The organism is Streptomyces sp. NPDC003691 (assembly GCF_053981115.1).
The window spans coordinates 1-46,206 of record NZ_JBSFNQ010000061.1 but is presented as its reverse complement, the minus strand read 5'-3'; the positions used below and the strand labels follow the sequence as shown (position 1 = coordinate 46,206).

The window sequence follows — 46,206 nt, the reverse complement described above, 5'->3', positions numbered from 1 at the left end:
TCCTGGTACATCTTCGCCGCGTCACCGTCGAAGTTCTGCTTCGTATAGCCCAACGCATCGGCCACCATCGCCTGAAACGTCGTATTCAGCTGCCCATGCAGATCGTTGTGCACCTCGGCCAGCGCAAACAGCTTGTCCTCATCACCATCCGGCGGAACCTCACCCGTCAGAATCGCGAACAGCCAGGCACACTCAGGAGGAAAGTGAATGGTCAAGAATCAACTCTTCTTCGACCCGTTGATGTGATCGGTGATGTCGTCCTGGGTACCGCTCATCTTCTTCCCGTGCCCGCCGAGGCTCTTCCCGCTTCCCGCGGTGGCCTCACCAAGCGTCTTGACGCCGTCCACCAGCGGAGTGACCCCCTGGTAGTACTTCTTCTCGAAGGCTTCCCCGAACTCGCCCGTCCCCCAGCACCCCCGATAGGTGCTGATCTTGTCGACGTACTCCTCACCCATGACCTTGAGCTTCTCGCCCGCTTCCTCCAGGGACGCCCCGGCCTTGCCGACCTTCTCCGGGTCCATGTCGACGCCGCTCATCGGCCCGCTCCTTCCCAGGTGCCGCCGGTGGCGCCCGTGGTGCCGCCGTCATCGGATTCGTCGTCGATCAGCTCGTCGAAGAGCGCGCCCGTCGAGCGGGAGCCGGCCGGGGTCGAGGAGACCTCGATGCCCTCCTCGCGCAGCGGAGCGAGGAGTTCGTCCCAGGCCATGGGCGCGAAACCGCCCTCGGCACCGGCCGACAGCCCGGGGACAGGGCCGAAGGGGCGGTAGAGATCGAGCAGTTGGGACGCCGCCTCGGTACGGGCCTGGGCGATGGTGGCCATCAGCGCCCCGGCCAGCTCCGCGGGGGCCATATTGCGGTAGCGCGAGGTGGGAAACCGGAGGTTCTTCAGCTCGCCCTGCGCGCCGACGGTCGCCTCCACCGCGCGGTCCTTCGACGTCACGGTCACGGAGATCCGCCCGGCCTCCGCCGCGGCCCGCTCCAGTTGGGTACGGGTCTCCTCGAATTCCGCGAGGGCCTCGGCCAGCTGTTCTTCCAGGGGATTGCTCATGTCGTGTCCATCCGTGCTGCTCGTCGCCCGCGGGCGAATGTCGTACTCGGGGGCCCGGTGCCGCCGGGCCGGGCGGCGGGTGTCAGCGGCCGATCACTCCGGCGACGCCGCCTTCGTCGGTGCCCCAGACGTCTTCGTCCTCGCTGACCCAGGTCGCGCGCTCGCGCTCCTCGCTCTGGCCGCCCTGACCGCCGCCCATTCCGCCCATTCCACCCATGGGGGGCGGCATCATCGGCATCATTCCCGAGGTGGTGGCGGGGCGGCGGACCACGTTCTCGTCGCCCGTCGTGTTCGGGCGGACTCGGCTGGCGGTCGTATCGTTGACCGCCATCGAGCGCCCGCTGCCACCACCGGCGCCTGCGGATCCGGCGCCACCGCCGCCGGCAAGGTTGCTGCCCGGAGGCACGAAGCTGTTGCCGATGGTGTTGGGGTTGAGGGGCGGGGGCGGCGGGGGGCCGCCCGAGCCCTGACTGCCGCCGCCCGAACCTCCGGTGTAGAGGTTCGGCACCCACGGGGACTTCTTCCGCTCTCGGTCCAGATAGTCGAAGCCACCGCTCCCGTTGGAGCCGAGCCCGGACGAGCCCTTGCCCCCGGTGACGCTGACCGTGCGGCCGTCGGCGTCGGTGGTGACCGTACGGCCGTCCGGATAGGTGATCTTGCGGCGGCCGTCCTTGTACTCCTGGTCGACCGTGCCGTCCGGGTACCGGGTGGTGGTGGAGCCGTCCACATTGTGCGAGGTGATCGCACCGGCCTTGCCGCCCAGCGGGTTGAGGTGCTCGGTGGTCTTCTTGCCGTCCGCGTCGGTCGTGGTGTACGTGCCGTCGGGGCCGAGCCGGGTGCTGCTGCCGTCCTTGTAGGTGGTGACGACCGTGCCGTCCTTCTCCACCTTGGCCACCGAACCGTCCGCGTACTGGATGGTCGAGGTGTTCTGCCCCAGCCGGGAGACCGTCTTCGTACCGTCGGGGTCGGTCGTGGTGATGGTCCCGTCGGCGCCGACGGTGGTCTTGATGCCGTTGGCGTGGACGGTGGTGGCCGAGCCGTCCTTGTTGTACGTGGTGGTGGAGCCGTCCGGGTTCTTCACGGTCTCGCCCGGCTTCGGCCGGTCGACCGTCTTGTTGCCCTCGGCGTCCGTGGTGGTCAGCGTGCCGTCGGCCGCCCGCTGCACGACGGTCCCGTTCTTGTACTGCGTGACCGAACTGCCGTCGGGCTTGTAGGTGGTCTTCGTACCGTCGGGGTAGGTGACCGACTGGCTGCCGTCGCGGTGCAGCACGGTGGTGGACCCGCCCGGGTTCACGGTGGTCACCGTACCGTCCCGGCCGATGGTGGTACTGGCACCGTCCTTGTGCGTGATGGTCCGCGAGCCGTCCTGGTTGTACGAGGTGGTGGAGCCGTCGGGACCCTTGACCGTCTTCAGCGGCACGGGCGGGGTGCCGCTGCCGGGGAGGCCGCCCGGGTTGAGCCCCAGGCCGGGCGGGATGACGCCGGGCGGGGTGGTCTCCTTGCGGCCGTCCGGGTAGGTCGTGGTGTACGAACCGTCCGGGTTGCGCACGGAGACCGAGCCGTCGGGGTTGCGGACAACGTTCTTGTCACCGCCGGGCCCGTTGAGGTCGAGGCCGGGCGGGGGCTTCAGGCCCCCCGGGAGGCCGGTCCCGGGTCCCTTGTTCGCGGGGTTGTTGGGGTCCAGACCGGGCGGGGGCTTCAGACCCCCGGGGAGACCGGTTCCGGGCCCCTTGGAACCGTTGTTCCCACCGATTCCACCGATTCCGCCGGGTCCGAGCCCGGGTGGCGGCTGACCGCCACCACCGAGCCCCTTCTCCATCTCCTCCTTCTTCTTCTCCATCTCCTCCTTCTGCCGATCGGCCTCCCGCTGCGCGTCCGCGGCCTTGCGCTCGGCCTCGCGCTCGTTGAAGCGGGACTTCAGATCGGTGAAACCGGTGCTGAAGGAGAAGGACGAAGTGGCGAGCGCGAACTCGGCGAGCGCGTTGTTCAGCTCGATCGCCAGCGGACCGGCCTTGTCATCAAGTTCCTTGAGGCCGATCGGGCCTTCCGCGCCGCCGGTGCCGGCCACCCAGGATTTGTATGCCTCCTGGCCGAGGATGCGCCAGGCCTGCTCGGTTCGCAGGTCCCCGAAGGGATCCAGATAGATGGAGAAGTCACCACTCTTGGTCCCGACGATCCTCGTCTCCCGGCCGAAGCTGCTTCCCCAGCCGACCGTACTGCTGTACGCCTGGAGCTCGGTGCGGGCGATATTGCGTTCGTTCAGATGCTTCGCGACCTGGTCGAGCCAGTAGTCGAGGTGATGGGTCGGCAGCCAGCCGCCGCGTGAGTTGTTCACCCACGCCGACCACGCGTCCTTGAGCTTTCCAGCCACCTCGTGGAGCTTGTTGGCGGCGTCGACGAACGTCTTCCCGGGGATGGATTTCGGCAGATAGGAAGGCACATATGTCATCGTGCTGGCCGTCGCGCCCTCGGCCGACAGGATCGTGACGAGGTTCTTGTAGCCGAGATGCACCCCGTCGATCAGTTCCCGGAAAGCATCGGCGCTGGTTCCCCTCCAGGCGGCATCCTCGTCACCGAGCGCCTTCAACCAGGCCGCCAGCAGCGGCTCCTTGCCGACGAAAAACTGCTGGACCGCATCGAAGGCCCTGGCGTTCTCGATGAAAGAGTCGATCTTGACGCTGTTCGGTACCCCGGTCGGCTTTCCGTTGAAATCGAAGTTGTCGGACGAACCTTTGGCCACCAGTTGCTCAAGCGCCTTCCCCTGCGCCCAGTCGTACTTCCCCGCCACACCGTCATTACTGAAGTCCGCACCACCCACACCACCGCTCCACGGGACACTCAGTGTCACCCGGTAGAAGGACGTGATGGTGTTCCCCGACGAGGCGTCGTCGTAGAAGCTGATCGTCCGGTCCGGCTTGTACTCGGGGTTCTTCGTCTGCTCGTTCTGGGCGAGGTAGTACAGATCCAGCTTTTCGATCTTCGGAGTCACCCAGCCGTGCCCCAAGGCACTGTTGTTGTCCACGGTCCCGCCGATCTTGCCGACGTCCTCGCGCTTTCCGGCGTCGTACCCGGTGATCGGTCGGACGACGTCCTCCCAGAGAGCATTGGCGGCCATGCAGACGAGTCCTTCGGTGAGATCGGTGGTGTGGGGAGACGCGTTGGGAGGTCAGACGGACTTCGGCGGGACGAGTCCCTTGCCGACGTTCATCCAGTCGTCGAGAAACTTGCGGGAATCCACCTCGTCCAGGCTGGAGTCCTGGGCCGACTCCATTGTGGTGATGGTGATCAGCAGACTCTGCTTGATGGTGTCGAAGAGCGTCTTCTGCTGCTGCTCGATATCGGCCAGCGTCCCGGCCGCCGCCTTGTAGTACCCCGTCAGAGGTTCCGCGGTAACCGCGTCGCCCTTCTGGGCCGCGCCCAGGCTCCCGAGTACCAGAGGGTGCGCGACGTAGCTGACCGTCCCGTTCTGCCGGGCCATGCCCGGCATGGCGTTCACCGTGCCCTCGCCGTCGGGGTCAACGGGGGCGGTCATCAGGGTCGTGATGTCCTTGATGAACTTCTCCACCCCGCCCTCCTTGTCATCCCTGAACTTACGGAGGTTCTCCGGGCTCAGATGGCTGAGGGGATGGTCCTTGCTGCTCATGTCCGCTCTCTCTCACAACGGGGACGGCACGGCGGGAAGGGCGCCCCGGGACAAATCCGCGGCGCCCGGCGGCACGCCTCAGACGCGGATCGAGCCCCAGTCGCCCGCGGCCTTGTTCTCGTGCTTCCGGTAGATCTCGACGATCTGCTCCAGCAGCGAGCTGTGCTTGGTGAGGATGTCCGCCAGGCCGTTGGACGCGGCGTTCCAGGCGGCCTGCTTCTCGTCGTACGTGGCGGCGTCCATGCCCTGCCAGGCGGCGCGCAGCACGTCCAGCTCCGAGTTGAGCGCGACGACCGTGTTCTGGATGGCCTTGGTCTGCATGCGCATGTCCTCCGCCGCCATATGGACGGAGTTGTACTCGACGTGGATGACGCCGTCGTTGAGGTGACTGTTGAAGGACACGGGGTGGTCTCCAGGTGGTCCGGGTGGGTGGAGCGGAGGGGAAGAGAAGGAAGGCGGAGCCGGGTCAGCTCTTGCGGCCCATCAGAGCGCCGTAGGCGCTGTCGCCGAGCTGGGCGTGCTGGGACTTCGCCGCCGAGATCAGCTCTTCGATCTCGCTCTGGGTGCGGTTCTGGGCGAGGCCGGTGCGCTGGAGGGCGTCCATCATCTCCCGCATCCGGGCGGTGATCTGGTCGACCTGGCCGCTCCACTCGTTGAGCAGGTTCTGGAAGGCGCCGCCGTCCTTGCCGCCGTAGGCCCTGATCAGGCCGTCCATCGTGGTGCGGACGTCCTGCTGGGAGCGCTTGATACCGGTCTCGGCCTGCTGGAGCGCGTTGTGGCCCAGCTGGTTGGAGTGCTGGCTGGAAGTCTGGAGGTTCCCGGGGCCGGGAGTGGTCATGGCGTGTCCTTGGGTCAATGAGGAGAGGCCGTGGAGGCGGCGCGATCAACCCGCGCCGAACGCGGCTGATGCTAGGGAGCGATGGATGGAGCGGGCAATGATCGGGTGGTTTTCTTGAGCTTTCTCTGATCTTCCGTCATGTCGTGCCGACCTGATCGGAAGGGTGTGGCGCCCCAGAGGATGTGCTGGGAAGTCAGGTGGTTTACCGGCAGGACCGATTGGCTGAAACTCGACCATCGGCGGCGCCGGTGGCGGCGGCGATATCCAGGTCGGGGCCGGTGGGCAGCATGTCGAGGAGCCGTGACGGCACGGCCTGAACCGGTGCCCCCTTGACGCCGAGGCGCTGGGCCGCGGCGCCTTCGCCGATGCGGTATTTCACCCCGACGTCGGTGACCAGATAGGTCGTGGTGCCGCGGACTCCGCCGCCCGCGCCGAGGGCGGCGACCAGGGCGCCGCGGCCGCCCTTGACGGTGATGCCGTCGACCGGAAGGCAGGCGGGGGCGATCTCGGGACCCCTGGCCGGGGGTGCCGGGGCCTGGGCCGCGGGGAGCAGGGCGAGCCGTACCCGGGGGGTGGTGCCCTCGGGGGTGATCTGGGCGCAGAGCGCAGCGCCGGAGGCGGCCCGGACGGCCGGCGGGGTGGTGTTCGGCCAGTCGGCCGGGTCCTGGACGGTCTTGCCCGCCGGGGCCTGACGCTGGGTCAGTGCGTCGGCGGTCAGGGGCAGGGCGGTGGGCCGGGCGCCGGGGTAGGCCTTGGCGGCGGTGCGGGCGTCGCCCAGGACGAGGGCGGCGGCGAGGGGGCTGACCGGGCGCAGTCCGGCCTTCTCCAGCAGGAAGTACTGGCCGGTGGCGCCGGGCGATTCGAGGCGGAAGACCTGGCCGGTGCGGGCCGGGGCGGTGCCGATCCGGCCGGACGGGGTGCCGCGGCCGTCGATCTCGGGGGCCACCAGGTCGGCTCCGGCGGGGAGGCTGCTGAGGAAGGCGGCCGAGACGGGGACGGGGGTGGTGCCGGAGTAGCCGAGGGCCTGGAGTGCGCCGTGGCCGCCGATCCGGAGGCGCTGGTCGCCCCAGAGGATATGGCGGGTGCCGTCGTCGGCGCGGACCAGCAGGGCCTGCTTGCGGCCGGGGACCTCGCCGTCGGCGGGGGCGCCGAGGCGGAGGGAGGTGCGGGTCTGGCGTCCGGTGCCGTCGGGCCCGGTGCGCAGGGGTTCTTCGGCGCAGACCTGCCAGGCGCCGCGTTCCAGGTCACCGGCGGCGGGCAGGGAGTCCGGGGCGCCGGGGATGCCGACGGGGGTGCCGCGCCGTTCGCCGCGCAGGGAGGCCGCCGAGACGCTGACCGTGGTGGGGGTCTTCTCGGCGAGGAGCCTGGCGGAGGCGTAGTTGTGCACCGGGCGGAGCACACCGTCGAGGTAGAGGTAGCGGGTGCCGGTGTCCTTCTGGACGATCAGCGCGTTCGAGGTGCGCCAGCTCTTGTTGCCCGCGGGTGCGATGAGTCCGTAGAGCAGGAAGCCGAGAACAAGGACGACGGCGAGGCCGATGCCCCAGGCCAGGCCGCGGTTGGTGCGGCCGGCCGGGGTTTCGGGGGCGTCGGGGTCCTGGCGGAGCATTCCGCCGGTGAGCCGGCCCATGACGAACATATGCGCCTGGACCTGGTCTTTTCTGGACTGCACTGGGTGGTTCCTCCGCCCTGATCCGGTGGTTGGTGGATGGTGCGGCCGGGGCCGCCGCGGCCGTGGCCGGGGTCAGCCGGAGATACCGCGCAGACGGCCGTACACACCGAGCACCCAGAGCGCCAGCGGGATCAGGGCGACCGCCGCGCAGGTGTGGAGGATGTCCCCGGCGCGGCCCCAGTGGGGCAGCATCCGGCGGCCGGGCACGGTCCAGGAGGCGATGGCCGCGGCGCCGGTGAGGGCGAGCAGCAGGGCGACCAGGACGGGACGCCGCTCGGGGGCGAGGTCGGGGGCGACGGTCAGGGCCATCAGGGCCAGACCGTAGAGCCCGGGCAGGACCACGGCCGGGCGCTGCCAGGCGTGGCCGATACCGCGGGAGTGGAGCAGGAGCAGCAGGCAGATGACCGCGGCGGTGACCCGGGCGGCGGTGCCGGAATCGTCGGCGAGGAGCGCGGTGAGGACTCCGGCGAGCAGCAGGCCGATGGCCGCGTACAGGGCGGTCATCCACTCCTCGGCCAGGCCGGTGCGGGTCACGACATGGCCGTGGGGGTGCGGGTCGATTCCCTCCTGGAGTTCCTCGGCGTTGTTGGGGAGGACGGGAAGCCGCAGGCCGGAGAGGCGGAAGGAGATGCCGGGGACCAGTCCGCCGAGGATGACGGCGACCACCGCGACGGGGGCCGCGGCGGGGCCGGTGCCGGTGTCGAGGGCGAGCATCAGGCCGCCCCAGACGGCGCCGCCGAGGGCGAGCACTGCCAACGAGAGCAGCAGGGGTACGTAGGCGGCGACGGCGGCGACCGCGAGGACGGAGCCGCCCGCGGCGGCGGCCGCCGCGGCGAGGAGTCCGGGGCCGGTGAGCAGTCCGCCGCCTTCGGTGTCACCGGCCGTCAGCAGCGCTCCGGCCAGGGCGAGATACGGGGGTACGAAGACTCCGAGGGCGGCGCCGGCGGCCGCGTCGCCGACGGCCCGGGAGGCCGCGGCGGCACCGAAGAGCACCAGCAGTCCGGTGACCGCGGCGACGGCGGCCCGGGTGGTGAGCGGGCCGCCGGGCAGGGCGCAGACCAGCCAGCCGGCGGCGAGCAGCAGTACGGCGGTGCCGAGCAGCAGCCGGCGGCCGCTGCGGGCGTCCCAGCCGTGGGGCCGGTCCAGCATGCTGCTGGCGACGCCGTCGACGAGGTCGTCGAAGTGGATCGCGGGCAGGGTCTCCGCGCGGGGACGCAGATGCAGGGTCTCGCCGTCGCGCAGGCCAAGCGCCTCCGGGGTGCTCTCCTCGTCGAGGGGGTCCTCGCCGAGGCGCTGGAGCACCCAGCCGCCGTGCTCGATGCCCTGCTCGGCGAGTTCCTCGCCCGCGTGGTCGAGCAGGGTCGGCAGCAGGTCGGCCAGGGGGACGTCGCCGGGGACCGCGAGGTCGAGCAGTCTCCGGGGGGTCTTCACCGTCAGCCGGCACAGACCAGGGCTCGATATGCCCGAAGTTTCCGTCATGCGAATGCCGCACCTATCCGAGGGGCCGGGGTACCGAAGGGGAGGTAGCGCACACTACCTTGGTCAACACGTCAGGTCACAGGGCCCCATTGGCCCCGGCGGCGGCCGACCGCGCCGTGACGGCCCGGCCCGGTTCACGGGTGCGCGGCCGCGACCGGGACGTGAGAACCCGAGGAGATATCCAGCGTGAGCACCGTGCTGTTCCGTCGGCCCGCGCGCCGCCGCGGCCCCGACATGCCCGAGGGGGAGCTGAGTCTCCAGGAGCCCCCGACGCTGCCGGAAGCGGAATCCAACACCTCGGCGATGTGGACCTATCTGCCGATGGGTCTCACCTCGCTCGGGATGCTGATGATGTTCCTGAGACCCAATCAGGCCACGGTCTTCAGCTATGTCGCCATCGGGCTGATGCTGCTCTCGTCCGTGGTGATGATCCTGGCCCAGGTGATCCGCAGCGCGAGTGAACGCAAACGCAAACTCAAGGGTGACCGGCGGGACTATCTGCGCTATCTGACACAGATGCGCCGCAAGATCCGGGTCACCGTCGGGGAGCAGCAGAAGGCGCTGGCCTGGCGGCATCCGGAGCCGGCCGCGCTCTGGGCGCTGGGCGGCACCAGCCGCCAGTGGGAGCGCCGGGCGACCGACGAGGACTTCAGCGAGGTGCGGGTCGCGGTCGGCGAGCAGAAGCTCGCCCTGCGGCTGGCACCGCTGGCGACCCGGCCGGTGGAGGATCTGGAGCCGCTGTCGGCGCACGCCCTGCGCAGTTTCATCCGGGCCTACGGCACCGTCCCGGAGCAGCCCATCGCGCTCTATCTGCGGGCCTGGTCCCGGGTGCTGGTCACGGGCGACGAGGAGCGGGCCCGGGGCCTGGTGCGGGCCCTGCTGGCGCAGCTCGCCGCCTTCCACGCGCCGGAGGAGCTGAACGTCGCGCTCTGCGTGTCCGACGAGCGGCGCGCCGAGTGGGAATGGCTCAAGTGGCTGCCGCACGCGCAGCACGGCTACCAGCGGGACGGGGCCGGCCAGGCCCGGCTCGCCGCGGCCGACTTCCAGTCCCTGGAGGAGCTGCTGGGGGCCGACTTCACCCAGCGTCCGCCGTTCGATCCGGACACCCCGCCGGGCCGCGAGGAGCCCTTCACGCTCGTCGTCGTCGACGGCGGTTCGATACCCGGCGGGCACCGGGTGACGGGCCCCGGCTACCGCAACACCGTACTGGTCGACCTGACCGGCGCGCTGGAGTGGAAGTCGGGCCGGGGCACGCTGCGGCTACGGCTCGACGAGGAGGGCCTGCATCTCGTCCGAACCGATCGCGACCGCAAAGAACAGTCGACCCGGCTGGGTGCGCCCGACACCCTGGGCCCGGTCGCGTCGCAGGCGCTGGCGCGGCGGCTCGCACCGTACCGCCTGGGCGGCGGGGTCACCGCTTCCGAGCCGTTCGTCACCGAGACGGAGCTGACCGCGCTGCTGGGCATCGCGGATCTCCGCCGCCATGAACCGGAACGGCTGTGGCGGTTCCCCGTGGAGGGCCGGGGACGGCTGCGGGTGCCGATCGCGGTCGGCGAGGACGGCACTCCCGTCGAGCTGGACATCAAGGAGTCCGCCCAGGGCGGCATGGGCCCGCACGGCATGCTGATCGGGGCCACCGGCTCCGGCAAGAGCGAACTGCTGCGCACCCTCGTCCTGGGGCTGGCGCTCACCCACTCCTCGGAGACGCTCAACTTCGTCCTGGTCGACTTCAAGGGCGGCGCGACCTTCCTCGGCATGGACGAACTGCCGCACACCTCCGCCGTCATCACCAACCTCGCCGACGAGGTGGCGCTGGTCGGCCGGATGCAGGACGCTCTCCACGGCGAACTCGTCCGCCGCCAGGAACTGCTGCGCAAGGCCGGCAACTACGCCTCGGTCCTGGAGTACGAGCGGGCCAGGGCCGCTGGCACCCCGCTCGCCCCGCTGCCGAGCCTCTTCGTCGTCGTCGACGAGTTCAGCGAACTGCTCGCCGCGCACCGCGACTTCATGGAGCTGTTCGTGATGATCGGCCGGCTCGGCCGGTCCCTCGGGGTGCATCTGCTGCTCGCCTCCCAGCGGCTGGAGGAGGGGCGGATGAGCCAGCTGGAGGGCCATCTGTCGTACCGGATCGGCCTGCGGACCTTCTCCGCCATCGAGTCCCGCGGGGTCCTCGGGGTGCCCGACGCCTACCATCTGCCGTCGCAGCCGGGCAGCGGCTATCTCAAGAGCGGGGTGGAGGCGCTGACCCGGTTCCGGGCGGCGTACGTCTCCGGCGCCTACAAGGCGCCCCGGCGCGGCAGCGCCCGCCGGGCGCAGATCGACCGCCAGGTGGTGCCCTGGGGTACCGAGTGGGTGGTGCCGCGGGTCCTGCCGGAGGCCCCGGAACCGGAGCCCGAGACCGAGCCGGAGACCGAGGAGAGCCTCCTCGGACTCGCCCTGGACAAACTCGTGGGCAGCGGCCCGCCCGCCCATCAGGTGTGGCTGCCGCCGCTCGACGCGCCGCCCGCCCTCGACACCCTGCTGCCGCCGCTGACCCCGCACCCGGACCTCGGGCTCACCGCCGCCGACTGGCCGGAGCGCGGCCGGCTGCGGGTGCCCGTCGGTCTGGTGGACCGGCCGTTCGAACAGGTGCGGGACCTCCTCGTGGTCGATCTGTCCGGCGCGGGCGGCCATCTCGCCGTCGCGGGCGGCCCGCAGAGCGGCAAGAGCACCCTGCTGCGTACCCTGATCTGCTCCCTCGCGCTCACCCACACGCCCCGTGAGGCACAGTTCTACTGCCTCGACTTCGGCGGCGGCGCGCTGTCCTCGCTCGCCGGGCTGCCGCATGTCGGCGGCGTGTCGGGCCGGCTGGACCGGGAGCGGATCGCCCGCACCCTGGCGGAGGTCACCTCCCTGCTGAACCGGCGGGAGGTCTTCTTCCAGGAGAACGGCATCGACTCGATGGCCACGTTCCGCAAGCGGCGGGCGCGGGGCGAGTTCCCGGACTCGCCGTTCGGCGATGTCTTCCTCGTCGTCGACGGCTGGTCCACCGTCCGCACCGATATGGCGGACGATATGGAGCACTTCCAGGGCATCGCCTCCCGCGGTCTCAACTACGGCGTCCACCTCGTCATCAGCACCTCCCGGTGGGTGGAGGTGCCGTCGTGGCTGCGGGACCAGATCGGGAACAAGCTGGAGCTGCGGATGGGCGATCCGATGGACTCCTCGGTCGACGTCCGCAAGGCGGCCACCGTGCCCGTCAGCCCCGGCCGGGGTCTGAACACGGACAAGATGCACTTCCTGGCGGCGCTGCCGCGGATCGACGGCGAGGAGCGGGCCGAGGATCTGGCGGACGCCATCGCCGATCTCGTCGAAGCGGTCTCGGACGCCTGGGACGCGCCCCCGGCACCGCCCGTACGGATGCTGCCGACCAGGCTGCCGGTGGCGGACCTCCCCCAGGGACCCGACCCGCTGCGGATCACCATCGGTATCGACCAGGCCGAACTGGAGCCCGTCCGGCACGACTTCACCCAGAGCCCGCACCTCTATGTGGTGGGCGACACCGAGAGCGGCAAGACCAGCGCGCTGCGGCTGGTCGCCCAGCAGATCATGGCCCGGCACAGCCCGGACGAGGCGCGGTTCCTGGTCGCCGACTTCCGGCGCGAGCTGATCGCCGCGATTCCCGAGGAGTACCGGCTGGGGCACGCCGTCTCCGCCGATCCGCTGCGGGAGTACGTCAGCGGAGTGGCCCGGGCGATGTCCGAGCGCACCCCCGGCGCGGACATCTCCCCGGCGCGGATGCGGCGCGCGGACTGGTGGGAGGGCCCCCGGCTGTTCGTCCTCGTCGACGACTACGAGATGGTCGGTTCCGGTTTCGACAGCCCCTTCGAGCCGATGCTGACGCATCTCGCGCTCGGCTACGAGGTCGGCCTGCATCTGGTCGTCGCCCGCGCCGCGTCCGGCGCGGGCCGGCAGGACCCGCTGGTGCGCAAGCTCCAGGAGGTCAACTCCACGGTCCTGCTGCTGTCCTGCCCGCCGTCCGAGGGCCATGTCGTCGACGGGGTCCGCTCCCGCGTCCTGCCGCCGGGCCGGGCCCAGAGCGTGGTCCGCCGCAAGCCGGGGATGATGCAGCTCGCCCTTCCCGACGAGGTGCCGGAGGAGTCCGGAGCGGAGTAGCCGCGCCGTCCGCCCCGCGTGCAGCGGGGCGGACGGAAGGACCCGGGGCCGGTGGGGCGGAACCGCGGACCGGGTCCGGCGGGGCGGAACCGCGAACGAGTCCGGTGCGGGGGCCGTACAGGCGGGCAGCCCGCGCCGGGCTCCGGTGCCGGGCCGCACCGGTCCCGGGACCGGTCCCGGGAGCCGCTGCCGACACCGGCGTCACTGTCCGACCCAGCGCGCCGCCCGAGGCCACGCCGTCCGCCGCCGGGCCGGCTCCCGTACCGGTCGGCTCGACGCCCTCCCTGCCCCGGACCGCCCCGACCCGGCGAAGCCGCAGCGACCACGAAGTCGCGGCGGACTCCGGCGCCCGGGTCGCGGGGCACCTCCGGGTACCGGCCCCGGCAGGCAGGCCGTTCCCCCCGGATACCGCGGGCGGACCAGGGGCCTCCCCCGCGGTATCCGGCCGGGCGGGGCCGCCGGTGCCCGGGCCGCGGGCGCGTCGCGCACCCCGTGGTGGACCCGGCCCGGCGGGGCCGCCGGTCAGGTGGTGCGGCGGTCAGGTGGTGCGGCGGTCCCGTTCGAAGTTGCCCGGGCGCCAGTTGCGGGCGCGGCCGCGCGGGAGGACCGCGGCCAGGAACGCCACGGCCACGATCGTGCCCAGGGAGACCGCGACGACCAGCAGGGACGTGGAGCGCGCCGCGGAGGTGTCGGCCTGCCGCGGCAGCGCCACCGGCTTCTCCTTCGCGGCGGCCGCGGCCGCCGCGGGCCGGGCGATGCCGGACACCGCGCCGTACGGGTCGAGGGCGGGCAGCCCGGCGCCCGGATAGGCGCCGGACAGCAGCCGCTCCCGTACCTCGTCGGCCCGGAGGGACGGATGGTAGGAGCGGACCAGCGCCGCCGCGCCCGCCGTCAGGGCGGCCGCCAGGGAGGAACCCGAGGCCGTCCACTTCCCGTTCCCGGCCGGGCCCGGACCGACGAGGGCCGCGCCCGGCGCGGTCAGATCGGCACGGGTGAATCCGGGGGCCGCCGGGTTACGGACGCCCTGCGGGCCCGTGTCCACCACGGCCAGGGCCTCCGGCGGCGGCGCCGGGGCGGGCGGGCCCTGGTTCCCGCCGTTCCGCGGGGCGGAGTCCACGGCGGCCGGGACGACGACCAGGCTGTCGCTGCGCGCGGCGGCGGCCATCGCCGCCCGTACCGCCGGGGCGGAGCCGTCCAGCGGCGCGGTCACGGTGATCACGTCGGCACCGGCCTCGGCCGCCCGCCGGACCCCCTCGGCGAGCAGCGCCGGATCGGGCTCGCCCCGCTCCCCCGTGCCCCGGACCGCCAGGATCCGCGCCTCGGGCGCCACCCCGGAGAAGCCCTGCCCGGGCAGGCTCGCCCCGGCGACCAGTCCGGCCTGGAACGTACCGCGGCCCACGCAGTCCCGGTCCGCCGCGCCGACGGCGGTGACCCGGCCCGCCAGCACGGCGGGTGCGTCGCTGACCCCGGTACCGACCACGGCGACCGTGGTACCCCGGCCCCTGGAGAGCTTCCACACCTGGTCGAGGCCCAGGGCGCGGCGGGTCCAGGGCGCTGCGGGGGTGGGCCGGCCGCGGAGGACGTTGCAGCCGTCCTGTCCCTGCGGAAGGCGTTCCGGCATGCCCGGCAGGGCGGTCGCCGCTCCCCCGGTGGCATCGGCGGCCGGGTCGGTGGGATCGGCGGCGGCGGGCGCGGGCAGCAGTACGGCGAGCGTGGCCAGGCCGAGCAGCGCGGTGGTACGGCGGCGCAAAGGGACGTCCTCGCTTACGGGGTCGGGCCCCGCCCCGCGGAAGGGCGCGGGGCGGGCGGGGTACGGGGCGGACCGGCCGGCCCGGCGGCTGACTAGCCCCGCAGGTCCTGGGGGAGCAGCAGGCGCAGATCGTCGAGGGTCGGCGCGGGGACCGCGCTGAGCCGCCGGGCCTGACGTGTCATCATGGTTTCCAGGGTCTGCCGGGCGAGCCGGGCGTTGCCGAAGGTGCGGCCGCGCGGAATGGCCTCGAAGTGGTCGTGGAGTTCGGCGGCCGTCCCGGGGGCGCATTCGTAGCCGTTGTCGACGGCGTGCTGCCGGACGATGGTGACCAGTTCGTCGGAGGAGTAGTCGGGGAATTCGACGGTCCGGGTGAAGCGGGAGGCGAGACCGGGGTTGGAGTTGAGGAAGCGGTCCATCTCCTCGGTGTAGCCCGCGGCGATCACCACGACCTCGTCGCGGTGGTCCTCCATCAGCTTCAGCAGGGTGTCCACGGCCTCCTGGCCGAAGTCGGAGGAGCCCGCGCCGGACGCGGGGGTGAGGGTGTACGCCTCGTCGACGAAGAGGACTCCGCCGAGGGCCCGCTGGAAGACCTCTTTGGTGAGCTGGGCGGTGTGGCCGACGTAGCGGCCGACGAGGTCGGCCCGGGACACCTCGACCAGCTGGCCGCGGGGCAGTACTTCGAGGGAGGCGAGGAGTTCGCCGTAGAGCCGGGCGACGGTGGTCTTTCCGGTGCCGGGCGGTCCCGCGAAGACCAGGTGGTTGCTGATCCGGGGCGCCGGGAGCCCGGCGGCCTTCCGGCGGCGGGCGGTGGCCAGCAGATTCACCAGATCGCCGACCTCGCGCTTGACGGCGGCAAGACCGGTGAGGGCGTCCAGGCGGAGCAGCGGGTCCTGGTCGTCCCCGTCCTGGCCGGGTCCCGCGGCGGCGGGCAGTCCGACGTCCTCGGCGGTGAGCAGCGCGAGGTCGCGTTCACCGACGTCGCCCCGGGCGGCGAGCCGGGACGCCTGGCGGTCGACCATCTCCTCGAAGACCTTGCGGGCGGTGCGCCCGTTGCCGAAGGAGGCGTCGCGGGGGATGCGTTCGAAGTGGGTGCGGAGCGCGGTGCGGGTGTCGCCCTCCAGCTCGTAGCGGTGGGCCGAGCACATGCGTTCGACGATGGTGACGAGTTCGTCGGAGGTGTAGTCGGTGAACTCGACGTTGCGGGTGAAGCGGGAGGCGAGGCCGGGGTTGGAGGCGAGGAAGTCCGTCATCTCCTTGGGGTATCCGGCGGCCACCACCACGACGTCTTCGCGGTGGTCCTCCATCAGCTTCACGAGGGTGTCGATGGCTTCGCGGCCGAAGTCGGCGCCCGAGCCGCCGGAGTCGGAGAGCAGGGTGTACGCCTCGTCGATGAAGAGGACGCCGCCGAGGGCCCGGTTGAAGGTCTCGGTGGTTTTGATGGCGGTGCCGCCGATGATCTGGGCGACGAGGTCGGCGCGGGAGACCTCCACCAGATGGCCGGAGCGCAGAACGCCGAGGGAGGCGAGGATGGAGCCGTAGAGCCGGGCGACGGTGGTCTTTCCGGTGCCGGGCGGTCCCGCGAAGATCAGATGGCGGCTCATCGGCGGCGCGGGCATCCCGAGCCCGGCGCGGCGCTGTGCCATCCGGTTGAGGTTGATCAGGGTCAGGACCTGGTGTTTGACGTCGTCGAGGCCGATCAGGGATTCCAGTTCGGCGACCGGTCCGTCCGCGGCGTCCACGGCGTCGCCGGTGACGGGTGCGCCGCCGGGGAGCCGGCCGTCGCCCGCGGCCTCCGCCTCGGCGGCGCTGCCCCAGGCGTCGGGGGCGCCGTTGCCGGTGCTGGTGAGCTGCTCGACCGCGATCCGGTCGCCGGCGACGGTCTGGCGGAGCCCGCTGCCGGTGTTGTCGCGGAGGGCGCAGTCGATGAGCGAGACGGGTCCCGGTCCCTCGATCCGGACGCCGTCCCCGGCGGCGCCGGTCACCTCGCAGGAGCTGAGGGAGGCGCGGGCCTCCGCGGCGATCCGGACGCCGTGCTCCCCGGCGTCCCTGATCTCCGCCCGGGTCGCGGTGAGTTCGCCCTGGTCGTCGACGCGGATACCGTCGGCCGGGCAGTCCCGGACATCGAGGTCGCGGACGGTGAGGGCGCCGAGGGCACCGATATGGAGCGCGGGGCCGGTGCCGCCGCGCAGCTTCCCCTGGCCGACGTAGAGGCTGCCGTGGCCGGAGACATGGATCCCGGCGCCGCCGCTCGCCTCGACCAGGCACTCCTCCAGCCGGCCGCGGCCGTCCTTGAGTACCTCGATGCCATGGCTGCCGGCGCGGGTCACAGTGGAGCGGCGCAGCAGCGGGTTGGCGCCGTTGCGGATGACGATGCCGCTGCCGGTGCTGCCGTCGACTTCGAGCCGGTCGGTCTCCGCGGCCGAGTCCTCCTCCAGGAGTACGCCGGTCGCTTCGGCGTCCCGGACGACGGTGCCGGTGAGCACGGGCGAGGAGTGTCCGGCGATCCGTACGGCGGCGTCCCGGGCGCCGCCGAAGACGCAGTCCTCGACCGTGCCGCGGCTGCGTTCGGTGATCAGGAGGCCGTGGCCCGCGGTGCGTTCGGTGCGGCAGCGGCGCAGGACGGGCGCGGCGCCGCCGCCGACGACGAAGCCGTGGCCGCCGGTGTTCCGTGCGGTGACCTCCTCCAGGAGGGTGGCACCGGAGGAGTTGACGAAGACTCCGACCGCGCAGTCGGTAACGGTGGTGCGGAGCAGGGTGACGGTGCTCTGTTCCTCGGCCGCGGCGGCGGGTTTGTCGGTGGCGGATATCTCGCACTCCTCCACCCGCACCACGGCACGGCCGTTGGCGAGCACGCCGTTGCCGCGGGCGTCGCGCAGTCGTCCGCCGCGCAGCGAGAGCCGGCCCTCCTCGCCCGCGACGACGGCGGAGGTCCCGAGGTGCTCGACGACGCAGCCCTCCAGCAGGCTCTCGGGGGTGGAGGTGGTCACGACCCCGGCGCCCTTGGGGTTCTCGATCCGGCACTGGCGGACGGCGAGGGAGCCCTCGCCGCGGGCGAAGAGGGCGGCCCAGGACGCGCCGTACACATCGCAGCGGTCGAGCAGCAGCTGGCCGCGGGGGACGTCCACGACCGGGAGGTCGTCGTCGTGGCCGCGGAGGACGAGGTCGTTGACCATCGCCGAATCGCAGGACAGGGTCAGGGCGGTGCCCCGGCGGGGGGCCAGTTCGACCGTGCCGCGGCCCTCGTGCGCGGTGAGGGTGAGGGAGGTGGTGAGGGTGAGGCTCTCCTCGTACCGTCCCGGGGAGATGCTGATCACGGCACCGGTCCGGGCGATCCGGAGGGCTGCGGAGATGGTGGAGCAGTCGCCCGTACCGTCCTGAGCGACGGTGAGCACCTGGCGTGACACTTTCTGACCTCCCGGGCGCCCCGACGTCGATGCTCCGTACGAGTCCGCTCACGCCCGGGGCGGGTGAAACCGATGTGCCCATCATGCCTGTTGAGGTGCCCGGATTGCCACCGCGGGCGGGCCACCGCCGCCGCGGTCCGGCCCGGCGGGGCCGGGCTTAGGGGGGCGTAGGGGGCTGGTCGAGGGTTACCGGGGCGGCGCGCCCGCGGTGACCATGGCGGGAATTCGGCCGACTTCGGGAGCCCGCCATGACAGGACTGGGAATACTTGGCACGGGGTCGTTCCTCCCGGCCGAACGGGTGTCGAACCGGGTGGTGGCCGCGCGGGCCGGCGTTCCCGAGGAGTGGATCGCCCGCAAGACCGGCATTCTGAACCGTCATTACGCGGCGCCGTCGGAGGCCGCGTCGGATCTTGCCGTCGAAGCGGCCCGGGAGGCGCTCGCGGCGGCCGGTCTCGGCCCGGAGGACCTGTCGTGGATCCTGGTGGCGACCTCGACCCCGGACCATCCGCAGCCCCCGACGGCCTGTCTGGTGCAGGACCGGCTCGGCGCGGTGAACGCCGTCGGGTTCGATCTCAACGCGGTCTGCTCCGGTTTCGTGTTCGCGCTCGTCACCGCGGCCGGGCTGCTGGCCGCCCCGGGCGGGGGCGCGGCCGGGCCGGGGTACGCGCTGGTGATCGGGGCGGACGTGTACTCCCGGATCATCGACCAGGCCGACCGGCGGACGGCGGTCCTCTTCGGCGACGGCGCCGGGGCCGCCGTCCTCGGCCCGGTCGGTCCCGGCCGCGGGCTGATCGGCTCCCGGCTGGCGAGCCGGGGCGACCGGCACGATCTGATCGGGGTGCCCGCGGGCGGCAGCAGGTTCCCGGCCTCCGAGAAGACGGTCGCCGAGGGGCTGCACCACTTCCGGATGAAGGGGCGCGACGTCCGCGACTTCGTCACCGAGGAGGTGCCGCGGGCGGTGCGCCGGACCCTGGAGGAGCACGGGCTGCGCACGGAGGACGTCGACCACTTCGTCCCGCACCAGGCGAACGGGGTGATGCTGGCGGAGGTGCTGCCGGCCCTGGGCCTCGACCGGGCCCGTACCCATCTGACCTGTGCCGAGCACGGCAATACGGGGGCGGCGTCCATCCCGGTCACCCTGGACACCGCGGTGCGGGCGGGGGCGGTCCGGGACGGGGAGCTGCTGCTGCTCGCGGGCTTCGGCGGCGGGATGACGGTGGGCACCGCCCTGCTGCGCTGGGCGGGGAACCCGGGCTGAGCCGTACCCGGGCCGCCGGTCCGGGCCACGGCTCTCGTCCGCACGCCCGTACGGATGCGAGGATGACCTCCCTGGTACGGCGAACGAGGGGCATGCGGTGCGGCGCTACGACCGGTTGAGGGAGATCCTGCGGCTGGACCCCGAGCGGGACTGCTGGGAGATGTACCGGCTGATCGCCGCCCACGAGTTCCCCTGGGACATCACCCGCGCCCTGGAACTGGCGCTCTTCCGGACCTACGCCGTGCCCTCCATCGGCTCGCTGCTGTTCCGTACGGGGCAGTTCACCGAGCGGGCTCAGAAGCGCTACGACGACACCGCGCTGCTGCTCGACGCGGTCGTCGAGCACGGCTTCGGGAGCGGGGAGGGGCGGACCGCGATCCGGCGGATCAACGGGATGCACCGGAGTTACGACATCGGCGACGACGATATGCGGTATGTGCTGGCGACCTTCGTGGTGATGCCCAAACGCTGGCTCGACGCCTACGGCTGGCGCCGGCTCACCCCTCATGAGCTGCGGGGCTGTACCGCGTACTACCGGACCCTCGGCCGGCATATGGGGATCCCGGACCTGCCGGAGACGTACGAGGACTTCGAGCGGTATCTCGACGCTTACGAGGTACGGCACTTCGGCTGGGACGACGGCGGGCGGGCCGTCGCCGACGCCACCCTGACCCTGCTGACGTCGTGGTATCCGCGGCCGCTGGCACCGGGGCTGCGGGCGGCCACGGTCGCGCTGCTGGACGCGCCGCTGCGGGAGGCGTTCCGGTTCCCGGCGCCGTCGCCGGTGCTGCGCGGCGCGGTCGAGGGCACGCTGAAGCTGCGCGGACGGGCGGTCAGACTGCTGCCGCCGCGCCGCGAACCGCACTTCGGCCGGCAGAACCGTGAGATCAAGGGCTACCCCCGGGGTTACCGGCTCGCGGACCTCGGCACCTTCCCGGTGCCCGGTGCCGGGGCGTGTCCGGTGCCGCGCGGTACCCCGGGGGCGGGGCCGGAACGGGACCGGGAGGAGTAGGACCCGTACGGTGCACGCGGGCGCGCGGCCCGGTCGCCCGGCACCCGGGCCGTCCCGTCCCGCGGGACAGGGGCCGCCGTCCCGTCCCGGGCGGGACACCCGTGGCCGCTGATGGGCCGGGTGCACCGGCCGCTGTCCCGCCGCGCGTCCCGGACAGCCCGGTGTCCCGCGGCCTGTCCCGCCGGGGCACCCGTGCCTTTCGGTCCTGACCGAAAGCCTTCTGGCGGCCCGTCAGGGCATCCGTCAGGATGACGCGCGTGGCGAACCAGGGAGAAGGGTCACCGCGCGAGGCGCGGAACACCGCCGAGTTGGCGGCTCTGTTGCGGAGTCTGAAGGAGCGGTCCGGGCTGACGTACCGGGCGCTGGAGGAGGCCGCGGCCCGGGCGGGGGACGTCCTCCCCCGCAGCACCCTGGCCGCCGTACTGAACGGCCGCGGACTGCCGCGCCCCGAACTGCTGGCCGCCTTCGTCCGGGCGTGCGGCGACGGCGACCGGACCGCGGAGTGGCTCGACGCCCGGGCGCGGATCGCGGGTCTGCCGCCGGAGGCCGCGGACGGCCCGCCCGGCCCGGGGGACGGACCCGGCGGAGCACCGGGCGGCGGGGACACCACGGCGGACGGGGACGGCGGGGCCGGGAAAACAGTGGCCGCGGAGGCCGCCGGGCCCGGGGAATCCGAGGCGCCCGGTCCCGCCGGGGAACCCAGGGAACGCGGCCTTCCGGCGGCCCGGCGCAGGCTGCCCGCCTATGCCGTCCCCGCGCTCGCCGCCGTACTGATCGCCCTCTCCGTCTGGCTGGTGGCGGCCTCCGGCGGGACCCGCGACAACGACGAGCGTCCGGAGTCACGGACCACGGTGACCGCCGAGCCGGCCCCGGAGGCCCGCCCGCCGGACGGCTATGTCCGGCTGCGGCCGGTGTCCGCGCCCGAACTCTGCCTGACGGACGGCCGGGTGACCGACGGACGGTACACGCCGCTGGTCGCGGTGCAGGACTCGTGCGAGGCGGTGGCACCGCAGTCGACGACGCTCGAACCGCTGGGCGGCGACAGCTTCCGCATCGTCTGGCACCACCCCGACTACGGCAAGGGCTGTCTGAAGGCGCTCGCGGAGGGCACCGGCCGCGGACTGCTCGAACCCTGGGACGAGTGCTCGCTCGGCAGCCGCTTCCACGCCGAACTCTCCGGTCCGCCGGGCGGCAACACCTTTGTCCTGCGGGTCGACGGTCAGGGCTGTGTGGGCATCAGGAACGGCTCCGGGGCCCTCGGCGCCGAAGCCGTGATGGGCCGCTGTACGGCGGCCGACCACCAGATCTTCGTCATCGAGCAGATCTGACGGGCGGCGGGCGGCGCACCGCCTCAGCGGCGGCCCCGCCGTCCGCCCGCTCCGCCCTCGCCACGGCCCGGGCCAGCGGGACGAGACCGTCGCTGCCCGGCCGTACCGCCGCGGTCAGCGCCGCGGCCCCGGCGGAGACGTCCCACTCCGGCAGTTCGGCGGACTCCGGTCCCTCTCCTTCGGCGACGGCCGCCCGGACCATCGCGGCGAGCCCGGCGGCCGCCGCATCCCGGTCGGACGCCCCGGCCGCGGCGGCCAGTTCACCGGCCCGCCGCCGTACGCCGTCGTCGAGCCGCGGGCCGAGGGTGAGCAGCCGGTCGTGGATCAGGGTCTCCCGTACGGTACGGCGGGTCATCGGCGACGCCCACCAGGGCGTGCCCGCCGGGCCGCCCGCCGCTCCCGGGGTCTCCCTCAGCAGCTTCCACAGCGGCGCCAGTCGACGGTGGGCGGCCCAGGAGGTCGCCTGGTCGTCCAGCCGGGGGCCGATCAGCGGGATCAGGAAGCCGACCGCCGTGACCAGGGCGCCGAGACCCGCGATGGGCGGGGCGACACCGGTGCTGAGCGCCGACAGATCGCCCCCCAGCCAGGCCGCGAACACGGCCGTCAGCTTGGTGGCGCTGAAGGCCCAGTTGAGGACGAATCCACAGACCAGCACGGACAGCCCGGCCCGCAGCCAGCCGCCGACATGCCGCGCCCAGCGCAGACAGAGCACGGTGGTCACGGTGGCGGAGAGCAGATGCGCGCCGAGGTACAGGACGATCATCTCGCGGATGTACGGGGTGGTGGCGTAGTACGTGTCGAGGTCGCGCAGCCGCTCCTCGGGTGCCTCGCCCAGGAAGAAGAGGACGGGCAGGGCGGCCGTGGCGGTCGCGTAGACGGCGACCCACTGCCGGGTGCGGCGGCGGACTTCGGCGGGCGGTCCTCCCCGCCAGTTGACGATCAGGACCAGACACGAGCAGTCGAAGACGCCCATGATCATGTAGACGAGGGGGCCGGAGAAGTTGGGGATCCCGGTGAGTTCGTTGACGGCGGAGATGGTGGGCGGGGCCCCGAAGAAGAAGCAGAGGCCGGCGGTGGCGACCAGGGCGCATACCCAGCGGATGAGCGGGTTGTGGCTGCTGCGGATCAGCGCGGGGGCCTTGGCGAGCAGGACGAGGGCGAGAAAGGCGGCGGGGACGTAGTAGTCGCTGCTGCGCACGGGGATCAGTCCGTCCCGGCCGGGCCGTCGCCGGTGGCCGCGCCCTTCGGCGGCGCGGGCCGGGACGGCCGTCCTAATCGGCCCGGCGGCGCCTGGCCGGCGCGGCGCGGGGGTCCGGCGCTGGCCCCGGTGTGGGCGAGCGTCTCCTGGATGCGCCGCGCGAGGGGGCTGTCCGGGGAGGTGCCCTCCTGCTCCACCCAGGGCCGCAGCCGGGTGGCGAGACCCACGCCGAACTGTTCGGCCTCGGCCTCCTCCGCGGCCACGAAGCCGGTGCGGAGGGCGAGGCGCTGTACGGCGGCGGTGAGATCGGCGTCGCGGACGACGGCCCGGGCGGCCATGCCGGTGCGTTCGGGGTGCCCCGAACAGTGCCCGGCGGTCATATGCCACACCTCATGGCCGAAGATCACCAACTGGTGCAGCAGGCTGGTGCGTTCCTCGACGCAGATGATGTCCCGGTCGGCGGTGTCGAGATAGAGACCGCTGGCGGTGCCCGGCGGGAAGGGGACCAGCCGGTGCAGCACGGGGCGGTCGCGCAGCCCGCTGAGCCGGTCGCACAGGACGGTGAACACGGCTTCGGCCTCCGGCGCCGGACGCTCCCGCTCCACGGCGCGCGCCAGCTCGCCCCGGAGTCTGCGCATCTCGCGCCTGGTGCCCACGTGCCACTCCCCGGATCCTCGAATCATGACGGGCCGGCGGTCCGTTCGCCGCTGAAGCCCCGCCGCGGGTCTCCGGGGCGGGGTTCGTCGGTATTCACTTTAGGGACGGCCGGGCGTGCTCCGCCACAACGCCGGAAAAGTGGCCGGTATGCCGCGCCGGGCGGTCGGCCCGGGGCGCTACGGCAGCTCGTCCGGAACCGGGCAGACGGTCTCCCACTCCTTCGCGGTCAGCGGGGGCGCGGTCAGCCGGGGGCGGCCGGGCCCGCGGAGGGTGGCGACCACGACGTCCGGGCTGAGCCAGCGGGTGGCCGGTTCGGAGAGGGTGATGACGTCGAAGAACGCCTGGGTGACGCTCATCCGCCCGGTGGCGGCCTCGGTGACCCGGTCGGCGTACGCCCCGACGAGTGCGGTCGACCGGCCCGGCGGCCGGCCCTTGGCCCCGGGGTAGAGGATGTCCTGGGAGGTGGCCATCTGCCAGGCGACGGCGACGGGTTCGGCGACGGACCGCTGCACCCTGCGGGCCAGTCCGGGTGCGGTGAGCCGGCCCGCCCGGGTCAGTTCGCGGTCCATCGCGGCCACGCCCTGGGCGGCGACGCTCATGCCCTGCCCGTAGAGCGGGTTGTAGGTGGCGACGGAGTCGCCGATGGCGAGGAAACGTTCCGGCCAGTGGGTCGCGCGTTCGAAGTAGCGGCGGCCGTTGACCGTGCTCCGGCTGACAGCGATGTCACCGGGGAGTGCGGTGGTACGGGAGAGGAGCTGGGCGACGACGGGGTGCCGGACACCCCGGGCGAAGACCTCGAACAGCTCGGGGTCCCCGGTGGGTTCGCCGCCGCGGGTGCCGGAGAGGGTGACGAGCCAGCGGCGGTCCTCGACGGGCTCGATGGTGGCGGTCTGGCCGGGGACGGGATCGCGTGGTACGGACTGCACATTGACGAGCGGGAAGTTCTCGGTCCCGGCCGGGGCCCGGTAGAAGCGGCTCGCGTAGACCAGCCCGGAGTCGACGGTCTCCTCCTCGACCCCGCCGACGCCGATCTCCTTCAGCCAGGCGCGGGCCCGGGAGCCGGCACCGGAGGCGTCGACGACCAGGTCGGCGTCCAGATGGCGTACGGTCCCCGCGGCGGAGCGGACCCGGACCCCGGTGACCCCGTGGCGGGTGCCGAGCAGACCGGTCAGTTCGTGGCGGTCCAGCAGGGTGATCCGCGGATGGCCGAGCACCCGGTCGCGTACCACCCAGTCCAGCAGGTCACGGGTGCAGGCGATCATGTACTGCATCTCGACGGGCCAGCGTCTGAGCCAGCCCTGGGCGGTGAAGGACACCAGCCCGGTGGGCAGCGGGATCCGGCGGGCCCCGGCGGTGATCCATGCCTCGGTGATGCCCGGTATCAGCTTCTCGATCACCCGGGCGCCGCCCGAGTACAGCACATGCACATGCCGGGCCTGCGGGAGTTCGCGGCGCGGGAGGGGACCGTCCGGCAGTTCGCCGCGCTCCACCACGGTGACCTCGTCGGCATGGCGGGTCAGGACCTGCGCGGCGAGCATCCCGGCCATCCCGCCGCCGATGACCACGGCGCGGGTGGGCCGGCGCGGGCCCCGGGTGCCCTCCGGACGGAGGGGCGCTGGCGAAGACGGAGAAGTCATGACGCGGTTCGGCTTTCTGGGCGGGCCGGGGACTCCGGCGCGACGGAGAGTGCGGCGGTCACCGCGGAGGAGGTGAGGACCTTGGACAGCAGGAGCAGCCGGCTGCGGCCGGGGCCGAGGAACTCCGCCAGGGCGTCGGCCCCGGCGGAGGGCCCGTCGTGGACGTCCGCGGCCGGGCCGCCGGGTCCGGTGCCCGTGGCCGCGTGCCGGATCATCGCGGCGATCGCCACGGCGTCCGCCGTCTCGCCCGCCGGGGAGTCCGGGCCCGCTCCGGCGGCGGCCAGGACCCGCCGCCGGACGCCGTCGTCGAGCCGGGGGTGGAGCCGGAGCAGGGCGTCGTGAATGCCCGTCTCCCGGACCGTCAGCCGCATATCGGCGTCCGACCACCAGGGGATCGCGGAGTGGAATGCCGTGTCGGCACCCCCGCGGGTACGGTTCAGCAGCCGCCAGAGCCTGCCCAGCCGCAGATAGGCGGTCCAGTTGCCGGCCAGGGCGCCGAGCCGGGGGCCGACCAGCGGCAGCAGGAAGCCGCAGGTGACGACGAAGCCGCCGAGGGCGACGATCGGCGGTGCCACGGTCGTACTGAGGTGGTCCCAGTCCCGCCCGGCCCAGCGGGCGATCACGGCGGAGAGTTTGGTGACCGCGAACGTCAGATTGAGGCCGAACCCGGCGACCAGCACGACCAGCCCGGCCCGCAGCCAGCCCGCGACGGCCCGCGCCCAGCGCAGGCACATGGAGGTCGTCACCACGGCGGACACCAGATGGGCACCGAGGTAGGTGACGATCATCTCGCGGATGTACGGGGTGGTGGCGTAGTACGTGTCCAGATCGCGCAGCCGCTCCACGGGGGCCTCCCCCAGGGCGAAGAACACCGGGAGGGCGGTGATCGCGACCGCGTACAGCGCCAGCCACATCCGCGAGCTGCGCCGCACCCGGTCCGGGGGGCCGCCGCGCCAGTTGACGACGAGGACCAGACAGGCGCAGCTGAAGGAGCCCATGATCACGTACACCAGGGGACCGGAGAAGTTCGGGACGCCGGTGATCCGGTTGACCGCGGTGATGGTGGGCGGGGCAGCGAAGAAGAAGCATGCGGCGGCGGTGAAGACCAGGAAGCACACGCAGCGCACCAGCGGATCGCGCCAGTTGTGCCGCAGCGAGGGCAGTTTGGCGACGAAGGCGATGGTCAGGGCCGCGGCGGGCAGATAGTAGTCAGTGCTCCGCACGGCTCAGCACCGGCCGGAGGGCGCGGACGGGGCCCGGCCCGGCGTCCACGGCGCGGTCCGGCGCGCCGGGAGTTTCCGCGCGCGCCGGGGCGCCCGCGGGGCCCACCGGATCCCGGAAGCCGCTCGTCCGTGCCGTTGGCCCACCTGCCACCACTCCCCCTGGCTCCGCCCGCCGGCCGTCGTGCCGTCGCGGGACCGGTCCCGGACTCCCCTTGGCCGGATCCAACCCCCGCTTTCCGTACGGCTCTTCACATTTGACCACAACGGGGGACCGGCCGTCCGGAGGAGGCTACCGCCGCGGCCGGGCCCGCGCGCCCCCGGTGCGCCGGACGGCATCCCCGCCGGGCCGGGGCGGGCCCGGTCCGGCGGGGGTGCTCCCGGCGGGGGGTGTGGCTTATGGTCTGTTCAAGGTGTTCATCCGGGCACAGGGTCCGGATCTGTTTGGGGGTTGTTGGCATGGTTGCCGGTCGTGTGGTGCGGTTCGACGGTATGCGGGGTTACGGCTTTATCGCTCCCGATCATGGTGGGGAGGACGTCTTCCTGCATGTGAACGATCTGTTGATTCCCGAGCAGTACGTCCGCTCGGGGCTGGCCGTCGAGTTCGAGATCGAAGAGGGTGACCGCGGTCTGAAGGCCTCGTCCGTGAGGTTCCTGGACGGCGCGGCGGCCCCGGGTGTCCCGTCGGGGCCGGGTGTCGCCCCGGCCGTGGTGTCACGGCCCGCGGCCGTGGACGGCGAGGACCCGCTGTGCGACGTGTTCACGCCGGAGGAGTTCAAGGCCGAGATCACGGAGCTGCTGCTGAGGTCGGCGCCCACGCTGACCGCCGAGCAGATCCTCCAGATCCGCCAGGGGCTGCTCCAGTTCGGCAAGAACCACGGCTGGACCGAGGGCTGAGCCGCTGAGTCTCCGGGGCCGCGAGGCCCCTGACGTACGCCGGTGACCGGCCCGCGCGGGTTTCCCGCGCGGGCCGGTCTCTGCTGTTCCCGCGGGCCGGTCTCTGCTGTTCCGGGGCGTCCACCGGGATTGTTTCCGGGGTCACCGCGCGTGGCACGCCCGTGCCGCCGCGCAGCCGTGCGGCGGGGGCGGCGGGCTTTCGGTGCGGCGGGGGTGTCGGTGCGGGCCGCCGGGGTCAGGGGAAGAGCATGATCCCGAAGGCGATCACCACCACGACGGCAAGGGCGATCATCCCGGCCCGCCACAGCCCGCTGTGGGGCACCTTGGGTCCGGGCGGTCCGGCGCCCGTGCCGCGTGGCCGGTCCTCGGGGAGTTGCGTGTCCGGAGGCCGGTCCCGGGAGTAGAAGTCGTCGTCGGCCATGACCATCACCTGCCACGGGCCGGAAGGGGATTCCTACCCGAATTTTACTCTTCCGCGGCGGCCGACGGCGGCTGCTCCCGTCCGGCGGTCCGGAGGTGGTGGAACGCGTACGACCGCCAGGGACGCCAGGCGCCGGAGGCCGTGGCGGGGTCCTCGCCGGGGAACACATCGGGGTCCCCGAGGGCCCTCATCCTGATCCGGGCGGCCGTGCCGGGGCCTATTCCGGGAAGCGCGGCCAGCTCCTCCTCCACCGCGTCCCGGTCGGCCCCGGGGTCGAGGGGTACGCCGCCGGCCAGCGCCCCGGCCAGGGTCCGCACCGGCCCGCGCCGGTCCGGGGGCAGCTCCCCGAGAGCCGCCCCGGCGAGGGCGGCGGGCTCGGGGAAGAGATGGGTGAGTCCGCCCGAGGGCGCGGTGAGGGGCTCGCCGTGGGTCCGTACGAGGGCGTGCAGCCCGCCGGGCTCCGCGGGTCCGGCGACGATCCGGAGCGCCGTCTCGTGCGGGTCGGCGGCGCCGGGGGCGCGCAGCCCGGGGCAGGCGGCGACGAGCGGGGCGAGCAGGGGGTCGGCGCCCAGTCGCTCGTCCACGGCGCGGGGGTCGGCGTCCAGGTCGAAGAGGCGGCGCATCCGCTGGCCCGCGGTGGTCAGATCGCGCAGACAGCTCAGGTGCAGCCGGCATTCCAGCCAGCCAGCTGCCGGGCCGGGCCGCTCCGCGACCTCGGCGATGCCGGGACCGCCGGGCAGTCGCAGGGTCCGCCGGTAGCTGCGGCGGCCGGGCGGACCGGTGATCTCCTCGACGCCGGGGACGGCGCGGGCGGCCAGGAAGTCGAAGACGCGGGCCGTGGCGTACGGGGTGCGGTGGGCCAGCCGGAGCGGGATGCCGGCGCCGCCACCCGCGGGGACGGTCCGGACGGCGTGCCCGGTGCGGCCGGGGCGGGCCGAGCGCAGTTCGCCGGGGGTGGCCGCGTAAATCGCGCGGATGGTGTCGTTGAACTGGCGGACGCTGGCGAATCCGGCGGCGAAGGCGATGTCGGCGGCCTGGAGGCTGGTGGTCTGGAGCAGTACCCGGGCGGTGTGGCCGCGCTGGGCGCGGGCGAGCGCGAGCGGTCCGGCGCCGAGTTCCGCGGTGAGCTGCCGCTGCACCTGGCGGGCGCTGTAGCCGAGTCGGGCGGCGAGCCCGGTGACGCCCTCGCGGTCCACCACGCCGTCGCCGATCAGCCGTACGGCGCGGCCGACGACGTCGGCGCGGGTGTTCCACTCGGCGCTGCCGGGGACGGCGTCGGGGCGGCAGCGGCGGCAGGCGCGGTATCCGGCGCCCTGGGCGGCGGCGGCCGTGCGGTAGAACGTCACGTTCTGTCGTTTGGGGGTGGTCGCCGGGCAGCTCGGCCGGCAGTAGATTCCGGTCGTGGCGACGGCGAAGAAGAAGACTCCGTCGAAGCGGGCGTCCCGGCTGGCCACGGCCGTGTAACGGCTGTCTTCCGCCCGGTCGGCGGCCTCGCGGTGCTCGGTGGTCATACGGCAAGTATGGGCAGGCCGGAGGCCTGGTTCTGGCGGGAATCGGACATGACGCTACCTGGCCGAAAATCGCCGTAGGGGTATCGCGGGGATGCACCGGTCCCGGCGTCCCGGCGGAACGTCCGGCACGGGCCCGGCTCGCAGGGCGGCGTCGGCCACCACCGGCGGGCCCGGTCCGGCACCCGGTGGAACCGGCCGGACACACAGGGAGACCGGACCGCCCCGGGCCCGGGGCGGCCTCGCCGCGGCACCCCGGCCCGGGGCGGAAAGTCAATGAGGTGACATAGCCGGAGTTTTTCGGGCATTCCACCCTGCTGACCGGTCGCCGGGACCGCGACCGGCACCCGGGCGGCCGTCCGCCATCGCACCGGCAGGGGCACGATCACTGTCGATTCCGGCGAGTCGCCTTTCCCGGTCAGGACCGGGAGAAATCCATGGGAATCCGTTCAACTGGTCCCAGGTGAACATCAGTTGTCTCGCCAATTGATCGATCCTCGTCACCTTCTTGTCGGAATCGACGGGATGAGTAAGATCGGCGCGCAACAGGGGGTGGAGCCGGGTCTCCACCCGCCGAAGCCACCCCCCCACCGTTTCAAGAGGGCTCATGACGACCACTTTGAGACAATCCTGCCTGCGCGTTTCGGCAGGCCATCGCGGAGCCGCGGGAACGGCGACGGGCTGATGGCCCCGGACCAGTTCCGCCCCGTCTACCATCCGGCGGGCCACGACAACGAACTGCGTACCGCCGTAGCGGACTTACGGACGGGCCGCTGGTTGTCGATGCGGAATCTGCTGAACACCACTCAGGGCTGGGGTCTTTGGACGCAGCGCACGCAGGTTCTCGGCGCGGTGGCCGCCGGATCGGATGCCGTACGAGCCTGGCTCGCGGAGGAACCGGAATCTGTCGCGGCCCATGTGATGCAGTGTCGGGTGACCGTCGAGCGGGCCCTGCGGGCGCACCGGGAGAACCATCTCCGTACTCCCGAGTGGTGGCACGAGGCATGGGAGGCGTGCCGGGTCGCCGCCCAGTACGGCCCGGACGATCCCGTGCCCTGGGTCTGTCTGCTGGCCCTGTCCCAGCTCGACGAGAAGCAGAAACTGGAGGAGCACCGGCAGCTGCCGCCGGGGCCGATGCTGTTCCCCGGGCCGTGGGGCCTGCTGTCGGAGGCGCACCGGCGCGATCCGTACAACCGCGAGGCGTACCACCGGATGCTCCAGTTCGTGTACGCCCGCAAATCCGGCGGCCATCTCTCCGAGGCCGTGAACTTCGTGCAGTGGGCCGCCTCGACCGCGCCCGCCGGTTCGGCGCTGCTGGTCCTGCCCCTCTTCGTCCGGGTCGAGCGCTACCGCCGGGACCGCGGCCACGAGCGCGCGCTCGACCTGCACTGGGTCACCGAGGACGCGCTCCGGGAGGCCGTACTGGCCCTGGACGGCTGGTTCGACCGGACCGACCCGCGCCCGGCTTCCCTGCTCGACCTGAACCATCTGGCCCATGCGCTCTGGGGCGCGGGCCGTTTCGTCGAGGCGTCCCGCGTCTTCGAGGCGCTGGGGCCGTTCTACACCCCGCCGCCCTGGCAGTACCGATCCCAGAACCCCGGTGACCCCGGCCTGGCCGAGGAGATCTTCCTCCGGGCCCGTAACCGGTGCTTCACCGCCGCGCGTGACGCGGGCTACTGAGCGCGGCCCGGTCCCGCACCCCGGCGCAATCCGCAGGATCCGTCCCCACGGAGGTCCCACATGTCCCTGTCGCCACCGCGATGGGCCCGTTCCACCCGCAGAAACCCACAGAACACCGCACCGCCGGTCGACGAGGAGGCCAAGCTCCGCGAACTGGGCTATCAACCGGTACTGGCCCGCCGGATGGGAAGCTTCGGCAACTTCGCCATCAGCTTCTCGGTGATCTCCATCCTCTCCGGCTGTATGACCCTGTACGGCTTCGGCATGAACACCGGCGGGCCGTCGGTGATGCTCTGGGGCTGGCTGGGCGTCGGGCTCTTCGTGCTCTGCGTCGGTATGGCCCTGGCCGAGGTCACCAGCGCCTATCCCACCTCGGGCGCGCTGTACTACATGGCCGACCGGCTCGGCGGCCGCAAATGGGGCTGGTACACCGGCTGGCTCAACCTCCTGGGCCTGCTGGGCGCGATCGCCGGCATCGACTACGGCGCCGCCCTGTTCATCGGCGCCTTCGCCAATCTCCAGTGGGGCTTCGACCCGACACCGGGCTCGACGTTCCTGATCTTCCTGGCCATCCTGCTGCTGCACGCCACGCTGAACCTGTTCGGGGTGAAGCTGGTCAGCGTGCTGAACTCGGTCAGCGTCTGGTGGCATCTGGGCGGTGTGGGCCTGATCGTGGGCGCGATCGCGTTCATCCCCGACAACCACCAGTCGCCGGAGTTCGTGTTCACCGAGTTCGTGAACAACACGGGCTGGGAGAACCCCTTCTACGTGGCGGCCATCGGACTGCTGCTCGCGCAGTACACGTTCTCCGGGTACGACGCCTCCGCCCATCTCTCCGAGGAGACGTCGAACGCCTCGGTCTCCGCGGCCCGGGGCATCGTCCGGGCCATCTGGGTCTCCTGGATCGCCGGGTTCGTCCTGCTGATGGCGCTGACCTTCGCCATCCAGGACTACGACGGCGCGCTCAACAGCGAGACCGGTGTACCACCCGCCCAGATCCTGCTGGACGCGCTCGGCTCGGGCGGCGCCGCGGCGCTGCTCCTGGTGGTGATCGTGGCGCAGTTGTTCTGCGGCAACGCCGAGGTGGCCGCGGCCAGCCGGATGGTGTTCGCCTTCAGCCGTGACAACGCGCTGCCGGGTTCGAAGCTCTGGCGGAAGGTGAGCCGCCGGACGCTGACGCCGGTGCCCGCGGTCTGGCTGTCGGTGGGCTTCGCCGGGGTCCTGGCACTGCCGTCGCTCTGGTCGACCACGGCCTACGGAGCGGTCACCGCGATCAACGTCATCGGGATCACCCCCGCGTACATCATCCCGGTCTATCTGAAGCTCAGGGCCGGTGACCGGTTCCAGCCGGGCCCGTGGACCCTGGGGCGGTGGAGCAAGCCGATCGGCTGGACCGCCGTGGTGTGGGTGGTCTGTGTGACGGTGCTGTTCCTGCTGCCGCAGTCCAGCCCGGTGACCGTGAACACCATGAACTACGCCTCGGTGGCGCTCGCCACGGTGCTGGTCCTGGCGACGGTCTGGTGGTTCGTGGCCCGCCGTTCGTACAGCACACCGCCGCCCTACGGCTCGGCGCGCGAGCAGGCGGAGATCGCCGAGCACATCGTCTGACGTCCCGTTCGCCGACATCCGGCGACCGTTCCTCACGAGCACCTCGCGGCGCTCGGCGCGGAACACCCCGTGGGGGCCGACCCCGCCGACAGGAACCGGCCCCCACGGGCGTGTCCGTGCCCCCACTCGCCGAAGGGTCCGGCGAGCCGCTGCCCGGGGGCTGTCAGTGGTCCGCGCCATGCTTGACGGACCGGCACCGCTCCGAGGAAGAAGGCGATATGACCGATCCGGAAACCACCGCGGCCCAGGCGTACGTCCGGCTGCTCGGCGCCACCCGCGCCGCCATCGACGGCCCGGGCCGCTCGCCGACGGCGCTTCCGCTGCTGACGGCGCCGATGGCGGAGGCGGACGAGGCCCTCGACGCGCTGGGCATGGCGGGCAACGAGGCCGCGTTCTTCGCACTGGTGGGGCAGTTGCTGCCCGGCCCGCCCCGGGACCGGCCGGGGGACTGACGGACCCGGCGGCCGACGGACCGGCCGGTCGACCGGCCCACCTGTCGACCGGCCGACCGGCGGATCCGGAGGCTCCCGTTCAGCGCGTTGCCGCAGGAAGCGCCGTACGGCACTCCGCACGCCCCCCGGATCCCCACACCTCCTTTCTCACCCCCTTGTCGACTCCTGTACATGTCAATACGTTCCGGGTCGACCACAGAAAGACCCGGCCCCAAGGGGCTGTTCAAAGGGGTAAGCATGAGACATGGGGGACGGATGAGAATCAGCATGCGGCGTTCCTTGGCGGTCGTGGGAGCCCTGCTCCTGCTACCGCTGGCCACGGTCTCGGCCCAGGCGGAGAACGGCGATCCGCTCTCCGCCGACCGGGTGGCCGCCATGGCACCCGGTGAACAGGCCAGGGTCCTGGCCCCGCTGCGGGCCACCGCCGACGCCGTGGCGAAGATCGGCCTCGGTGCCCGCTCCGATGTGTACACACAGGTCGCCCTGGGCTCCGACTACCGCTCGGTCAAGCTCTATCTGACCGATGTGTCGCAGGGGAAGAGCTTCCTCGCGGCCGTACGCAGGGCCGCTCCCCGGGTGGACACCGGCCTGGTCGACGTCCTGCCCGGCAAGAAGACCCGCAAGGCGCTCTCGGCCGAGATCGCCGCCCTCGACTCCGCCCGGAACCTGCCCTTCGACATCGCGCTGGCCGGGCCGGCGGTGGACGGCAGCGCCATCGACCTCCAGGTGGACAACCCGGCGGCGGCCCGGGCCCACTTCGCCGCCCCGGCCGTGGCGAACGCCCGCGCCGAAGCCGACGCCACTCCGCTCCGGATCACCAAGTCGACCGGCGCCCGCCCGCTGACCAGGGAGAACGACAGCGCGCCGTTCTACGCGGGAGCCGCGCTCGGCCCGAACTACAGCGGCCGCTCCCACTGCACCAGCGGTATCCCCGCGATCAGCACCTGGGACGGCCGCCAGTGGCTGGCCACCGCCGGACACTGCTACAACGTCAACGACCACGTCTGGACCGTCGGCGGCAACTACATCGGCCAGGTCAAGTTCAAGCGTCCCGAAATCGACGCCGCCTTCATCGAGACCAGGACCTACCGCTACACCTGGGACGGCGTCGACGCCACCGGCTACACCCGCTACCTCAACGGCGTCCGCAATGTGGCCGTGGGCGACTTCACCTGCCAGCTCGGCTACAACTCCAAGGTCGTCTGCAATATCCGCACCGTCTACGCGGGCAACGCGACCTGGCCGGTCAACGGCTACACCATCGTCGGCAGCTACGGTGTCCCGCACTACGGCGGCATCGTGGGCCGCGGCGGAGACAGCGGCGGACCGGTCATCACCATCAACGACCCCAACTCCCGCCAGCTGAACGGCATCATCAGCTACGGCACCGGCTGCAACGCCGCCAAGGAGTGCAGCGGCGGTGTCGCCTGGGTCGACGTCTGGTCCGTCTTCAACAACTTCGCGATCAAACTGAATCCCTCCTGACCCGAGCCCCTTCCGACCCGGATCCCTCCGATCGGCCTCCGGCCGGCCGCTACGGGCCGCCACGCGGTCGCGGCCCGTGGCGCGCACCGGCCGGAGGTCTCCTCCCGGGCCACGGCCGGGCGGGCCCCGGCTGTGGCCCGGGAGACCCGGCCGGGGCACCGGACCGGGGCCGGTCAGGCCCCGGCCGGGCCCGTCGTGTCTCGGGAAGACGCCGGCGGGCCGCACCCGGCAAACCCGTTCCCGACGACCGTTGACGCACCCCCGGCGTGCGCGCCGATGCTCTCCAGCAGCCCACCAGTGAGTGGACGGAGAGACCGAAGGTGTGTCTGTCGTGAATGTGCGCAGTAGTCAGAACCTCAGCATGAACGCCCCCGGCGGGAGAGCCCGGCGCGCCGGACGCCGCAGCCGGGTCGCGCTGCTCGCCACCGGGCTGGCCTCGGTGGCCGCCCTCATCACCCCGAACGTCACGGCCACGGCCGCCCCGGCCGAAGCCGCGCAGCAGACGTCGGGGGTGTCGCACCGCGGTCCGCTGCTCGATACCGAGCTGACCACCCGGGCGCAGGTCGACGAGTGCTTCCGGTCGATCGGCGGCCCCCGGCCCGCGCCGCAGAACGGGGTATGCCCCTCCGGATTCCAGCCGAAGATCAACGGTGCCTATGTCTGGAGCGCCGCCCGCTCCGGCGACTACGCCTACTTCGGCACCCTCGCCAATGTCACCTGCAACGCCTCCTCCACCTACAACGGGGACATCACGCCCCATCTGGTGAAGAACGCGGACGTCTGCGAGTACGGCAAGGGCGCCACCGCGGGTGCGCTGGGCCCGGTCTACGGCGACGCCCGTACCCCGCAGGTGCTGCGCGTCAACGCCGACACCCAGAAGACGGAGGACATCACCCCCGCCGCCGATCCGCTGATCAAGCGGACCATCGGCCTGCGGGGCGCCGCCGCCCACAACGACGTGGTCCTCCTCTTCGGCCAGCTGGTGGCCGAGGGCCAGACCGTCGGCCACGGCCTGTCGATGTTCGCCTTCGAGGGCAGCACCGGGCGCTTCCTGGGCTCCAAGGCGTACACCGATCTGGTCAGCGCCCGCGGCGGTGTCGTCGCCTCGGACAACAATCTCTATCTCGCGGGCCGTGCGCCGGGCGTCAACGGCGGCCGGGTGCTGCGCTGGACCGGCGACAAGACGAACCCGTTCGTCTTCGAGACCGTCGCCCAGCTGGAGAACGACCCCGGCTACCTCACCACCTTCAAGGACCGGCTGGTCGCCTCCGGCTGGGGCACCCAGCTGCCCGGCGACAACGGCGCGGTCAGCGGCGGCACCGCCAGGATCTGGATGAGCCCGCCGATCCCCGGGACCGGGCTGACCTTCGACGGCGCCACCGCCTGGCGCCCCGTCTTCTCCTGGGACCAGTACGACCCGGACCCGGCGCTCGGCAAGGGCGTCGCCTGGGGCGCGCTCGCCGAGTGGAAGGGCGAGCTGTACGTCGGCAGCTACAACCAGGCCGGGGTCGGCGCGGTCCAAACGATGTGGAAGGCCTACGGGCAGCCCAAGGGGGATGTGCTGCGCGAGCGCGACATGATCTCCGCTTCCCGTCCCACCACGGTCTTCCGGATCAGCGACCCGGGCACCGAGAAGCAGAAGACGACGCTGCTGTACGGGGAGAAGACCCTGCCGGTCTACAACCCCAACACCAAGCGGTGGACCAAGAAGCCCAATCTGCTGGGGCAGAGCCCGAAGTTCGGCCCGTCGGGCTTCAACGGCAATGTCGGCAACGCGTACTCCTGGACGTTCACCGTGTTCCAGGACCGGCTCTACATGGCCACCTTCGACAGCACCGGGCTGATCACCCCGGGGGCCCGGTTCACCGCGGTCAACAACGGGCTCTCCGACACCACGCGGAAGAAGCTGGAGTCCGTGGTCGGCCCCTCGCTGAAGGCCACGCTGGGCGGCGGTGACGTCTGGCGGATGGACGACCCGGCGAAGCCCGCGGTGGCGGAGACCCTGAACGGCTTCGGCAACCGCTCGCAGCACGGCGTCCGGGTCTTCCTGCCCTTCGAGGACAAGGGATTCCTGTACGCGGGCATGGCCTCGTCCTGGAACCTGCGGGCGACCGCGAAGGACCGCGGCGGCTGGGAGCTGAACAAGCTGACCCCGGGCGGCAAGCGGGCCCCGCTGAACACCGGGCTGCCGAAGGACGCGCAGAAGGCGGCGCTCAACGCGGGCGTCGGCTTCTGAGCCACGGCGGTACGCGGTCCCCGGCTCCCCGCTCCGGCGGGGAGCCGGGGATCCAGCCGCACCCCACCCCACCGGGTCACTCCTCGTCGCGGGCCCCCCGGCCCCGGTTGACCAGCCGGGTCACATGCTGCCGCGAGTGCCCGGAGAGCCGGGCGAGGTCGGTCAGGCTGATCCCGGCATCGTCGACGGCCGCCCGGTAGCCCTCGGCCCGGGCATCGGTGACGGCGCTGTTCATATCCCGCATCGCCGCGGAGAAATCGGCCCAGGCCCGCCGCATGTCGGTACCGCCGAGCAGCACGGGAGGCGGGCCGGGCCGCCGGGCGTCGCGCAGCACGGCGAGGGTCTCCTCCACCCGCCGGGCGGCCCGGCGGAAATCCCCGCAGGCGCCGATGGCGGAGTCGATCAGCTCGTAGAAGGAGGCGAGTTCGCCGTCGTCACGGGCGGTACGGCCGGGATCCGCCGGCCGGCTCCGCCCGGCCACGGCCCCGGCCGTCTCGCCCGCATCCGCGTACCCCCGTGGTCCCGGCATCATGTTCCGCTCCCCTCCCGGACGTTCTGGTCACAACGCCCCAAGTGAATCCGATGCACCATCGAATGAAAAGATCATCCAAGGACCTTTCTCGCCACGATGGACCGATATGTAATTCCGCTCTAACGTGGCTTCCAGTCCGCCAGCAGTCGGATCGCTCGGAAACGGAGTCAGCCCGTGCGACCACCGCCCCCGTCCCGGCCCGGCCCGCTCCCGCCGCCGCCCCCGGATCGTCCGCCGCCCCCGGCGGACGGCGGGCAGGACTCCGGCGCCGTGCTGCGCTACGCGGGCGGGCTGCTCCGCCCCGTACTGCCCGACCTGGTCAGCGGCGCGGTCTCCGAACTGCGCACGGCCAGCGCCTACTACGGCGATCCGCTGCTCGCGCCGCCGGACCTCGCGGAGTCGGCGCGGGAGGCGCTCGACGCCTTCGTGGCGGGTCTGATCGACCCGGGCCGGGCGGCCGATTCGGGCGAGTACGCCTGGCGTACGGGGCTGCGCAGGGCGGCGGACGGCGTACCGCTCCGGGCCGTACTGCACGCGTACCGTATCGGCGGTGTCCGGCTCTGGGAGGCGCTGGTCTCCCTCGTCCTGCGGGACCGGCCGGACCGGGCCGCCGCGCTGGCCTTCGCGGCGAGCGACGTCTGGCGCCGGGTGGACCGGGACACGGCACTGCTCGCCGAGGCGCACCGGCAGGCCGCCGGCGCACTGCCGGACACGGCGGCCCGGCGCCATCGCCCGGTACTGCGGGCCCTGCTGCGCGGGCACGCCGACCCGGTGCACGTCCCGGCGTTCGCGGTCGCCCTGGGGCTGCCGCCGGACGGCCGGTACGCGGTGGCGCTGCTGCGGGGTCCGGGCGCCGTCCGCGCCGATACGGATCCCGTGTTCGAGTCCGCGGAGGGCGTACCGCTCTACTGGTGCCCGCTGGACGGCACGACGGCGGTGGTGGCGTACCTCGGCGACCGGCCGGGCCTGCCGCCCGGGCTGATCCCGGTGGCACCGGGCGACCGCGGGGGCGTCGGTACCCCGGTGGCGGGTCTGGCCGCGCTGGGCCGGGCCCGGCGGCTGGCACAGCTGGCCCTGGCCGCCTGCCCGGCGGACGGTGTGCTGCATGCGCTCGGCGACCGCTTCTCCCGGGCCTTCGCCGTGGCCGCGCCCGAACCAGCCGCCGCGGTCGCGGACGAGGTGTTCGGCCCGCTGCGGACACTGGACCCCGCCGACCGCGCGGAGCTGCTGGCCACCCTGGCGGCCTGGCTGGACCGCGGCGGCTCGACCCGGCGGGCCGGGGAGCTGCTGTACTGCCACCGCAATACGGTCCTCAACCGCCTCCACCGGCTGGAGCGCCTCACCGGCCGTTCCCTGTCCGACCCCCGTGACCTGGTCGACCTCGCCCTCGCTCTCGACGCGGCGGACGTCACGGCCCCGGGAGACTGAGCCCGGACGGAGTGCCCCGGCCCAGCCCGCGAGCCGCCGGTATGGGCCTCCGCACACGTCCCGGCCCGGCCGCCGCCGCATCGTTGCGCGACGGGTTCTCGCAAGCCCGGCGGCGTGTGACATTCGGCTCGGCCGGGCCCGCCGCCGCCCCTCCCCCACGGCACCCGGGCACACCGCGGCGCCCCCGCCGCCGGGCGCCCCGCACCACCTGCACCACGCGGACCATCCGGACAAAGGAGTCCTCCATGCCGACCACCGCACCCGCCGCCCGCCGCCCGCTCCGCGGCCGGGCCCTCGGCGCGCTCTGCGCCGCCCTGCTGACCCTCGCCCCGGCCGCCCCCGCCGCCTCCGCGGGCACCGCGGCCGCCGCGGCCACCGCGGGCGATCCGGCCCTGAGCGTCCCCGCCGACCGGCTGGCCGCGGCCCTGGACTGCCCCTCCGGTTTCGGAGGATCCGCGAAGGATCCGGTGCTCCTGGTCCACGGGACCGGGGTCGACGCCGGGCTCAACTGGGGCTGGAACTACGCGCCGGCCCTGCGCGGCCTGGGGTACGACGTCTGCACGGTCGACCTGCCCGGCCGGTCCCTCACCGATATCCAGGAGTCCGCCGAGTACGTCGTCCATGCGCTGGCCACGATGCGCGCGGCCACCGGCCGCAAGGTCGACGCGATCGGCCACAGCCAGGGCGGCCTCCAACTGCGCTGGGCACTGACCTACTGGCCCTCGCTGCGGGAGTCCGTCGACGACGTGGTGAGTCTCGGCACCCCCGAGTACGGGGCGGCGGCCGGGGATCCGGCCTGCGTCCTGTCCTGCGCTCCGGCGCTGCACCAGATGAGGCCGGGGTCGGCGTTCCTGACCGCGCTGAACTCCGGCGACCCGACTCCCGGCGGGGTGTCGTACACCGCGGTCTACACCCGCGACGACCTGGTGGTGACGCCCTACCGGACCTCCGTCCGGCAGGGCGCGCGCAATATCAAGGTGCAGGACGTGTGCGGAGTGCGGCTGGTGACGCACATCGGCCTCGTCTACGACTCCGTGACCTTCCGGCTGGTGCGCGACGCCCTGGACCGGCCGGGGCCCGCCGATCCCGCGCGGCTGCCCACAGGCGCCTGCACGGCCGCGCCGTACCTCCCGGGGGTCGGGGCGGCCGACATCGCGTACGCGGGGGCCGTGGTGGCCCCGGCGGCGGCCACGGCCGCGCTGACCGCGCCCCGGGTCCGCGACGAACCCGCGCTGCGGCCGTACGCCTCCCGGTGACCGTCCGCCGCAGGTCCGGGCCGCGGGCGGGGCCGGGCTACAGGCGCCGGACCGCCCGGCCCCGGTCCCTGCGGCGGCCCGGAAAGATCTGGTCGCAACCATGGACAGAGCCGTTAGCGTCAATTAACTTCGTCTCTATCAAGCGGCCCGAAAAGCTCATGTTTGCCTAGCTTTTGCGCGCCAACAGCTCTGTCCATGATGGGCAATGGCGAGACGTAGCAGATATCGACTGTTCACCCGGGCGCGCACCGGACCAACTCCTTCCGCCAGTCACCAGGAGAACCCGTGACCTCTGTCCGGCCCTTGTACCCGTCGTCCCTCCCCGAGCTGCCCGCGGTCGGCGCCGACGCCTTTCTGACCGGCTCGGCCGGGGCGTACCCCGAGCGGATCGCCCTGCGCGACGGCCCGGAGACGATGACCTACGGCGAGCTGCGCGACGCCGCCCTGCGGGTGGCGGGCGGACTGCGCGCCCGCGGCCTGGGCCCCGGCGATGTCGCCGCTCTCCATCTGCCGAACACCTACTGGTACGTCGTCGCCTACTACGGCGCGCTCTGCGCGGGACTGACGGTCGCGCCGGTCAACCCGGCGCAGCCGGCCGAAGCGCTCCGCGCCCAGCTGGCCGACTGCGGCGCGAAGGCCGTCTTCACCCACCCCTCGTCGGCCGCCTCCGCGGAGGTGACGGCGGTCCTCACCGCCACCGGCCCGGTGGTCCATGTCCCCGGCTCCCCCGTGAGCCCCGCCCCCGAGAGCGTCGAGCCGCCCGGGACCTGGCTGCCGCTGGCCGCCCTGCTGGCCACCGCCCCGCTGACGGGCTACCGGCCCGGACCGGACACGGTCGCCCATCTCCAGCTCACCGGCGGCACCACCGGGCGCACCAAGGCGGTCCGGGTCCTCCACCGCAACATCGTCGCCAATGTGCTCCAGACCGTGCCCCTGCGCTCCGGCTCCCGGTTCGTCCTCGACACGGACGGCGGGCTGCGGCTCGAACGGCTGCCCGGCGCTCCGGAGACGACCATCGTTCCCGGCGACTGCGTCAACATCGCCGTCGCCCCGCTGTTCCACGGACTCGGTCTGATCGGGCACAACGCCAACACCCTGCTCGGCGCAACCTGTGTGATCACCGGCGGCCGGTTCGACGCCGAGCGCTTCCTCCGGGACATCGAGGAGCACGGGGTCACCCATATCTCCGGCTCCCCCGCCATGTACTACGCGATGCTGCGCAGCCCCGAGCTGGGCCGGTACGACCTGTCGTCGGTCCGGATGGTCACCTCGGGGGCCGCGCCGATCGACCCGGGCGCCCTCGCCCGGCTCCGCGCGGCACTGCCGAACGCCTCCGTGAACGAGGGCTACGGGCTCAGCGAGGCGACGATGGGCGTGACCATGGTGCCCCCGGGCGTCGAGGCCCCCGAGGGGACCGTCGGGCTCGCCGCCCCGGGCACCGCGATCGAGATCCGCGCCGAGGACGGGGTCACCGTCCGCCCCACCGGGGAGGCGGGCGAGATCTGGGTGAGCGGCCCCCAGGTCACCGACGGCTACCAGGACGAACCGGAGCTGACCGCGGAGCAGTTCGCCGGTGGCTGGCTGCGCACCGGCGATCTCGGGCGGCTCGACGCCGACGGGTTCCTGTTCCTGGTGGGCCGGGCCAAGGACATGGTCATCTACAAGGGGTACAACGTCTATCCGCAGCCGCTGGAGGATGTGCTCTGCTCGCATCCCGCGGTCTCCCAGGCATCCGTCGTCGGCCGCCCCGACCCGGTCGCCGGGGAGATACCGGTGGCCTTCGTGGTGCTCGAACCCGCCGCCCGGGCCGAGGCCGAGCGCGCCGACGCCTTCGTCGGCGAGCTGCTCGCGCATGTCGCCGAGCGGGTCGCGCCGTACCAGCGGGTCCGGGAGGCCCGGCTGGTGGACGCGCTGCCGCTCACTCCGACCGGCAAGGTCCTCAAAACCGAGCTGCGCCGCAGGCTCACCGCCTGAGCCGCCGCCGGACCTTCATTTCCGCCACCGTTCCGCCGTACCGAGGAGTTCCGCATGACCACCGCACCAGTGGAGTACGACAAGCTGTTCATCGGCGGCCGGTGGACCGCCCCTTCGGGTCCGGAGACCGTCGAAATCGTGTCGCCCGTGACCGAGCAGGTCGTCGGCCGGGTGCCGCAGGCCGGTCCCGAGGACGTCGACGCGGCCGTCACGGCGGCCCGCGAAGCGTTCGACCACGGCCCCTGGCCGCGGCTGCCGCTGGCCGAGCGGATCGCCGTCGTCGGCCGGATCCGCGATCTGATCGCCGCCCGCCACCGGGAGCTCGCGGAGCTGGTCACTCTGCAGAACGGCTCGCCGATGCTGTTCTCCGTACGGGGCCAGGCGCTGTCGGCCGTCGGGGTGTTCGGCGCCGCGCTGGCCGCCGCCGAGGCGTTCGAGCCGGAGGAGGAGCGGACCGGCACCGGCGGGCCGGTCCTGGTGCGCCGGGAGCCGGTCGGTGTGGTGGCCGCGGTCACCCCGTGGAACGTGCCCCAGCTGACGATCGCCGCCAAACTGGCCCCTGCCCTGCTCACCGGCTGCACGGTAGTGCTCAAGCCCGCCGCGGAGACCCCTCTCGACGCCAACTGGCTCGCCGCGCTCTGCGCGGAGGCGGGGCTGCCCGAGGGGGTGCTCTCCGTGCTCACCGGCGGCCGGGAGACCGGCGCCGCGCTGGTGTCCCACCCCGGTATCGACAAGATCGCGTTCACCGGCTCGGTCGCGGCGGGCAAGGCCGTGATGGCCGCCGCCGCGGACGGGCTCACCCGGGTCTCCCTCGAACTCGGCGGCAAGTCGGCGGCGATCCTGCTGGACGACGCCGACCTGGCCGTGGCCCTGCCGTCGATCGTGGCCGGCACCTGTGCCGCCAACAGCGGCCAGGCGTGTGTGGCGCTGACCCGGGTCCTGGTGCACTCCTCCCGGTACGACGCGGTGGCCGCCGCCCTCGGCGCGGCCTTCGCCGGGCTCCGGGTCGGCGACCCGGCCGATCCGGAGACGGTCGTCGGCCCGATGGTCAGCCGCGCCCAGCAGCAGCGGAACCTCGACTGGATAGAGACGGGGCGGAAGGAGGGCGCCACCGTCCTCACCGGCGGCGGGGTCCCGGCGGACCGCACCACCGGCTGGTACGTGACGCCCACCCTGCTCGGCGATGTCACCAACGACATGCGGGTCGCCCGGGAGGAGATCTTCGGCCCGGTGGTCTGCCTCATCCGGTACGAGTCCGAGGACGAGGCGGTCGCCGTCGCCAACGACTCCGACTACGGGCTCTCCGGCGCGGTGTTCTCCGCCGACCCGGAGCGGGCGGCGCGGGTGGCCCGCCGGGTGCGCACCGGCACCGTCTCCGTCAACGGCTTCCGCCTCGACCTCGCGGCCCCGTTCGGCGGCTTCAAGAACTCCGGTATCGGCCGCGAGTTCGGCCCGGAGGGGCTGGCGGGCTATGTCGAGTACCAGACGGTCAATCTGCCGCAGCCCGCCGCACCGGCCGCCGGCTGATCCCCCTTCACTCCCCCACCTCCGAACACCGATCCACTCCACACCGGGAGACACCCATGCGCGCCGCCGTACTGCACACCACCGGGGACGAGACCCTCGACGTCACCGAGGTCACCCCCGTCTCCTTCGGACCCGGCCGAGTCCGGGTCCGGATGCACCGGGCCGGACTCTGCCACTCCGACTTGTCCGCCATGAGCGGGGTGCTGGCCCATCCGGCGCCCTTCGTCCCCGGCCACGAGGGCGCGGGCGAGGTCCTGGAGGTCGGTGAGGGCGTCACCCATGTGAAGCCCGGCGACCGGGTCATCGTCTGCTGGATGCCGCCCTGCGACACCTGCGCGGTCTGCGCGACCGGCGACACCCATCTGTGCCGCAGCGGCTTCGGCAACCTCGCCGTCCCCAACTTCCGCGCCGGGGACCGGCCGCTGCCCGGCATGATGGGCGCCGGGACCTTCGCCGAGGAGACCGTGATAGCCGGGTACGCCGCGATCCCGGTACCCGACGACATGCCGTACGACATCGCGGCGCTGATCGGCTGCGGGGTCACCACCGGTATCGGCGCCGCCCTCAACACGGCCCGGGTGCGGCCGGGCTCGACGGTCGTCGTCATCGGTCTGGGCGGCGTCGGGGTGAGCATCCTCCAGGGCGCCCGGGTCGCGGGAGCGGCCCGGATCCTGGCCGTGGACCCGACGGCCAACCGGCGCCGGATGGCCGTGGAGTTCGGCGCGGACGAGGCGGTCGCGCCGGAGGAGCTGGCCGAGGCCGTCAAGCGGCTCACCGGGGGCCTCGGCGTCGACTACGCCTTCGAGGCGGTCGGCCGGCCGGGCACCCTGCGGGCGGCCTACGACGCGGCCCGGCCCGGCGGTACGGTCTGTCTGGTCGGCGCGGGAAGCCGCGGCGACCTCACCGACCTCAACCTCGCCGAGCTGGTGATGAACGAGAAGAAGGTGCTGCCGTCGTTCTACGGCGGCGGGGACATCCGCCGGACGTACGCCACCATCACCGGGCTGTGGCGATCGGGCCGGATCGACCTGGAGTCGATGATCACCCACCATGTCCCGCTGGACGGCATCAACGAGGCGATCCGTCAGATGCACTCGGGCGAGGCGCTGCGCACGGTCGTCGACATCGCCTGACGGAGCCGGTGCCTCCGGCGGCGGAGGGGTCCGCGGCCGCCGGGGCACCGCACCACCGCGCGGGGACGGCGGCGCGGCACGGATCCGGGCGGGCAGCACGAACGCCGCACCACCGCGCGCGGGGACGGCGGGAGCCGTACGGCGGTCCGGGCCCGCGCCGGAGGAACGGCGCCGAGCCGTCCGAGCGCCCGGACCGTACGGGCGGACGGCGGCCGGGCCCGCCCCGCCGCCGCCCGCCGGGCCCGGCCGGGGATCCCGTGCCAGGCCGGCACCGGCACCCTCAGGATCCGAGTCCGGACGTTACTTCTGCTTCACTTTCCTCGGCATGGTCACCGTCAATGGCCTTATGGGGACGGGCCCTGACGCCCCTGCGCCGTCCCGCGCCCGACGACAACAGGTGAAGAACGGGTCACCGCGGCCATCGATTGGGGTACGTTGTGCGGATGAACGACGCCGCCGACCGCACCGGTCCCCGTACCGCCCCCGCGGCGGCCGCACCGGATGCGCGCCGGGGGGCCGGAAGGGCCGCCGGGGGCGCCCGGCGCACGGTCACCCGCAGGCCGCCGGACCGCAAGGAGCGGATCGTCGCGGCCGCCGCCGAACTCTTCCGCGACCGGGGCTACCACAATGTCTCGGTGGCCGATGTGGCCGGTGCCGTCGGGATCACCGCCCCCGCGCTCTACCGGCATTTCCGCGGCAAACCGGATCTGCTGGCGCAGGTCGTCGACCGGACCGTCGGCACGGTCACCGCGACTGCGGCGGACGCCGTGGACCTGGACTCCTATCTCGCGACGACCACCGCGCAGAGCATCGAGCGCCGCGGCGCGGCCGTCATCTGGCAGCGGGAGGCCCGGCATCTGCCCGAGGAGCACCGGGTGCGGGCCGGACAGTCGCTGAGCGCGGCCGCCGGGCGGCTCGGCGAACTCATCGGGGCGGAGCGTCCGGAGCTGACCGCGGCCGACCGCGCCCTGCTCGCCTGGGCGGTGCTCTCGGTGGCCGGCTCCCTCTCCTGGCACCGCACGTCCCTGCCGCGCCGGCGCTTCGAGGAGGTGCTGCTGCGGCTGGCGAACGCGGCGGCGTACTGCCCGCTGGGCGCCCCGGGGGCGGAGGGCGGGCAGGGCCCGGCCCTGCCGGGGACGTATGCCGCGCTCGCCGTCTCCCGCCGGGAGGAGATCCTCGGCGCCGCGCTCCGCCTCTTCGACGAGCGGGGTTTCCAGTCGGTGAGCACCGACGACATCGGCGAGGCGGCGGGGGCCTCGGGGCCCAGTATCTACAAGCACTTCCCGACCAAGACCGACCTGCTGATCGCCGGAATCGTGCGGGGCGGCGAACAGCGCCGCGCCGGCACGGAGCGGGCGCTGCGGACCCCGGGCACCCCGGACGAGACCCTCGACCGGCTGCTCCGTTCCTATGTGGACTTCGCCCTGGGGCACGGGCATCTGATCGGGCTGATCCTCGGCGAGCTGGACCAGCTGCCCGAGAAGGAACGGCGGTCGGCCCGCCAGGCGCAGCGGGAGTATCTGGCGCTCTGGGGACGGCTGCTGGAGGAGGCCCGGCCCGGCACCGACCCGGCGGAGGGCCGGATCGTGGTCAGTGCGGTGCTGACGGTCGTGGACAACGCGGTGCGCACGGGGCGGCTGGGGGCGCGCCCCGATCTCGGCGACCGGCTGGTGGAGATCGGCGCCGCCCTGCTGCGGTCCGGCTGATCCACCCGCGTCCCGGCACCGGAACCGTGCCGGGCTCATGGTGCGGCGCATCGACGTGACCGGAAC

Annotated in this window: 34 protein-coding genes; 16 read left to right on the top strand and 18 right to left on the bottom strand. The window is 73.0% G+C overall.

Features of this window, described 5'->3' with window-relative positions:
• From ACWDR0_RS25110 to eccD, 9 genes are all read right to left on the bottom strand, one after another.
• Positions 1-215, bottom strand: a 215-nt coding sequence (locus ACWDR0_RS25110; protein ID WP_456354017.1) for a hypothetical protein, incomplete at its 3' end; no start/stop codon positions are given.
• A gap of 3 nt (positions 216-218) precedes the next feature.
• Positions 219-536, bottom strand: a complete 318-nt coding sequence (locus ACWDR0_RS25105) for a hypothetical protein (protein ID WP_456354016.1) — start codon at positions 534-536, stop codon at positions 219-221.
• On the bottom strand, positions 533-1,048 hold the full coding sequence (locus ACWDR0_RS25100) for a YbaB/EbfC family nucleoid-associated protein (protein WP_456354015.1): 516 nt from the start codon (positions 1,046-1,048) through the stop codon (positions 533-535). Before ACWDR0_RS25100 ends, ACWDR0_RS25105 begins: the two co-directional genes overlap by 4 nt.
• 82 nt (positions 1,049-1,130) lie before the next feature.
• The gene (locus tag ACWDR0_RS25095) at positions 1,131-4,163 is read right to left on the bottom strand and encodes an AAWKG family protein (protein ID WP_456354014.1); all 3,033 of its coding nucleotides are present in this window, start codon (positions 4,161-4,163) and stop codon (positions 1,131-1,133) included.
• A 51-nt stretch (positions 4,164-4,214) separates the two neighbouring features.
• On the bottom strand, positions 4,215-4,691 hold the full coding sequence (locus tag ACWDR0_RS25090) for a type VII secretion system-associated protein (RefSeq protein WP_456354013.1): 477 nt from the start codon (positions 4,689-4,691) through the stop codon (positions 4,215-4,217).
• Between the two features lie 78 nt (positions 4,692-4,769).
• Positions 4,770-5,093, bottom strand: a complete 324-nt coding sequence (locus ACWDR0_RS25085; RefSeq protein WP_456354012.1) for a WXG100 family type VII secretion target — start codon at positions 5,091-5,093, stop codon at positions 4,770-4,772.
• Between the two features lie 64 nt (positions 5,094-5,157).
• Positions 5,158-5,529, bottom strand: coding sequence for a hypothetical protein (locus tag ACWDR0_RS25080; RefSeq protein ID WP_456354011.1), 372 nt, complete (start codon positions 5,527-5,529; stop codon positions 5,158-5,160).
• A gap of 202 nt (positions 5,530-5,731) precedes the next feature.
• Positions 5,732-7,198 carry a type VII secretion protein EccB gene (eccB, locus tag ACWDR0_RS25075; protein WP_456354010.1) on the bottom strand — a complete coding sequence of 489 codons (1,467 nt, stop codon included), beginning with the start codon at positions 7,196-7,198 and terminating at the stop codon, positions 5,732-5,734.
• Positions 7,199-7,270: 72 nt separating this feature from the next.
• Positions 7,271-8,677: a type VII secretion integral membrane protein EccD gene (gene eccD, locus ACWDR0_RS25070; protein WP_456354009.1), complete on the bottom strand. Its 1,407-nt coding sequence runs from the start codon at positions 8,675-8,677 to the stop codon at positions 7,271-7,273.
• 186 nt (positions 8,678-8,863) lie between these two features.
• On the opposite strand from eccD, the gene eccCa reads away from it, so the two are divergent.
• On the top strand, positions 8,864-12,832 hold the full coding sequence (gene eccCa / locus ACWDR0_RS25065) for a type VII secretion protein EccCa (RefSeq protein WP_456354008.1): 3,969 nt from the start codon (positions 8,864-8,866) through the stop codon (positions 12,830-12,832).
• 538 nt (positions 12,833-13,370) lie between these two features.
• On the opposite strand, the gene ACWDR0_RS25060 is transcribed toward eccCa, so the two are convergent.
• Both ACWDR0_RS25060 and ACWDR0_RS25055 read right to left on the bottom strand, forming a co-directional pair.
• Positions 13,371-14,582 (bottom strand): S8 family serine peptidase, encoded by a 1,212-nt coding sequence (locus ACWDR0_RS25060; RefSeq protein WP_456354007.1) that lies wholly within the window; start codon positions 14,580-14,582, stop codon positions 13,371-13,373.
• 92 nt (positions 14,583-14,674) lie between these two features.
• Positions 14,675-17,986 (bottom strand): right-handed parallel beta-helix repeat-containing protein, encoded by a 3,312-nt coding sequence (locus tag ACWDR0_RS25055; protein ID WP_456354006.1) that lies wholly within the window; start codon positions 17,984-17,986, stop codon positions 14,675-14,677.
• Positions 17,987-18,234: 248 nt separating this feature from the next.
• Here ACWDR0_RS25055 and ACWDR0_RS25050 point away from each other — a divergent pair, with 248 nt between their 5' ends.
• The 3 genes from ACWDR0_RS25050 to ACWDR0_RS25040 all read left to right on the top strand — a co-directional run bounded on the left by ACWDR0_RS25050 (position 18,235) and on the right by ACWDR0_RS25040 (position 21,585).
• On the top strand, positions 18,235-19,245 hold the full coding sequence (locus ACWDR0_RS25050) for a 3-oxoacyl-ACP synthase III family protein (protein WP_456354005.1): 1,011 nt from the start codon (positions 18,235-18,237) through the stop codon (positions 19,243-19,245).
• Positions 19,246-19,342: 97 nt separating this feature from the next.
• The gene (locus ACWDR0_RS25045) at positions 19,343-20,257 is read left to right on the top strand and encodes an oxygenase MpaB family protein (protein WP_456354004.1); all 915 of its coding nucleotides are present in this window, start codon (positions 19,343-19,345) and stop codon (positions 20,255-20,257) included.
• 257 nt (positions 20,258-20,514) lie between these two features.
• Positions 20,515-21,585 carry a helix-turn-helix domain-containing protein gene (locus ACWDR0_RS25040; RefSeq protein ID WP_456354003.1) on the top strand — a complete coding sequence of 357 codons (1,071 nt, stop codon included), beginning with the start codon at positions 20,515-20,517 and terminating at the stop codon, positions 21,583-21,585.
• On the opposite strand, the gene ACWDR0_RS25035 is transcribed toward ACWDR0_RS25040, so the two are convergent.
• The 4 genes from ACWDR0_RS25035 to ACWDR0_RS25020 all read right to left on the bottom strand — a co-directional run bounded on the left by ACWDR0_RS25035 (position 21,569) and on the right by ACWDR0_RS25020 (position 26,300).
• Complete coding sequence (locus tag ACWDR0_RS25035; protein ID WP_456354002.1) at positions 21,569-22,783, bottom strand: MAB_1171c family putative transporter; 1,215 nt, start codon at positions 22,781-22,783, stop codon at positions 21,569-21,571. The two genes, ACWDR0_RS25040 and ACWDR0_RS25035, sit on opposite strands and share 17 nt — an antisense overlap.
• A 5-nt stretch (positions 22,784-22,788) precedes the next feature.
• A complete protein-coding gene (locus ACWDR0_RS25030) occupies positions 22,789-23,439 on the bottom strand; it encodes a toxin-antitoxin system, toxin component (protein ID WP_456354001.1) in 651 nt (216 codons plus the stop codon).
• A 177-nt stretch (positions 23,440-23,616) separates the two neighbouring features.
• Positions 23,617-24,978 (bottom strand): FAD-dependent oxidoreductase, encoded by a 1,362-nt coding sequence (locus ACWDR0_RS25025; protein WP_456354000.1) that lies wholly within the window; start codon positions 24,976-24,978, stop codon positions 23,617-23,619.
• Between the two features lie 95 nt (positions 24,979-25,073).
• A complete protein-coding gene (locus ACWDR0_RS25020; protein WP_456353999.1) occupies positions 25,074-26,300 on the bottom strand; it encodes an MAB_1171c family putative transporter in 1,227 nt (408 codons plus the stop codon).
• A gap of 456 nt (positions 26,301-26,756) precedes the next feature.
• Between ACWDR0_RS25020 and ACWDR0_RS25015 the strand changes: the two genes are divergently transcribed.
• Complete coding sequence (locus ACWDR0_RS25015; protein WP_456353998.1) at positions 26,757-27,194, top strand: cold-shock protein; 438 nt, start codon at positions 26,757-26,759, stop codon at positions 27,192-27,194.
• Positions 27,195-27,429: 235 nt separating this feature from the next.
• Here the strand turns inward: ACWDR0_RS25015 and ACWDR0_RS25010 are convergent, their stop codons facing one another.
• Positions 27,430-27,615, bottom strand: coding sequence for a hypothetical protein (locus ACWDR0_RS25010; protein ID WP_456353997.1), 186 nt, complete (start codon positions 27,613-27,615; stop codon positions 27,430-27,432).
• Between the two features lie 44 nt (positions 27,616-27,659).
• Entirely contained in the window at positions 27,660-29,126 is a 1,467-nt protein-coding gene (locus ACWDR0_RS25005) for an AlkA N-terminal domain-containing protein (RefSeq protein WP_456353996.1), read from the bottom strand.
• A gap of 681 nt (positions 29,127-29,807) precedes the next feature.
• On the opposite strand from ACWDR0_RS25005, the gene ACWDR0_RS25000 reads away from it, so the two are divergent.
• From ACWDR0_RS25000 to ACWDR0_RS24980, 5 genes are all read left to right on the top strand, one after another.
• The gene (locus ACWDR0_RS25000) at positions 29,808-30,803 is read left to right on the top strand and encodes a hypothetical protein (RefSeq protein ID WP_456353995.1); all 996 of its coding nucleotides are present in this window, start codon (positions 29,808-29,810) and stop codon (positions 30,801-30,803) included.
• Between the two features lie 60 nt (positions 30,804-30,863).
• Positions 30,864-32,411, top strand: a complete 1,548-nt coding sequence (locus ACWDR0_RS24995; RefSeq protein WP_456353994.1) for an amino acid permease — start codon at positions 30,864-30,866, stop codon at positions 32,409-32,411.
• A 218-nt stretch (positions 32,412-32,629) separates the two neighbouring features.
• On the top strand, positions 32,630-32,863 hold the full coding sequence (locus tag ACWDR0_RS24990) for a hypothetical protein (RefSeq protein ID WP_456353993.1): 234 nt from the start codon (positions 32,630-32,632) through the stop codon (positions 32,861-32,863).
• A gap of 267 nt (positions 32,864-33,130) precedes the next feature.
• The gene (locus ACWDR0_RS24985) at positions 33,131-34,348 is read left to right on the top strand and encodes a hypothetical protein (protein ID WP_456353992.1); all 1,218 of its coding nucleotides are present in this window, start codon (positions 33,131-33,133) and stop codon (positions 34,346-34,348) included.
• Positions 34,349-34,670: 322 nt separating this feature from the next.
• Positions 34,671-36,584: a hypothetical protein gene (locus tag ACWDR0_RS24980; protein WP_456353991.1), complete on the top strand. Its 1,914-nt coding sequence runs from the start codon at positions 34,671-34,673 to the stop codon at positions 36,582-36,584.
• Positions 36,585-36,660: 76 nt separating this feature from the next.
• Here the strand turns inward: ACWDR0_RS24980 and ACWDR0_RS24975 are convergent, their stop codons facing one another.
• A complete protein-coding gene (locus ACWDR0_RS24975; protein WP_456353990.1) occupies positions 36,661-37,116 on the bottom strand; it encodes a helix-turn-helix domain-containing protein in 456 nt (151 codons plus the stop codon).
• A 174-nt stretch (positions 37,117-37,290) separates the two neighbouring features.
• Here ACWDR0_RS24975 and ACWDR0_RS24970 point away from each other — a divergent pair, with 174 nt between their 5' ends.
• The 6 genes from ACWDR0_RS24970 (at position 37,291) to ACWDR0_RS24945 (ending at position 46,140) form a co-directional block, all read left to right on the top strand.
• Positions 37,291-38,544, top strand: a complete 1,254-nt coding sequence (locus tag ACWDR0_RS24970) for a PucR family transcriptional regulator (RefSeq protein ID WP_456353989.1) — start codon at positions 37,291-37,293, stop codon at positions 38,542-38,544.
• A gap of 245 nt (positions 38,545-38,789) precedes the next feature.
• The gene (locus tag ACWDR0_RS24965; protein ID WP_456353988.1) at positions 38,790-39,800 is read left to right on the top strand and encodes an esterase/lipase family protein; all 1,011 of its coding nucleotides are present in this window, start codon (positions 38,790-38,792) and stop codon (positions 39,798-39,800) included.
• Between the two features lie 285 nt (positions 39,801-40,085).
• On the top strand, positions 40,086-41,774 hold the full coding sequence (locus tag ACWDR0_RS24960; protein ID WP_456353987.1) for a class I adenylate-forming enzyme family protein: 1,689 nt from the start codon (positions 40,086-40,088) through the stop codon (positions 41,772-41,774).
• Between the two features lie 54 nt (positions 41,775-41,828).
• Entirely contained in the window at positions 41,829-43,301 is a 1,473-nt protein-coding gene (locus tag ACWDR0_RS24955) for an aldehyde dehydrogenase (protein WP_456353986.1), read from the top strand.
• A gap of 56 nt (positions 43,302-43,357) precedes the next feature.
• Positions 43,358-44,434 (top strand): zinc-binding dehydrogenase, encoded by a 1,077-nt coding sequence (locus tag ACWDR0_RS24950; protein ID WP_456353985.1) that lies wholly within the window; start codon positions 43,358-43,360, stop codon positions 44,432-44,434.
• A gap of 443 nt (positions 44,435-44,877) precedes the next feature.
• Complete coding sequence (locus ACWDR0_RS24945; RefSeq protein WP_456353984.1) at positions 44,878-46,140, top strand: TetR/AcrR family transcriptional regulator; 1,263 nt, start codon at positions 44,878-44,880, stop codon at positions 46,138-46,140.
• The last annotated feature ends 66 nt before the right edge of the window (positions 46,141-46,206 follow it).

Excerpts from the sequence above, each read along its gene's own strand:
- ACWDR0_RS25010 (WP_456353997.1), bottom strand. The coding sequence starts at position 27,615 with ATGGCCGACGACGACTTCTACTCCCGGGACCGGCCTCCGGACACGCAA.
- ACWDR0_RS24995 (WP_456353994.1), top strand. The coding sequence starts at position 30,864 with ATGTCCCTGTCGCCACCGCGATGGGCCCGTTCCACCCGCAGAAACCCA.
- ACWDR0_RS24985 (WP_456353992.1), top strand. The coding sequence starts at position 33,131 with ATGCGGCGTTCCTTGGCGGTCGTGGGAGCCCTGCTCCTGCTACCGCTG.
- ACWDR0_RS24950 (WP_456353985.1), top strand. The coding sequence starts at position 43,358 with ATGCGCGCCGCCGTACTGCACACCACCGGGGACGAGACCCTCGACGTC.
- ACWDR0_RS25015 (WP_456353998.1), top strand. The coding sequence starts at position 26,757 with ATGGTTGCCGGTCGTGTGGTGCGGTTCGACGGTATGCGGGGTTACGGC.
- ACWDR0_RS24945 (WP_456353984.1), top strand. The coding sequence starts at position 44,878 with ATGAACGACGCCGCCGACCGCACCGGTCCCCGTACCGCCCCCGCGGCG.
- ACWDR0_RS24990 (WP_456353993.1), top strand. The coding sequence starts at position 32,630 with ATGACCGATCCGGAAACCACCGCGGCCCAGGCGTACGTCCGGCTGCTC.
- ACWDR0_RS25050 (WP_456354005.1), top strand. The coding sequence starts at position 18,235 with ATGACAGGACTGGGAATACTTGGCACGGGGTCGTTCCTCCCGGCCGAA.
- ACWDR0_RS25095 (WP_456354014.1), bottom strand. The coding sequence starts at position 4,163 with ATGGCCGCCAATGCTCTCTGGGAGGACGTCGTCCGACCGATCACCGGG.
- ACWDR0_RS25000 (WP_456353995.1), top strand. The coding sequence starts at position 29,808 with ATGGCCCCGGACCAGTTCCGCCCCGTCTACCATCCGGCGGGCCACGAC.
- ACWDR0_RS25090 (WP_456354013.1), bottom strand. The coding sequence starts at position 4,691 with ATGAGCAGCAAGGACCATCCCCTCAGCCATCTGAGCCCGGAGAACCTC.
- ACWDR0_RS25100 (WP_456354015.1), bottom strand. The coding sequence starts at position 1,048 with ATGAGCAATCCCCTGGAAGAACAGCTGGCCGAGGCCCTCGCGGAATTC.
- ACWDR0_RS25105 (WP_456354016.1), bottom strand. The coding sequence starts at position 536 with ATGAGCGGCGTCGACATGGACCCGGAGAAGGTCGGCAAGGCCGGGGCG.
- ACWDR0_RS24955 (WP_456353986.1), top strand. The coding sequence starts at position 41,829 with ATGACCACCGCACCAGTGGAGTACGACAAGCTGTTCATCGGCGGCCGG.
- ACWDR0_RS25080 (WP_456354011.1), bottom strand. The coding sequence starts at position 5,529 with ATGACCACTCCCGGCCCCGGGAACCTCCAGACTTCCAGCCAGCACTCC.
- ACWDR0_RS24975 (WP_456353990.1), bottom strand. The coding sequence starts at position 37,116 with ATGATGCCGGGACCACGGGGGTACGCGGATGCGGGCGAGACGGCCGGG.
- ACWDR0_RS25005 (WP_456353996.1), bottom strand. The coding sequence starts at position 29,126 with ATGACCACCGAGCACCGCGAGGCCGCCGACCGGGCGGAAGACAGCCGT.
- eccD (WP_456354009.1), bottom strand. The coding sequence starts at position 8,677 with ATGACGGAAACTTCGGGCATATCGAGCCCTGGTCTGTGCCGGCTGACG.
- ACWDR0_RS25025 (WP_456354000.1), bottom strand. The coding sequence starts at position 24,978 with ATGCTCGCCGCGCAGGTCCTGACCCGCCATGCCGACGAGGTCACCGTG.
- ACWDR0_RS24965 (WP_456353988.1), top strand. The coding sequence starts at position 38,790 with ATGCCGACCACCGCACCCGCCGCCCGCCGCCCGCTCCGCGGCCGGGCC.